This is a genomic window from Niabella aquatica, assembly GCF_054779315.1.
Map to the genome: position 1 here is coordinate 115,344 of NZ_BAAGYM010000008.1, position 57,671 is coordinate 173,014.

Below are 57,671 nucleotides of genomic sequence, written 5' to 3' on the forward strand. Positions count from 1 at the left end.
CACCTGGTGCGGACCCTGTAAAGCGGAATTACAAAACACCCCAAAGCTGAAAGAACACTTTAAAAACAAAGAGGTTGCTTTTGTATATTTAGACATGGACGATGATGAAAAAGATTCAACATGGAAAGAATATATAAGAATAAATGAGCTGCATGGCATTCATTTGCGGAAAAACAACAATGATATAGAACCCTTCTGGAAAGAGCTTTTGGAAAACGCGCCCGACAAAGAGAGATACTATCCTCAGTATTTTATTTTTGACAGAACAGGAAAACTTGTAATACCTAAAGCAAAGAGGCCGGGTGAGGGCGAAGCTTTATATAAACAGCTGGAAGAAGTGCTTGAAAGGAAAGAATACTGATTGAAATCCATGATTCCAAAAACACTCTGGTATCATAATATGTTAAATGCTTTTTACATAGTTAAATAAAGTATTTTTACAGTATGTCCATTAAACGTTTAGACAAAACAGCCTTTAAAGCGCATTCATTAGCTGATGCAGCAAATCATGCACGGTACTATAAACACCTGTCCTGGCAGGAACGGCTGAAAATTGCAGGCTATTTAAACAGTGTGGCCTACCAGTTTAACCCCGAATATCCTCCTGTAATGGACAGATATACTTTTCGGGCAAGAGCATTAAAAAATGGCTAATATTTTAAATCCGGATTTCAGAGATTTTTTAGCTGCATTTAACGAACAGCAGGTAAAGTATATGTTAGTGGGCGGTTTCTCTGTTATCCTGCGCGGCTACTCGCGCACTACCGGCCATATGGATATCTGGGTAGAGCAAACTGCTGATAACTATCAAAAAATTAAACCCGCCTTTCATCAATTTGGGATGCCTGTTCTTGATATGACTGAAAAGAACTTCCTGTTTCACCCGGCCTGGGATGTGTTTACCTTTGGCGTTCCTCCTGTTGCTATAGATATAATTACTAAAATCGAGCACCTGGATTTTGAAACGTGCTATAAAAGATCTGTATTGTTTGAAGAAGACGGTTTAGCCATAAGAACCATTCATAGAAACAATTTGACAGAAGCAAAAAAAATGCGGGACAACATAAAGATCTTGACGATCTGCAAAACCCCGGTGCTATATAATAACCATTAAATTTTATTCCTTTTGACTGCCATAGCCATAGATGATGAACCCATAGCCCTGGAAGTAATAAAAACCCATGCTTCCAAAGTGCCTTTTGTAGCGCTGAAAGCTACATTTACCAATGCTTTTGAAGCGATCGGTTATTTACAGAACAATAAAACCGACCTGTTGTTTTTAGATATTAAGATGCCGGATATCAACGGTATTGAGTTCTTCAAAACCTTAACCAATCCGCCTTTGGTAATCTTTACCACAGCTTACAGCGAACACGCAGTCGAAGGCTTTGAAGTAGATGCCGTAGATTATTTATTAAAACCGTTTTCTTTGTCGCGCTTTTTAAAAGCCTGCACCAAAGCCAATGAATTACTGGCTTTAAAAAAGCCTCATGCTCAACCTGCCGACTATATTTTTCTGAAAGATGGCTATGAGCAGGTGAAAGTTTTTTTTGATGATATTTTGTATATAGAAGCAGCCGGCAATTATCTTCACCTTTTTTTAAAGAATAACCAAAAGCTGCTTACGCGATGCACCATCAGCGATATTGAAATGCAGCTTCCCGTACATCTGTTTACGCGTATTCACCGCAGCTACATTGTGGCCAATAATAAAGTAAACAGGTATAACAAACAGGCCGTATTTATTGATCTGAAAGAAATACCTATTGGCAATACCTATCAGTTTGTGGCAAGGTAGATAACCGTATAGGTTTTCTATAATGACGGGGACGGGCAAGAGCCTTATTGGTCTACAAGGACCAAAAACTAGTTCTTTGCAAAATAATAGAGTGTACTGCTGTTTTCTTTTGTAAAAATATCATTTGCTGTTTTATTGATATCTGCTGCTGTAACCCCGGCATATTGCTGAAGCTCGGTATTCATCATGTTGGCATCGCCCAACAGCTCATAAAAAGCCAGGCTATTGGCCCGGTTCAGCAAGCTCATATCTTCAAAAGCCATAATGCTTTCTGTTTTATTCTTTACTTTTTCCAGCTCTTCAGTTGAAATAAGATTTTGCCTGATATCGTCTATAACTGCTTCAACAGCCAATTCCGCAGCCTTCATATCTGCTCCTTTTACCAGCTTACCTTCGATGGCTAAAAGTCCCGGATCGAGGCTGCCGAAATGGTAACATTGGATATTTACAAACAACTGTAACTCCTTCACCAGCTTTTGATACAGCCGCGACGATTCTCCACCTCCTAAAATATCAGTAAGCAGGTCCATGGCATGATACTGCGGGCTTATACGGCCTTCTATATGCCAGGTTCTGTAAAAAGCATCCAGCGGCACTGCTGCCCTTACCTCTTCTACCCGCGCTTCAAGCTGCGCTTCTTCTGAGAGTAGGTTACGCATATGTTTTTCTCCCGACTCAATGCTGCCAAACCATTTCATGGATAACTCCCGTACGGTTGCTGTTTCCACATTTCCGGCTACAACCATTATTGCGTTATTGGGCCTGTAATACCTGAAAAAGAAATTTTTTACATCTTCCAGCTGTGCATTTTCGATATGTGCCAGCTCCCTGCCAATGGTCATCCATCGGTATGGGTGTTTTTTATAGGCCATCTCGCGCATTTTAAACCAGGCATCGCCGTATGGCTTATCAATATAATGCTCTTTAAACTCTTCACAAACCACTTTGCGTTGCACATCAAGGCTTTTTTCGGTAAAGGCAAGAGACAGCATCCGGTCGCTTTCCAGCCAGAAAGCCGTTTCCAGGTTTTCGGCGGGCAATTGTATATAATAGTTAGTCAGATCGTTGGTAGTATATGCATTGTTTTCACCGCCGGCCATTTGCAAAGGCTCATCGTACTCCGGTACATTTACCGAGCCACCAAACATTAAATGTTCAAAAAGATGCGCAAAACCGGTTTGTGCCGGGTTTTCGTCTCTTGCGCCCACATCGTATAATATATTCATTACCGCTAATGGGGTCGATTTATCCTGGTGCACGATCACCCTCAGCCCGTTATCTAAAACAAATTTTTCAAAATGAACCATGCCGCGAAAGTAAGAGGATTTATTATTGGATACAATGTTATCGCATCAAAAAGCATAAACTTTTATTCCCGCCCAGGTATCCTTTAGGGATCGGGATAGCCCGTTTCATTCTTTTTAAAAATTCCTGTTTTGTAAAAAATTGTCCCCGCCACTCCTGATATATATTTTAATCCCATCCCTGAAGTCCTTAGATAAGGTTTGGTTGGGTATGGCCTTTCCATTAATAATATTAATGACGCGCATTTTTTTTACCAGGAGCGTATCATCTCTTTTTATAAGTATGTCAACAGGGCCATAGGTAGATTGCAGCGCCAGCTTCAGATCGTTAAGTGTCATTCCGAATTTTTTATTTACGGCAAGCACTTCATCCCCGGCTTTAAGCCCTGCCACATCAGCCGGCGATCCTTTGGGAATATCGCCAATAACAGCTTTATTATCAAAACTGTATAGTTCCAGCCCGGAATAAGCATAATCAAAAGGGTCTGTAAAAAATTTATTGGGAATGATATGGATTTGACGGGCCTTATAATTCAGGATACAGTTAAACCTTCTGAAAATATCATTACCGATCAACCCGCCATAACCCGGGTAAGCCGTAATATTATACTCGTCATCAAAAATATTGATCGGTACATTTCTGAATTTATACGGCCCTACCTTAAGCTCTTTCATCACACTTAAATAAAACTGTACCTTTCCGCCCATGCCTTCTCCCTGCTTCAGGTATTTTTTTCTTTTAGCTTTTAAAAAGACGCTGTCTTGTATATAGTCTTCCGAAAAAAGTGCGGTAAGCCCGGCACCTATATCAAAAAGGTAATTGAATTTCCGTTCCCGCGCATCTTTTATTTCAGTGCCCAAATACGGTAACCGTTTAATTTCAGGGCGCATAATATGCCCTCCTCTCGGGTATTTGATTGTTCCATTGCTCCAGAAAGCCATTTCCTGCTTTTCGTAATCGAGCTTGATTATATAGCGGCTAAGCACCGCATACCCCATAACCCCGTCTATCTTCTGGCCATATAGCGCTGATAAAATTTCGTAATCAATTACATGGAAATCTAAACTATCTATCACAAGATCATTGATCGTTAGCTTACGATTTTTTAAAAAGCCCACTTTCAACGTTCCGCCGATACCCCTCATGGTCCGTTCGGGTGGCGGCTGTGGCAATCCGAGCTCCTGTACCGTAGTCGAGTCGAGCGAAATCCCGCCGCTTCCTGTGTCCAGTACAAAGCAAAGCGAATCTTTAAAATCATCCAGCAATGCTTTAAAAACAACTACCCCTCCGGTAAACTGCGTAAAGCTGATCTTTGTAAGCTGATGGCTTGGCGGGTCAACAAACTCTTCCTGCGAAAAGCACCGGGTAAATATGCAAAACAAAAGCAAACCTGTAAATATATATTTCATGAATGGCAAGGGTTGCTTTAAAGTTACCATTTTTACAAAAAATACGATTGCTTATTTGTGATAAGCGGTATTGTTGTATCTTTCTTTGATGATCACTGCATTTGGCAGTGATTTCTGATAGTGTAAATGCTTTAGTATATGGGCCCTGAAGTTTACCGGGAGAAGTCGCCGTTATCTGAAAAAGACTGCTTTGTTGTTTTTGACCGCAGAAAATCTTCATTTACATTTCCCGTGCATATACATCCCGAATACGAGCTTAATTTTGTGCATGGAGCAAGAGGAGCCAAAAGAATTGTAGGAGACCAGGAAGAAACCATAGCCGATAAAGACCTGGTATTGATTGCCAACCCTGAGCTCAAACATGCCTGGAAAGACGGGAACTGCAAGAACAACAATATACACGAAATCACCATTCAATTTCACCCGCAGCTAATAGAGCAATACAAAGATAAAAACCAGTTTGAAAGTATCCGGCGCCTTCTGGAACGCGCATCAAAAGGTGTTTCGTTTGGACAGGCAACCATAGAAAAAATACAGCCCCTGTTATATATTATAACTATGGAAACAGAAGGGTTTTATTCTGTTATGCGCCTGCTCATCCTCCTGTACGAGCTATCAAAAAGCAATGACAGCAGGCAGCTTTCCTCCGGTACAGCCATTGAAATGAACCGCACGACCGAATTGCTGAACAGGCTGCATGAATATGTTAGCACCCATATTTCTGCAGACATCCGCCTGTCGCATACGGCTAAAGCGCTGAACATGAGCAGGTCTACTTTTGCAAGGTTTTTAGCAACCAATACCCAAATGAATTTTACCGACTATGTACTGGACCGCAGGATAAAGACCGCCATACTAAAACTAAAAGCAGGGCTTCCTATAACGGAAGTAGCAGACTTATGCGGCTTCAACAGCGTTTCTTATTTTTACCGGGTTTTTAAAAAAGCTCAGGGGGTAAATCCGGCAGCATTCCGGGACGACCATAAAAAGCAACGATTGATTATATAAAAACCAAAACAATCTGTAAAAAGATCCTGAGCAGATTTTGAAAAGGAATAAGCAAATTGTTAAATAAGTCTGCAGGTGCCCACAGGTAAACAGGCACTGCTGTATATCTCATTCTCTTTTAATAAAGCCTTTTCGAGAGAATTTTTATAATAGACTTATAATAAACACTATAAGAATCTGCTTTTCGCTACAGGTCAATTGAACTTTGAGCTCAAAGTTCAATTATAATGAGTAGATTTTGAAAAAGCGGCCGCTTATTCTTGGGCTATTTTTAGCCTTAGCATACTGCTTGGTATAATACGTTTGGCGTTATATCTCAACACGATTTAATATTTTTTATACAGATAATTATGAATGGCTTTTTTGAGAAAAATTTAGAAGACCTTATGCAGGAATATAAACAGCTTCTATCTGCATCCAATGCACCTGCCGGATATAATGGTTTTGTTCAGCGGTATCAAAACCCGATACTTACGGCAAACCACATTCCTTTATCCTGGCGCTACGATCTTAACCCTCAATCCAACCCTTTCCTGATGGAGCGTTTGGGAATAAATGCAGTATTTAATGCAGGCGCGATCAAATGGCAGGGTAAATACCTGGTAATTGCGCGTGTGGAAGGCTACGACCGCAAGTCATTCTTTGCCATTGCCGAAAGCCCCAACGGGATAGATCAGTTTACCTTTTGGGACTACCCGGTTCAGCTTCCCGAAATTGACGAAAAAGAAACAAACGTTTATGATATGCGTTTAACAGCGCATGAAGATGGCTGGACCTACGGGCTCTTTTGCTCAGAAAGTAAAAGTCCCGATGCAGCACCGGGCGATTTGTCCAGCTCAATAGCTGCTACAGGAATTGCAAGAACAAAAGACCTTATTGAGTGGGAGCGGCTGCCTAACCTTGTGGCTGCCAGTCACCAAAGAAACGTAGTGCTGCATCCCGAATTTGTGAACGGGAAGTACGCGTTATATACACGTCCGCAGGATGGCTTTATTGAGGCAGGAAAAGGAGGCGGTATCAGCTGGGCTTTAATTGATGACATTACCAATGCGATCGTGGAAAAAGAAACATTAATTGACGAAAGGCTGTATCATACTATTAAAGAAGCAAAAAATGGTGAAGGTCCGCCACCCATCAAAACAGAAAAAGGCTGGCTACACCTGGCACACGGTGTAAGAGCATGTGCGGCAGGGCTGCGTTATGTTCTATATCTTTACCTGGCAGATTTGAAAGAACCGCAAAAAATCATCGCATGCCCGGCGGGGTACTTCATGGCTCCTCTCGGCAAAGAGCGGGTAGGAGATGTATCCAATGTATTATTTTCAAATGGCTGGATTTGTGATGACGATGGGACTATTTATATTTACTATGCTTCAAGCGATACCCGTATGCACGTGGCTGTAACTTCCGTTAAGCGGTTGCTGGATTATTGCCTGCATACTCCTGCAGATGGATTGCGCTCGGCAGCATCGGTAAAGCACATTACTGAACTGATCAATAAGAACCAACCATTCCTGAAAAAAGATGCTTAAACTTTTGCTATACTGTATAACGCTACGATATAAAAATAATTCAGACAATAGCCAACCGGGCAAAAATTGAACAGGATTTATTGTAGTGCGGGCAAAAACCGGCACACATCCTACAGGAATAATAATGATTGTAAAAAGTATTTAAAGCAAGTACATATGAATACCATTAAACTGAAAGAAAAAATTGCTTATGGCCTGGGCGATGCCGCCTCCTCTATGTTCTGGAAGATCTTCGGGATGTATGCCCTGTTTTTTTATACCGATGTGTTGGGCATCACCGCGGCAGCAGCCGGCACCATGTTCCTTATTGCCCGTGTATGGGACTCTTTTTTCGACGTCTTTGTGGGCATAATGGCCGATCGTACAAAAAGCAGGTGGGGAAGATACCGGCCTTACCTGTTATGGTTTGCCGTTCCATTTGCAGTAATGGGTGCCATTACTTTTTTTGTTCCTGATTTTGGCAGTACGGGTAAGCTGGTGTATGCATACATTACGTATTCCTTAATGATGATCGTGTATTCGCTTATTAATGTGCCCTATGCTTCTTTGTTAGGCGTAATGTCGGCCGATTCCCGGGAACGTAATATACTGTCCTCCTATCGTATGTCATTTGCGTTTATAGGAAGCTTTGTCACTTTTATGTTGCTGCAACCGCTGGTAGACGGATTCGGTAATATATTCAATGACGGCGCTGCATCAGCTAACACGGAGGCCGGTATCAGCACGGCGCCAATGGGCTGGACACTTGCTGTTGCTTCAATAGGCGTATTATGCGCTATCCTGTTTTTCCTGTGCTTTAAGTGGACAAAGGAAAGGGTGTCCTCCATTAACCATGATGCAAAAGTATCGGTAAAAGAAGATCTGAAAAGCCTGTTCCGGAATACACCCTGGTGGATATTGGTAGCTACAGGCCTCGCCTCTTTATTGTTCAATGCCGTTAGAGACGGCGTTGCCATTTATTATTTCAGGGATCATGTGCAATTAAATTACAAAATGCCTGTTACCGGTTGGGATGTTACCACTATTTATTTTCTCGTGGGGCAGGCGGCCAACTTAGTAGGCGTTATATTAGCGCCGGTTCTGTCAGAAAAATACGGGAAGAAAAAAACCTATATGATAGCCTCAGCGCTGGCTGCTGTATTTAGCGCCCTGTTCTTTTTTGTTCCTAATCATATCGGGTGGATCTTGTTTATGCAAACGATGATATCGGTATGTGCCGGCTATGTATTGCCTTTACTCTGGAGCATGTTCGCTGATATAGTAGACTACCAGGAGTTAGCCACCGGCCGCAGAACATCGGGCCTGATCTTCTCCTCTTCTTCTATGTCGCAAAAACTGGGGTGGGCATTAGGCTCGGCATTAACAGGCTGGATCCTTTTTATTTTTAAATATGAACCCCATATTACCCAGCAAAGCATGGAAACCATTTTTGGCGAACGGCTTATGATCAGCCTGTTACCAGCCTTTTGCTGTATCCTTGCATTTGTTGGTATGTTGTTTTACCCGCTTAATGAAAAGAAAGTAAAAGAGATATCGGAAGCTTTAAATCGAAAGCGCAACGCGTAGAAAATGATAAGCGGCTACCACACTCCGGTTTGATTGTTGCCGGAAGCGACAGCATATTAAGTGCGAAGTGGTTTCGCTTCACACAGCTGTTATTGAATCTGCACCCCCGTAGCGGATCTCTCCTGCACAAAACCTTTCTTTTTGTACCTTTGTTCCTAATTTCGTTCTCATTATGGATTTAACTGATCTCTATAAAAAAGCAGCGGCTTTTGAATTTTTAAGTGTAGAAGAAGGGGTTTATCTCTATCATAACGCGCCGCTAAGCGAGCTGATGTATATTGCAGATGAGCTGCGTAAGCAACAGGTACCTCATGGTAAAGTTACGTGGCAGATAGACCGTAATGTAAACACAACCAATGTATGTATCGCCAACTGTAAATTCTGTAATTTTTTCCGTATACCAGGCCATCCCGAAGCCTATATTACAGATATGGATACTTACCGTAAAAAAATTACAGAAACCATCCAATACGGCGGCGACCAGCTGTTACTGCAGGGCGGACACCACCCGCAGTTAGGCCTACAGTTTTATGTAGATACTTTCAGCGCTATAAAAGCAGAATTTCCCGATATACGCCTGCATGCGCTGGGCCCGCCTGAAGTAGCGCATATTACCAAGCTGGAAAAGACCACGCACCACCAAGTGCTGAAAGCATTAAAAGAAGCCGGGATGGATTCTTTGCCTGGTGCCGGCGCAGAAATTTTAATAGACCGGGTACGACGCCTTATCAGCAAAGGGAAATGCGGCGCTCAGGAATGGCTCGACATTATGCATGAGGCGCACAAACTGGATATAACCACATCTGCCACGATGATGTTCGGACATGTGGAAACCATTGAAGAACGTTTTGAGCACCTCGTAAAAATCCGGGAAGTGCAAAGCCGGAAGCCTGAAGGCACCAACGGGTTTCTGGCATTCATCGCCTGGACCTTCCAGGATGTAGATACGCTTTTAGCCCGCATCCGTGGTGTGCAAAACCTCACCACCACCGAAGAATATATACGCATGGTTGCACTATGCCGCATGATGTTGCCCAACATCAAAAATATACAGGCCAGCTGGCTTACGGTAGGTAAATCTGCTGCCCAGCTTTGCTTACATGCAGGAGCCAATGATTTTGGCAGCATTATGATAGAAGAAAATGTGGTAAGCGCCGCAGGAGCGCCGCACCGGTTTACTTATAAATCCATACAGGATGCCATCCGGGAAGCGGGCTTTGAGCCACAGCTTCGCAACCAGTTATACCACTGGCGCGAAATACCGGAAGCTATACAGGAACAGGTAGTGGATTATTAATTCATTCAGACCTATAAGGTTTAAAAACCTTATAGGTCTGTGCCTTCTTATAACTATGAACAAATACCATATGCCATTATTACCAGGCGGGTGCTATCACATTTTCAATCGGGCGATTGGAAATGAAAAGCTATTTCTAAATAAGGGTAATTATGAATATTTCTTATTAAAATTGCAACAGCATATTTTACCAGTCGCAGATATTATAGCTTATTCCCTTTTGCCCAACCATTTTCATTTATTATTAAAGATAAAATCAGAAGAAACCCTTATTGATTATTATGAAACCAGGAAGAAGAAACAATTTGACCCTCTTCATAATAACCTTTCTGATTTTGCAATGGAGCAGTTCAGCAATTGGTTAAATGGCTATACAAAAGCAATTAATAAAATGTTTAACAGAAAAGGAGGCTTATTTATTGATTACCTGAAACGTAATGAAGTGCTTACTGCTAATGATGCAGCATCTGTAATTTTTTATATTCATAAAAATGCTGTGCACCATGGGTACACCAAAAAAATTGGATATTGGGGGTTTGATTCTTATAACCTGATCTTGAATGAAACAAAAACGTTCCTGAACAGGGCGTTTGTTGATTCGCTTTTTAACTCAAAGGAGGCTTTCAGACAGTTCCATGATCGTCCGGTTGAGCTATAAAAATAAACCTATAAGGTTTTTGAAGCCTTATAGGCTTCTACCCTGAGTAAGTGTGCACGCTCATTTGCGCAGTTGGCAGGTAATTTACGCCAAACCAGCAAACGATCAGCAACATAAAGGCGATGATTACAATAACAAAATTGGTAATGGCCTTTCTGTCCTTATACTTATGGCGATAATGAATATAAGTAAGATAGCCCAGCCAGCTGATGAATGCCCAGGTTTCTTTAGGGTCCCATGTCCAGTAATGCCCCCAGGCCTCTTTGGCCCATAATGCCCCGAACAATAAGCCGAACGTGAGAAAAGCATATCCTATATTAATCAGCCGGTCTACTGCCTCTATTGATTCGGCGGAAGTATATGGTTGGTAACGTATGCCTGCCATACGGTTTTGATGAGGACGGCGGGCCTGCACAATTCCATATACAGCCACCAGCGTAGCCATGCCCAGCATAGCATAGGCAAAAATATATACAATAACATGTGGCACAAACCAGATACTTTGTAATGCGGGCATTAATGTTTTATTGGTAGTATCGGGCTTAAAAAACGTTACCAGCATAAATACCACGCCCATGGCTGCAGCATAGTTCAGCATCCATTTCTGTTTGTACAACATATATACAACCAACCCGATCAATCCCATAAAAAAAGAATACCATAGCCTTGTTTCAGCAAGGGTGCGCATGGGTGGCCTTTCTAAAGTGATCCATAAAGCAATAATAAAAAAGCCGATGACAGCAGTAGCTATGCTATGCAATGCCAGGCTCAGCCTTACTGCATGATTCCTCTTACTGTAAACTAATACGGAGGCCGTTAACCATAACAGGACAGCTGTACATACGATATAGGAAAAATATTGCCACATAGTTATTTCCTGTTTTTGAATAAAAATGCTGCCGTTCCGGCAATCAAAATAAAAATGCCGGTGTACACTAATGGCAGCCACGGGTCTAATATCAGCTCCACCACACTTAGCTCCGACCACCTTCCCAGGCGCTCATCATAGCTTACCTGGTAGGCTTTCCAACCGCTTATAGTAACAGGATGATTTACCTGTATCGTTTCTTCCCTTATATCATCTTTTCCTTTTTCATACACCAATACTTTCGACTCGAACCGCCGCGCTTCTGCGGGGCCCATTACCACTATATGATTGTTGTCAAGTGCAACAGTTAAAGGCGCGAACTGGAAATTACCCGCAGCCACCCACTGTGTTTTTTTAGCTTTTGTTTGTATATTCTCAACTGTAATATGCGCTGCATTAGTGGCACCCCACATGGGGCTGGCGGCAAATGTACTATCGTTTACAGGTATGGCGTTAGGTAAATACTCATGCAGGGTTATCTTCCAGTTTAACAGATGCTGACTGGCATTTGCTTTCTCCAGCATAAAGGCCTGCGGCTTGTTTTGTGGCAAGGCTTTTCCTTCTTTATTAATGATATAAAGCTTATTCGGATAAATATCAATATCAAATTTTTTCAATTCCAGCGCCAGGGACAGCTCCGTTACATGCCCGTTCTCATCAGTAGCTCTCCATTCGGGCTGGTCCTGCTTCAGGTTCATGGTAAGCCTTGTAAGGTCGCCCTGGCCCAGCACACCGGCAAATAAGGTAAGCCACAACCCAAAATGATTCAATAAGAAAGTAATATTCTTGGTTTGAAACACCAATGCCTTTTTGAGGATGGCCAGCCAGAGATTAATAAGTACTAAAAAAAATATGAAAGCAAAATACCAGGTAGTCGTTATGCTGTCAAAACCCAAACGCAATAAAACCGGACTGGCTTCCGGAACCGAGGTCTCTATATGAATACTTCCAATCCCGATGGTTAACACCCCTAAAATAATGGTAGATACCAACGCCATTGGAACACTGCTCAACAGGTTGATGAACTCTTTTTGTTTAAATAAAAGAAACAGCGTGGTGAATATGGAAATAAAAGAAATGCCTATCCATATATTATTAGGAAAAGCGAACCATTGTTTGGCAATAGGGCCTGTAAAGTATTGCAGTAAAAATCCTGCAAGCAGCAAAACCGCTATAATAATAGCCGAATACTTATACTGATCTTTTTTATGGAACGTTATATTAAAGTTCATGATACCCTATACCTGTTACTGCATTAACTTTTAGCTGAATATAATGCTCCTTTTTCTTTAGCCTTTTGCAACCATTGAGGCACCACGTTTTGCATAAAGCGCTCTTTGGCAGTCTTTTCTTTTTGCATATCTAATCCTATAACAGCCTGTGCTTTTGCCTTTGAGCTGATGTCCGGCATGGTGAACCTGGCTGTTACTTTCATTTTATCATTAAGGCTGTTCATTTTGGTTTCTGCCTGCATAGCATAGTATAAACCATCGGCCAGAACTCGCTGTGCCTCAATGGGCGCATGAAAAGCCGCACCGTGCGATGCCGTAATAAAGTCCCAGCGCCACTGCGATTTTCTTATTAAATCCAGCACCGGTTTCATATCCGCTTCCTTAGCACCGTTATCCCACAAAAACTTAGCATAAAAATGCACCATAGCCAATTGTTTTTCCAGCTTATTCCTTAATCCATATACATAGTCCTGCCGTTCGTAAACATTAGCGGCAAGCACTGCTTCTGATTCGCGGTGGCATACCTGGCAGGTATTATTGATATTGGCCAGCGGGCTGGTTACATGGTGATCGGTATATTTAATGCCTCCTTCTGACTTATACGGCATATGGCAATCGGCACAGGACACGCCCCTTTGCGCATGTATGCCTAACTGGAATATTTCATAATCAGGATGCTGGGCTTTGAGGACAGGCGTGCGGCTTAATTTATGTGTAAAGTCGGTGAACTTTGCATTATCATAATAGGCTTCTATCTCTTCAACCTTTTTACCATCATCCCAGGGAAAAGTAAGGTACTTTTCATCTCCCTTAAAATAATATTCTACATGGCACTGGGCACAAACCAGTGAGCGCATCTCCTGATGCGTGGCTTTGGAAATATCTTTTCCGGAGCGATGAAACGCTTCTACCAATGCAGGACGTGTAATGGTAAGGTTCATGGTTTTAGGATCATGACAATCAGCACAGCCAATAGGATTCACAACATCCGATCCCAGGTCGGCCCAGTTCGTTTTATAGAAATTAGCAACACCCATTTCATTCATCAGGCGGGGCACATCAGGGCTCTTGCAGGTCCAGCAGGTACCGGGCTGCGGACTTTTACTGGTATCCCCAGGGGCGCCGGTTCTCAGGGTATGCCGCACATCCTCTACGGCATGCATGTGGCCTCTTGGCGCTGTGTAATCTTTGGAAAAAGCATAACCGGCCCATAGGACAACCATTTCAGGCCTTTCTTCTAACAGGTCATCATTATTGCTGCTCATGTATTTGGAGCGAAAGGTGGTATCTGCGGTTTTTGCCCACGACTGGTATTCGCGTGGATAGGCTTCACCCCAGATCTCATTCCTGGATTCAAAAGGCTGTATATTATTATCGGCTCGTGATAAATGAGCGGATTCTGCGCGCCTTTCCATAATAGAATTTGTAAGCAGGCCCAGCCCAAATGTTACAATGGCCAGAATGACAACGATTAACCAATTCTTCTTTTTCATCCGTAATTATTTATGTCTTGAGAATGTATTTAATTATATGTGCTATTGACTTTTATTATTTGTTGATGTATCCGACATTTTTTGAAGCCAATCAGGTACCGGCTGCGGAGCTAATGGCACACGGGCGTTAGGGGCAGCGCTCAATCCTCTCACATCACCATGCGGCACATCTCTGTGGCATTCCCAGCAAAGCTTGCCTTCATCCTTGTGGGCCATAGTAGCAGTTACCCTCCCGGTTCCTACCACGCTGTTCAGATCGCTGTGGCACCTGATACAGTTTTCCTGTACCACGGTTTCTCCCGGTTTCCTGATCCTGATTACCTGGGGCTCCAGGCGAAAAGCAAACATGGTAGCATGGCGCAAGCCATCATTTGCTTTAAAATAATATTTTCTAAAAACATTATCGTGGGGTACATGGCAGTCGTTGCATACCGTGTTCCTGCCATGAGCGGAATGCTGCCATGTAGCATATTCGGGTGCCATTATATGACAGTTTACGCAAGCCCTGGGATTATCTGACAGGTAGGAGTATGCCCTCGACATAAAGAAAATATAACCCATAAACCCTATCATGATACCAAGGATCACTGGTATCAGAGCCCTGGAAAATTTCTTATTTCGCTGTCTTAATAACATCGGAAAATAAAAGATGAATTTGTCTTAATTTAAACGAAGGTAAAATCCGGAACATGACTTTGTCATGACTTTGTCATGATTTATATCAGGTTGTTTAATGATACTGATTATGTATTGAAGTTATGGCCTGGAATAGCTTTGATCCCCGCATTCATCATAAGAGCAAACACCCTTAAATAATCATAAAGCATAAAAACGATGAGGAATCCTGCGATAGTAGTATATGCCGGCATGTCCCTTTTTATAAGCACCTGTACCAATGCGCAGGAGGCTGTAATAAAAAAAGGCAACAACGAAACTCTGCCCAATCCCGTTAATGAGTTTTCAATTGCTGCACAAATAAGGCCCCGGTTTGAATACAGGAACGGGGCATACAGGCCCCTACAGGACGGTGAAACCCCTGCCATATTAACCCATAACCGTACAAGACTTGTTATGGACTATGCAAATGAAGATAAGCTGCGGCTCCGCATTTCGGCCCAGAATATCAATGTTTGGGGGCAGGATGCCCAGGTGGTACCCATTCATGCCAGCTCCGGCAACTTTTCAGTATTTGAGGCATATGGCGATATTAAACTAAGCCATACCCTGCGCACCAGGATCGGGAGACAGGTTATAGCCCTGGATGATGAGAGGATCTTTGGCGGATTGGACTGGCATCCGGCAGGCAGGAGCCACGATGCGCTTAATATCAGCTGGAAAAGCAGTAAAGCGGTTGAAGTGCAAAGCTATTTTGCCTATAACCAGAATTATAAAACCGCAGGATGGAATGTAAATAACCCGGTTGGGCAGTTTTATACACCCGCAGATGCACAGCCTTACCAGCATATGCAGCTGCTGTATGGCAGGTTCAATATTTCCAAAACTTCCTATATTTCGTTGTTGCTGAACAATTTAGGTTTTAAAAAAGATGCTATTGCCAATGGAAATGTTGCTGCTGCCAAAGTAAATAATATGCAAACAGCGGGAGCAAACTGGTTCGGTAACCACGGGCAATGGAAAAGCCAGTTATCAGCTTTTTACCAGGGTGGCAAAAATGCAGATGGTAAAGATAAAAGCGCTTATATGCTATCAGGTTCGGCCGGTTACCAGGTATCCCGGCCGGTGGGCATAACCTTAGGTGCCGATTATTTGAGCGGGGATGACCTGGGTACTGATAAGAATGAGAAATCCAGGTATTTTGACCCCCTATATGGAACACATCATAAATTCTACGGATTTATGGATTATTATTATGTGCCCGGACCCAATCCTGTTGGCTTATTAGATACTTATATGAGCTTAAGTCTGAAGCCGGGAACAAAAGCCGATTTTGGTATAGCCGGCCATCTGTTCAATACCGCAGGAACCGTATATAATGGCAGTGATAAGTTATCTTCGGCGCTGGGCAGCGAAATAGATCTGACTTTTAATTACAAAGTGCTGCCCATGGTTACCGTTAACGGCGGCTATTCAACTTATTTTCACACAGCCACCCTGAGGACTATAAAAAGTGTTCCTGATGCCAGGAACTATCAGGATTGGTTCTGGTTGAGTGTTAATATCAACCCCAAAATATTTACAGCAAGATTTTAATCTTTTTACAAAAATCCTGTTTGAAGGGCCTCCTTTCAGGGAGGCTTTTTAATGCATTAACGGGTTTCCGGAGTTTTTTCTTTAAAAAAGCCAGGCGTGCTCTTTACTGTAAAAAATATTACTCGTTTTTTACAGAGTTACCAACTGGTCAAAGTAACTTTACTAAATCCGGGCCAGGCAGGATGGTTCATAACCTCATTACAGCTGACCGTCTCTAATATGTACGATAGCTGGCCATACATTTTAAAAGAAAGATTATGAATACAGATAAAAAAAGGGTGGTGGTGGTAGGTGGCGGTTTTGCCGGCATCAATTTTATTAAACAGCTGTCAAAAAACAAGGCTTTTGAAGTTATACTGGTAGATATTAACAATTATAATTTCTTTCCACCGCTGTTATACCAGGTAGCCACGGGCTTTTTAGAACCTTCGAGCATCAGTTACCCTTTCAGGAAATTTTTGAGAACAAAATCGAATGTACGCTTTCGCATGGCTACACTGCAACAGGTAGTGCCTGCTGAAAACAAGGTGATCCTGTCCAACGGGGAGCTGCATTATGATATACTGGTAATGGCTACAGGTGCTGCTACCAACTATTTTGGCATGGAGAATGTGAAGCAACATGCCATACCCATGAAAACCCTGAGCGATGCGCTGGCAATGCGCAACCTGATGCTGAACCGGCTGGAAGAGGCCACCCGTACCAACGACCCCGAGCTGAAAAAAAAGCTCCTGACCATGGTAGTGGCAGGAGGCGGGCCAACAGGTGTGGAGATCTCGGGTATGTTTGCCGAAATGCGCCAGAGTATCATCCGCAAGGACTATCCTGAATTAGGCAAAGGGTTTAGCGATATTATCCTGGTAGACGGAGGAGATGCCGTGTTAGGGCCAATGTCTGCAGCGTCTCAGCAATACTCAAAAGCATCGCTTGAAAAACTCGGTGTAAAAGTAATGCTGAATACCCGTGTAAAGGATTTTGACGGAGATGTGGTTACAGTAAATGAAGACACTGCTATTAAAACCAAAAACCTCATCTGGGCAGCGGGTGTTTCTGCCATGGTATTTGAAGGTTTTCCTGCTGAGTGGTATGGGCCCGGTAAGCGTATGCTGGTAGATGCTTATAATAAAATACAGGGCGCTGAGAATATTTATGCGCTTGGCGATACCTGCCTGCAACTGAGCGACCCGGCCTTTCCTAAAGGACACCCCCAGTTAGCACAGGTAGCTATACAGCAGGGTAAATTACTGGCAAAGAATTTAGCCAGAAATCCTACTGCGTGGCAGCCGTTTATTTATAAGGACCGAGGCTCTATGGCTATTATCGGGCGTAATAAGGCAGTGGCCGATATACCCCAACCCAAATTCCACTTTAACGGGTTTATAGCCTGGGCCGTATGGCTGTTCATACACGTAATGTCGTTGCTTACCGTAAAGAACAAGCTGAGGACATTGGGTAACTGGGTGATCGCGTATTTCAGCAAAGACCAGTCTTTCAGAATGATCATTCAGCCGCAGGCAAAAGAAAAGGTAACCCCCAAGCTATAAGGCTTTTAAAACTTTGTTGCCATTTTTCAATAACTTTTAACAAAAGAAATCATGAACTGGAAGAGCACATATCGTCCGAGCCTGATATTTTGTTTGTCAAAACGGTGATAAAAGGCAAAAGAGTACCGGTTGAATTAATTTTAGAAAACCTTGCTACAGGTTATTCCTTTGAGGAGCTATTGCCGGCATATCCTCGCCTGAATGTTGCTGACATTCAAGCCTGCTTATTATATGCCGCAGACAATGCCAAGCATGAAAAAACATTAGCCATAGCTTAATAATGAACTATTCGGTTGTTGCAGATGAAAGCGTAGATTTCAGGATTGTAACCTAACTACGGCTTGCAGGTATAGCGGTATATTCCATTGCCGAACAACAACCCTCTATAAAAGATGAGCAGGTATTGATCATTGCTGTTAAAAACAAAGCGTTGCTGATGACCGAAGACAAAGACTTTGACGAACTGGTTTTCCGCCTCGGACTTCCGCATTGCGGAATATTGCTTATCCGGATTGAAGAGGCATCGCTCAAAATATCCTCTGTAACAGTTGCCATAGATCAACACCTTCCCATAATGCTAAACCGGTTTTCAGTACTAAAAAATAATAAGCTCCGCATAAAGCAATAGTGTCTTATACCACTTAATAATTCACCGCATAATCTTTGGGGAAAGGCTTGCCGCTCCAGGCTTTTAGCTGCGTCCATTCTGTAAACGCAGCAGACCAGAATTCATGTCCTGCCGGCAACCCCAACGCTAAAAATACCAGGGAAGTAACATACATGCTGCCCGTATTGGAGTAGTAGTCTGCCAGATCGATTTGCTTATCGCCCAACAAACCCAGGGTAAGCCAGCCGTCTTTTGTAAAAGTAGATGGTATAAACATACGCTTCATTACTTTGGTTAATGCACAACGCACCTGGGCCGGCTTGATCTCTGCTGGCAGGGCCTCTTCAAGAGCCAGCTTCACCAGCGGCTGAAAAGCACCCACCCGATAAGTAGAGGAACGCCCCACCACCAGGTAAGTACCTTCGGGTGAAATATATCTTTCTAAAAAAGATCCATACCGCTGCATCCTTTTATACGCAGTATCATATTCCTTTTGATCCCGCCTGCCTTTGGCCACGTTCACCCTCAAAACATCTACCAGCATAGGATGAATAACATACCCGTTGTAATGATCAAAATGAAACCTGTCGCCATCGCTGTACCAGCCATCGCCTACATACCATTTATTGATCTGATCAATGGCATTATCAATCCTTGGCGCTTCAATATCTTCATCAATGCTTAATAAAAAGCTTTCTATAATAGCGGCAAACAGCAGCCAGTTGCTTTTAAACGGCTTTATCCTGCGGATGGTTTTAAACTCATGAATGTATTGCTGCTTTGTTTTATCGCTAAGCGGCTGCCACAATGCCTGGGGCGCATATAAAAACCCCTGGGCAATATGCGCTGCATCAACTATTGGTTGCGGCGTTTTGCCATCGCCCCAAAAAAGATAGTCGGGGCTTTGCGGATCAACAGAGTGTGCCAGGCTTTGATGCACCTGCTTCAAAAGCCGGGCTCTTATTTTTCCTTCGGCTGTATTGTCAACCGGTAAGGCAAGAAAAGGACCTATTCCTCCGATCAGTCTTCCAAACGCTTCCATATAACCTACCTGCTTATTGCGGCCATCCCAGGTAGGGCTGTATACCATGGGCATGTTTTTACGCAGCGCTCCCCTGCTCATATTAGCCAACACCGGCGTTGCTATTTTATCAAGAAGTGAAACCCAGTAAGCCCGGTCTGCCTGAGGTGCATCATCGCCGGTCTCTGTATTATTATTTGCCGCACCGGCTTTTACAAATGGCAGCGAGCCCGTCAAGCCCAGCAGGGAAGACCATTTTAAAAAATTTCTTCTTTGCATAAATCCTGTTATTTTTTAAACGGATCGAAATAGTTGATCCTTTCTTTTTTATATAAAATAAAATGCCGCTCCAGGTTATTGGTAAAAACAGTATAGTTTTTCCTGTCAGCAGGCGTCCAGGCAGCTTCTGCCAAAGCCGCTATCCTGGGATAAAGCATGTAATCCAGCCGGTAGCTATCCTGCATGGTTTCTGTCCACAGGTTGGCCTGTATACCTAATACCTGTTTTTGATTGGTTGCAGTAACCACGGGTAAAGTACGGGCATTAAAGTTGTAAACATCTTTCAGCGGGATATAGGCTTTCCCCCATTTGCGGCCAGCTGTATGTGTGCTGTCCTGCACAAAGTCAAAATAAAATGGCAGGCGCGGGCAAAGTACCGTCTCAAATCCTTTGTTTAGAGCAGTTTGCAGCTGCTCCGGTTTATCGTGCCGCCACCAAAAAACAATGGTCCTGTCTTTGGGCAAATTCATGGCCGCCACTTCATCCCAGGCCAGCAGCCGGGCATTCATACTATACACAGAGTCGGCCATTCGTTGCATAAAGTATTGTTCTACCTGCTGCACCGTAGTTAGCTTATTGCGGGTCATCAGGTTTTTTACATCTGCATCGGCCATCCATTTATCATTACCAAAACTCACTTCATCTCCGCCCAGGTGCAGCATCCCCGACGGAAACAATGCGTTTACCTCGCGAAGAATATCGGTCAAATAACCATAGGTAGCTTCCTTACCAGGGTGAAAAGTAAATTCGGGGTGTTTATCGCTGCCGCCGCCGCTAAACGCGGGATAAGCCTTATTAGCAGCAGTGGCATGGCCCGGCATATCAATTTCAGGGATCACCACAATGTTTCTTTCAGCTGCATCCCGCACTACTTCTGCAATTTGCTGCTGCGTATAAAACTGTGCCGGCACATCAGGATTGGTATAAGACCCTATTCCGCCAACCAAAGCCAGCCGGGGATATTTTTTTATTTCAATACGCCAGCCCGGCTCATCGGTCAAATGCCAGTGAAAACGGTTAAGCTTGTAAAAAGCCATCCAGTTCAAAATGGATTTCACTTTATCTATCCCGAAAAAATGCCTCGACTCATCGAGCATGAATCCGCGCCAGCTATACAAGGGCTCGTCTTTGATCGTCCAGCCATCGAGTATAATTGTTTCGCCTGCTCTCATTTTAAAAGCCGATACCTGCAGCAGGCTGGAAATACCATTGATTACGCCGCCTACCGAGCTGCCGGTAATGGTTATTTTTTTATTGCTGACGGACAGGCGATAGCCTTCGTTGCCGGAAGATACATTTTTGTCTACCCGTAATTCGATGGCATTGAAAGACCGGGCCACCGGTGTAACAGACAGGGGAATGGAAAACATTTCCAGCATTTGAAACTGCAGGTAGGCGGCCGCTGATTTCAATTCGGGGCTGTCAACAAAAAGTTGCGTTTGCCCGCTTAACGCAAAGCTGTCTTTTGTTTTTACCGATTCAACGGGAGCCGGTATCACCGGGCAACTATTTTGCGCCTTTACTGTTGCCTGGAAAAATAACAGTATCAGAAAAATGTTTATCCTCATGTATTCCGTTTCAAAAGTTTATTCTAAAATCAGTTCAATAACCGGTACCAGGGTATCGGGTTTTTGTACGGGTAATTGCAGCATCACATCATTTTCCCCGGAAGTTTCGGTTGTATGACCTCCGGGATTGGTATGAGTTGAGAACCTGATCTCTGATCCGTCCTGCAGCAACTGGGCATACTTGAATTTGCCTTTATACCCTTCCAGCAAAAGGGTTTTGAACGGCCATGCGAGTACATGTATGTACAGGCGCTTCTTTGCGGCATTATAGGTAAGCAGGCAATTAGCCGGCTTCTTAAACAGCTCCGGGGCTTCTGTACAGCCATAAACGGACCTGCTGTTATATTTCATCCACCTGCCTATTGCGGCCAGGCGGTCCGATGCCCTGTCATCGAAGTTGCCACGGGCAGTAGGGCCCACATTCAACAGCAGGTTCCCGCCTTTGCTAACCGTTTCTACGAGCATTACCACCAGCTGCTCCGGGCTTTTCCAGGAATACTCATCACGGAAATAACCCCATGAGCCGGAAAAGGTCTGGCAGGTTTCCCAGGGTACTTTCACGCCGTTTACTTTTACCCATTCTGCGGGCATGAACTGTTCAGGGGTCTTGTAGTCCCATCCCCAGGAAGTTTCATTCAGGCCCAGCCTATCGTTGACAATAATACCTGGCTGCAGCTTACGTACCAGCTTTAATAAATTCTCAGCGTCCCACTCCTTATATCCTTTTTCCGCATAGGAAAAATCAAAAAACAACTGGTCTATTTTTCCATACCGGGTAAGCAGTTCTGTAACCTGATCTTTCATGTATTGCTGATAGCGCTCCATCTTCCTGCCTGCGTTAGCCCTTGCTCTTTCTTCTTTGGCAGATGGTGTAGGCGGGTGGCTGCCATCATAAATAAAATCAGGATGATGCCAGTCTATCAAAGAATAATAAAATCCCACTTTCAGACCCTCTGCCCGGAACGCATCCACAAAATCCCTCAACAGGTCCCTCCCGTAAGGCGTATTAGTAACTTTATAATCGGTGTATTTGCTATCCCATAAGCAAAAGCCTTCGTGATGTTTAGTGGTTAGTACCACATATTTCATACCTGCGGCTTTAGCTTCTTTTGCCCATTGAACGGGATCATACAGATCCGGATTGAAATTTTCAAAATACTTTTTATAGTTTTCCGGGGTAATTCTTTCGCGGCTCTGCACCCACTCGTGCCGGGCGGGTAATGCATACAAGCCCCAGTGTATGAACATGCCAAAGCGATCATGGGTCCACCACTCCATACGCTTTGTTTTGCCCCCGGGTGATTCTTTGGCCCAGGCGGGCACCTGATCCTGCGATCGGCCTTTAACAGCAGGAAGAATGAGCAATATCGCTCCCCATAAAATGAACCTGGCAAATTGTTTCATTAACATATTACTTTTAATAAACAGGATGCATACAAATTTCCGCGTTTCAGCTGTAGGTCAAAAAGACACAAAAGCAACGCAACTATTGCCGGAGCCTGTCTTTTCGCGGCAGGCCCTTTCACCAGCAATTTTGTATAACAGTTATAAGACCCGCTACCCAACCCCGGGTTTACATATGTGCATTTTCCAGCTCTTTAGCGTTGATCTTTCCTTTCTTTATATCAATTTTTATCACAAAAGGCTCTTTGCTTACAAAAGAATCAGGCAACGTAATATCAAAATACACATTTTTATCGAGGTCCAGCCCTATATCGGTAAACTTCATTTTTAAAGGCGCCTTATCGGCTAAAAGACGGGCAGCAGTGGGTACATCAGTAGCCTCTTTCGGAATTTTTATTCTTACCTGGTTATTTACAGGGCGATTAAATACCGTTAAATACAAAGCCTTTTCTTTTTGGGTATAATAACCATACTGCGATGGTTCTAACGGCGCATGTGCCGCGCCATAAACAGCTTCATTGTTCACTTTCATCCAATCGCCTATTTCCCGGGCAAGCTTATCCTCACCTGTATGCATACGCCCGTTTCCATCCGGTCCGAAATTGATAACGAGGTTACCACCCATCGACACCGAATGCATCAGCATGTCGATTAAATCATAAGCCGTTTTTGTATAGAACGGCGACCAGTCTTTAATATATCCCCAGCCGTTTGGCGGGATGGTCATTACACCATCCCAGTCGTTTCCATTCAGCCACTCGTATTTTGCCGGCAGCTTCCGCTCCCAACCCTGCTCATAATCGCCCAGCAAATCCCCGTTCGAGTCGAAATGCCGCTTGCCATGCTCATCATTTCTAAACCGGCTGCCGATAATCAGTCCGGGATGCGCCGCGCGCAGGTCTTTTTCTAACTGGTAGGTCCACTCGTAAGAGTCGATCCAGGCTTTGTCCCAGGTTCCGTCAAACCAAAACCCCTTCATTTGGGGATAATTATCCAGCAGTTCAAAAAGCTGGTTCCGGGTATAGGTCAGAAAATTTTTATACGAGGCTTTTTGCACATCCGTTTGCGGCGCGGCGCTTTGGTAATCTTTATTATGCCAGTCGATAATAGAAAAATACAGATACACATCAATCCCTTCTGTGGTGTATGCATCCACCAGCTGTTTTATAACATCCTTCTTATAGGGAGATTGTGCGATAGTATAGCGGGAATACTTACTGGGCCACAAACAGAAACCATCATGATGCTTGGTGGTAATGATCATATAACGGGCGCCCATTTGCCTGGCCTGCCTGGCCCACCGTTTGGCATCAAAATCTTCCGGATTGAATTGTTTGTAAAGATTATCATATGTTTCTCTCCAGTTCTGCGGTGCAGATTTGCCAGACCATACCCTTATCCACTCAGATGCGGTCGGTGCTTTTACACCATTCCATTCCCCACCGGCAATCGCATATACGCCCCAGTGAATGAACTGCCCCAAACCATATTCCCGAAATCGCTGCATATCGGCATCGGTACGCTTACCCGTATGTAAAGGGCCATACTCTAATTCAATACGCTCTTTAGGCTTTTCCTTAGGGCCTGTCCAGCTTTGTGCGTTGGCATATAACAGTGTTCCTGATAAAAACACCGTTATAATTATTTTCAGGACGGTTCTATTCATGCTTCTATTTTTATTTTATAAATACCAGTCTTTATACCGCTTCAATGCTTCCAGGTAATAATAATCTGCATAAATCAATGGCACATCTATTTCTGAATTTAACGGCAGGGCGCCGGTACTGTGTTTTAACAGAAAGCCCCCGTTCTCACCTACCTTGGCTTTGTATTTTTTGCCTGATAAAGAAACAATCATATCCCGGGCATTATCAATATACGATTGCTTTTCGGTGCCGCTGGTGTACTGCGCCAGCTCTAACAGAGCAGATGCAATCAGCGCTCCCGCAGAAGCATCTCTTTTAGCCATTGGAATTTGAGGGGCATCAAAATCCCAGTAAGGAATTTTATCCTCGGGAAGATTAGGATGCTTTAAAATAAAGCCGGCTATTTTCCGGGCATGATCCAGGTAGCGCTTGTCTTTTGAAAAGCGGTACATCATGGTATAGCCATATAAGCCCCAGCCCTGCCCACGGGCCCAGGCAGAACAATCTGCGGCTCCCTGCCAGGTTGCCTTGCGGAGCACTTTGCCGGTTTTAGGGTCGTAATCTATTACGTGATAGCTGCTGTAATCCGGCCTGAAATGGTTCTGTAATGTAGTGTTGGAATGCGTAATGGCAATATTTTTATACCGCTTACCGCCACCGTTGTCGGTTACCCAATATAACAGCTCAAGGTTCATCATATTATCAATAATAACCGGGCATTTAAAATACTGGTTACTGTTCCAGGACTGGATGATCTTTGCATCGGGCCGGTAACGGGTGGCCAAAGAAGCGGCCGACTGAAATATAATATCCTTATATGCTTCGTTTTGGGTAAGGCGATAAGCATTGCCAAAGCTGCAATACATCATAAAACCCAGGTCGTGATTGCCGGTGTATGTTTTATTAGACTCAATAACCGCCAGCGTTCGTTCCGCTTCTTTTTTTATGGCAGGATCGCCGGTTTGCTCGTAGATATACCAAAGCGCCCCCGGATAAAAACCGGTACACCACCAGGTACGTTCGTAGGCAATGAACTTATCATTCTTTGCATCATAGGACTGCGGCATTCTATCTGCCGGGGTCAATGTCATCATATACCTGTACTGGGAATCGGCAAAGGCAAAGTTCTCTTTGATGAGCTGGCACATGTCTGTTTGAGAAACATTTTGTCCACTACTCTTTGTTACTATTATTAACTGTAAGGCAAACAACATCAAAAAAAATCTATTCATTATCACAATTGGGTGTTAGTTAAAACTTTTCGCTATGCAATTATTCTCTTACCATCCTGGATTTTGGAGTATGGCACCACCGGCTTTATTCACTTCTGTTAAAGGAATAGGAAAGTTATACATTTTTGGTGCTGCAAAAACCCTTGTTTCCGCGGTAATTCTTTCGCCAGTTGAAGCAGGTGTTGGATATCTTCTGGCAATTAAAGGCTGATTATCTACTACTTCTGCTATCTTCCAGCGCTTTATATCAAAAAACCGGTGTGCCTCTTCAAAAGCCAGCTCTACCCTTCTCTCATTTCTTATAACAGCTCTCATCTGCTCTTTACTCATCCCAGTGGATAATGTATAAGGATTAAGACCTGCCCGCTGACGTATGGTTTCCACAGCCTGATACACTTCGGGTGTAGGTCCCTGGAATTCGTTTAAAGCCTCGGCATAGCTCAGCAAAATTTCTGCATAACGGCTTACTATAAAGCCTGCATTAGTAGCCAATCCACCACTGCCTGTAGCTCCCTCGTTACATAATTTTCTGAATAAGAAGCCGGTTCTTGTAGATGTACCAAAAGCATCACCGGTAGTGGAGTTTACGGCAAAATTAATTCCTGAGAACGTTGTAAGATTGGTATTGAGCCATTGGGCACCCTGATATAAAATGGTTACGTAAAAGCGCGGATCTCTGTTTACAAAGGGATTGGTCTCAACATATCCTGAAGAGGGATCAGTGATCGGCTTTCCGTTGTTCATTTCAAAGGCATCAACCAGAGCGTGGGATGGAAAAGAATAATACTGTCCGCCTCTGCTGGGAGGCAGCAGCGCATTGTCTGTAAATCGATTTGAAGTAGGAAGAATAGAAAAAATCAATTCATCGTTTACGCGTTGTGTGGTGGCCAGGTACAAGCCATGCTGATTAGTAACTGCGGGATTGCCCTGCAATAGTGTGTATTGATTAAGGTCTATTACAGCTTTTGCAGCATCAGCAGCTTTTTTCCATCTCTGATTATCAAAGCTGGCATATCCTGTCAAAGAAGCAACAGCTGCATTTGTAGTAATATTCTCTCCATTAAATAACGGGCTGGCAGCATATAATAATAACTTTGATTTTAAAGCCAGTGCAGCGCCCTTCGTGGGCCTGCCAAAATCACTTGCCTGGTGTTTCAATGGCAGAAGACTGGCAGCTGCATCAAACTCGGCGCTGAGATAGGTTACACATTCATCGAATGTGGATCTTGTTGCCTTAATGGGATCTGTAAGGGTATAAACACTATCTCCTACAATAGGAATACCGCTATATAACCTCAACAAATGCAAATAATAATAAGCTCTTAAAAACCGAACTTCCCCTTCAAGCCGGCTTTTAACAACTGCAGAGATAGGCGCTCTGTCCTTGTTCTTCAAAAAAATATTACACCAACGTATATTCTTATAACCCTGGCTCCAGGCATTATTAAAGCGGCTCCATCCGGATTCTGACGGAAATGTGTTCAGGTTGAACATGGGACCGATCTGGGCATTACCACTCCACCGGCATTCGCCGTCATCAGTGGCATCAGTAAAGGCCCAGTACCCGCCACCGAACTGGCCATTATCCAAAAAATAATTGTAAGACAGGTTCCGGTAAATAGACGTTAGAAACTCCATAGTTTGAATACTGTCGTTAAACACTTTTTGTTCATTGTATGGAATGTCATCCGGTTTAACATCAAACAGGCTGCTTTCCGAATCCTTTCTGCAGGATAGCAACAGGATACTAACAAAAAACGGAAGGACGAGTAATATATATTTCAATTTCATCAGTTTATTTTTTATATTTTAATGGTCTGGAGGAAGGTGCTGTAAACATTCTTGTGAACATGAAAAACTTAAAGGAGTGTTTCATGATTTTTGTTTCTTAGAATGTAGCACGTAATCCAAGGTTAATCACTTTCATTTGCGGATAGTTGGTATACGCAGCAGTAGCATTATCATTTTGAGATTCAGGGTCTACATCATAAATCTTCAGCTTATACCAGGTAATAAGGTTTTGACCATTGGCAAAAATGCGGAACGATTTGATTCCTACACTCTTCAGAAATGATGTTCCAAACGTATATCCCGTTTCAAAATTCTTTAATCTCAAGTAGCTTGCATCTCTTAGCCAAAACGAAGAGTTATCAAAGTTGGGCCCTCCTAAACGGGGCATTTCGGCAGTAGCCGCTGTTTCGGGCGTCCACCGCTGCAGGTGTATCTCCATTGGCGTACCATTTACATTACCGATCTGCAGCATGGTATTAGCAGCAAGATTACTGCCTGAAGCGCCCTGGAACAATACCGACAGATCAAAACCTTTATAGCTGAAGCCGGCAGAGCAACCAAAAGTATAAGGCGGAACACCCGGTAACCCAATAGGTACAATATCCTGGTCATTGATAACGCCGTCTCCGTTTACATCCTCATATTTTAAATCGCCGGGCTTTAATCCTGTTCTGAAATCAGTTGGTCCGTTATTAATTTCTTCCTGTGTCTGGAAAAAGCCAAGAGAACGGTAGCCAAATATTTGGCCCACAGGATTACCGGTTGTCATATTTAACGGGTTACGGAAATTGTATGGCTCATCCCTGAAAAGGATGGTATTTTTAGCAATAGATAAATTACCTCCTATAAAATAAGAAAGATCCTGACCAATGGTATTTTTGTATTTTACCTCGAACTCCCATCCTTTATTGGATACACGGCCCAGGTTGGTGGGTGTTAGTTCTATTTGGGCAAAAGTAGGTACCGTAGCCCTTGTTGAAAGAATGTCATATCTTAAATCGTCAAATCGGTCAACCACAATATCTACGCTGTTATTAAACAACTTTAAGTCTACACCAATATTGTAAGAGCGCTTTTTCTCCCAGGTAATGGTTTCATTGGCTATTGATGCCGGAGAGATGGTTGCGATACCACTGGGTACCTCACCGAATAAATAGGTATTCGTTGATCTTGCGTACCGGTCAACATATAAATAATCTGTTGCAGCAATATTGTCTGTCCCGGTTGTTCCGTAAGATCCGCGTATTTTAAAGAAGTTTACAAAACCCACCTTGTCCTTAAAGAAATTTTCTTCCGACAGCACCCATCCAGCTGAATAGGCCGGGAAGTAACCAAACTTTTTGCCTGATTTAAATTTATCGGTTCCGCTGTAAGAGGCTGTATATCCCAGTATGTATTTATTATCATACGTATAAACGAATTGGCCGTTTATACCTTTATACACTTCTGTCCTATTGGGCTGACCGGATGTAGCATTAATAATACGGTTCATTACTTCCATGGCTACCACATTGGCCGAAACATTATGCAGGGAACCAAAAGTTCTGTTATAAGAAAGCTGTAATTGCTTATTGGTCTTTCGCACCGGCCTTAAGTATCCCGCGGCTCTTGACAATTGCGTCAGTCTTGTAAGATCGCTGAATACAGGAGTGTAAGAACCATCGTCATTGTACACATAAGTTGGGAACCGTCCTCTTGTTAATGTTCTTGTAAACCCTGTATTCTGAGCAAAAGAATACGCACCGCTTATTTCCAGGCCATTGGTAATAAAGCCCAGTTTCTGATTAGCCGAAATATTAATATTGAAATCGTTATTAAACTCTCGGCTATAGCCGGCATATTCTAATATGCCTACGGGGTTGAGGCTATAATTACCTATCTTTCCTGCGTAGCTGCCGTCTGGATTTTTTACCGGGTACAACCAGGGTGTAAGAACGCCACTCGTAATCCTTCTCCACATAGGCCAGGCACCGCCGGTCATAACATCAGGAAGGTTGGGTTCGTTAATCTCGCTAAAGTTGGCTCTCAGGTCCGTTTTAACAGTAAGGGTTTTGGTAACGGTAAAGTCGAGGTTCGTGCGCAGGTTAAACCTCCTTAAATAGTAGTTGCTGTTAAAGGATTCGCTCTTGGGAACCTCTGCCAGCACACCATCCTGAAACCAATGTGAAAGCGTGAAGAAATAACGCATGATCTGATTACCGCCAGACATATCTATGTTCTGGTTATTCTGCATGGCATATTTTCTGATCAGTTCATCGTACCAGTTCACACTTGGGTATTTATACCTGTTGGAACTATAACGAAAACTGTCTATAGAGGCCTGTGTATATAAACCCCCTTCTTCAGTATCGGGATTTTTCCCTTGTTGAATTAATTGCTCCCTTATCAGCATTAATCCATCAGCAGCGCCCAAAGGTTTTCTCAAAATGGTGGGCGTTTGCACACCATTATTAATAGTAACATTAATAACCGGCTTACTTTCTTTACCACGCTTGGTTGTAATCACAATTACGCCATTGGCGCCTCTAATACCATACACCGCAGTGCTGGCGGCATCTTTCAAAATAGAAAAGCTTTCTATTTCATTTACGTCAATCTGGCTGAGCTTTGAATAATCAAACTCCATATTATCTACAATTACCAGCGGTTGATTGATGCCGCCGGTAGTAGCATAAGTGCTTATGCCCCTTATAAAAATATTAGCAGCATCTTTACCGGGCTGGCCTGTTACCTGTTGCTGAAAAATACCAGGCATGCGACCTACCAAGGCATTTTGAAAACTGGCTGACGGGCTTTGTGCCAATTCGGTTCCTGTAACCGTGCTGATAGCCCCGGTAACTGTTAGTTTTCTTTGTTTCTGAAAGCCGGTTACAACCACTTCGCCCATTTCAGTATTATTGGATTGCAACCTGATGAGATAATAACTTGAATCGGGTTTTATGATAGCTTTTGCAGAGCTATAACCAACGGAGCTTACTTCAAGGATATCTCCGTTACTGACCTCCAAAGCAAAAGAGCCATCTTCTGAAGATAGTACCTGCCTGGAAAGTACGCCGGCAACCTGAATGGTTGCATATATTACCGGCGCCCCATCCTGGTTCACTGTACGCCCGTTTACAGTTCGCCTGTTTTGAGCATTTGCAACACTTATACAAAATATAAATAGCAGCAGGAAAATATTTCTCATAATGTCTGATATTATTTTAGTTCCAATTAGGATTTTGGGTTAATGATGGATTGCGTTGCATTTCTGAAAATGGAATAGGGTAGAAATACATTTTAGAAGCATCGAAGGAGGATTGCTCCACATCGAATACAGCATACGTTAATGCGGGGCCATTAGTGATTTTCATACCCCTTACCGGTTGATTCATTACTGTTTCAGCAATTTTCCACCTTCTGATATCCCAGAACCGATGCTCTTCAAAAGCCAGCTCAATCCTTCTTTCGTTTCTTATAATTTCACGCATTTCCTCTTTGGTAGCAGATGCAGGAAGACCGTACAAAGCATTGTTCCCGGCTGCCACACCAGCTCTCTTTCGTATGTTAATCAGGTTTTGATATACCGGAGAAGACGTTGCTCCCGGCCCGTTCAGTTCATTTTCGGCTTCGGCATAATTGAGCATTATTTCTCCAAGCCTGAATAAAATATGATTATGTGTTTGGCTGGAAATAGATGTAGATGTTTCAAACGCGCCCATAAACTTGCGTAAATAATATCCCGTTCTTGTTCTGTTTTGAGTATTAAGAGGGTTATCCAGTCCCCCCTCATAAGTTTGCACCGGGCGGTTGAACCAGCTTTTACCATTATAAAAAACACTGGCGGCAAAGCGATCATCCCTGTTCGCATAAGGGTTTGCAGGATCATAGCCTGAGCCGGTTTCAGTAATGCGCTTACCGGTCGTTTTTACCAGGTAGGCATCCACCAGGTTTTGAGAAGGATTATTGGCACCCCCCGATCCCTGCACATACCCTACTGGGCCGTTCAATGTTTCTATACCGGTACCTGTTGTTTTTATTTTAGTAAAAATAATTTCACGTGCAGTACCTGTTAGTCTTACCGAGTTGAACAACGTGATATAATTGGTAGCCAAACTGTAATAATTAGAATCTAATATCTGTTTAGCAGCATTAACAGCATCGCTCCAGTATGTTGTATTGTTTCCGGTGTTATACAAAGGACTGGCCCTGTATAGTAACACTCTTGATTTTAATGCCATGATACCACCACGTGAAACCATGCCCCAGGTTACATCTGACTGTGCAAGTGGCAATGCATCTGCAAAGGCAGCGTTTAATTCACTGATAATGTAATCAAAAGTTTCTCCCGCTGTATTACGGGCAATATTAATCTTCGTATTAAAATCGTAAATGCTATCTTTTATCACAGGCACACCGCCCCATCTCTTCAATAATTCAAAATAAAAATAAGCTCTTAAAAACCTGGCTTCCGCCTTCATTTGTGGTCTTAATGTTGAAGGCCTGACGGGAACTCTGTCTATATTGGCTAAAAACACATTTACGCGCCTGATGCCTTCGTAATTTTGAGCCCACATATTTGCTTCAAAAACATTTCTTGATGATACTCGGTTTTGCCGAAAAGCACCCGTAATATTGTTGATATTAATATGAACGCCATCGTCAGTGGCAGATTCTAAAAAACCATCATTTAACCGCCCATACAGTTCGGGCAGCAAGGTGTAAGTACCATAAAGGTATTTTTTTGCCTGGTCGCCATTAGAATCCAATACATCAAATATGTTGTCAAGATCATTCCTTTCAAAAGGAACTTTTTCTACTTCTTTTTTGCACGATGTGCTGTAAAAGACGATCAGTAATGCCAGTGATATAGTATAAAAAATTGTTTTCATCCGTTGATATTTTTAGTCTGATGAAATGTTCACCAGTACAATTCATATTATGGTTTTAAAATTTCACGTTAACGCCACAGTTAAATACCCGTGTATTGGGAAATAAAGAAGAAGTAATTTCCGGATCCATATCTTCGAGTTTTGTGAATGTGAGCAAGTTCAGGCCATTTACAAAAAACCTGATGCCTTGTAACCTGATATGGCTCACCCAATTTTTTGGAAGATTATATGCCAGCTCTACATTTTTTAGCCTGATATAACTGCCGTCTTTTAACCAAAAGCTGGATGCCCGGTGGTTATTGGGATTGTATCCCAAACTCAGCCGGGGATAAGTGGCGGCGGAGGCCGTGGCCGCTGTCCACCTGTTCTGGTGCATTTCGGATGCCTGTCCTATCCCGTTATTAGGACCTGTTTGAAACTCCAGATTGTTCAGCACATTGGTCCATACATTATTATTTTGAGACCCGTTCCAAAGCATGGAAAACTCAAATCCTGAAAATCTTGCCATAAAAGATAACCCGTAGGAAACTCTGGGGCCCTTATTTCCTAAAGCAGTTTCATCAAAAATATCAATGCGGTTATCCCCGTTCAGGTCCTTAAATTTAATATCCCCTAACTGTGGAGTGTAGCCCTCTATTATGGGCGCTTTATCCAGCTCGCCCTGTGTATTGTAAAACCCATCGGCTATATAGCCAAATGGCTGATTGATGGGCTGACCGGTTCTTCTCATATATGAATAAGCGGCGGGCAATTCATCTGCGTATACCAGCCTGGACTGCATCAGCCCTATATTGGCACCTATTATATAGTTGAGCCTTTTCTCAGTTCCATTATTATAATCCACACTCAGGTCTATACCAGAATACTTCAACTTCCCAAGGTTCTCAACCGTTAAATCAGTACCAATAATACTGCTAGCCCCCGAGTTTCGTAAAATAAGGTTATCGGTAATATTATTATTAAAGTAATCAGCGGATATGGTAAGGCAATTTTTCAATAGCCCCAGGTCTATCCCTACATTCAGATTATAAGAATTCTCCCATTTAAGATTATCATTTACCAATGCAGGTTCTACAATGGTAGCGTTTGCCGTAGGCGATGTTGATGTTCCGGTATAGAAGGCAGGTCCCGATTCAGCATAGCTAACGAGATAGGAGAAATTGCCAATATTCAGGTTATTACCCACTTTCCCGTAAGAAGCTCTTACTTTAAGGAAATCAATTGCGTTCAATGCAAACCAGTCTTCAGAAGATAATTTCCACCCTACGCCTACAGAAGGAAAGAAGCCCCACCTGTTTTTTTCGGGAAGCCGGTTAAAATAAGAATAGGCGGCAGACAGGTCCACAAAATATTTATCGGCATAGCTATAGAAGTAAGAGTTAAGAATGCTTTTGTTTAAAATAGGCAAATCGCCTGAGCCGCCCACATCCGAACGGTCTACATAATACATTAGCTCACTATGCAGGTTATGATTGTTCTTTGACAGATCGTGTCCCAAACCACCTTCCATATAAAACTGCCTGTTTTGGCCACTATATGAAATGCTGTTGGCCTGTGCTCCGCTGGTACCTATCTGCGTATAAGTAGTATCGTTGACCGAGCCTATCGCCATTGAATAGACGGGGAAGGTTTTAGAGCGGTTAATGTTTTGTCCAAATGAATAGTTAAAGGAAGCCAGGCCTTTGGCATACAATCCCTTAATGAAAGGCATTTCCTGCCTGATAGCAACATCTGAATATAATATCCTGTCAAAAGATCTTATATAGCCGGACTTAAAAACGTTCCCGTAAAGGTTATTCCTGTATTGCAGTGTTCCTGCCAGTGAGTCGCGGGGGTTAAAGACAGGGTAAGCATTGTTTGGAGTATAGTAAAAATAATTATATATAGAGGAAACTGTCGCACCCGGCTGATTCAATTCACGAATTCTCGTAAAAATATTTACACCAAGGGTAGTAGTTTTAGTAGCTTTTACATCAACATTAGCCCTGATGATATACCGTTCGGCATAATCCTTCGTTTCATAAGAATTAAGTTCCTTGCCTGATTTTAAAAAGCCGTTTTGATTAAGATAATCAAAATCAAGGTGATACCTTGCAGCAGCTCCTCCACCATCTATATTTACATTATACCGTTGCATTCCGGCATTTTTGTTAGTAAGCAGGTTCCGCCAGTCTATATTAGGATGTCCAAACTTATCGCCTCCTGATTTATACAAATCAAGATCGGAGGGAGTGTAACGAGCCATACTTCCTTCGTTAACCATCGCTTCATTTAACAACACCGAATAATTATAGGCATCCAGGTATTTTGCCTGGAAAAGTTGCTGCTGAACGCCGGTTTGTGCTGTAGCAGAAATTCTTGGTTTTGATATACCCCCGCGGCGGGTTGTAATTAGCAGTACACCATTAGCACCCCGCATTCCATATCTGGTAAGGCTAATAGCATCTTTCAATACGGAAACACTTTCCACCTGCTCAGGATTAAGCGCCGACCACGACCTAACAATTCCATCAATAACCACCAACGGGGCTTGCCCTCTCAAATTTAAGGATGCCCCGCTGAACCTGTCACCCGAAGACGCCCTGATATCCAAACCCGAAAGCAGGCCATAAAGAGATGCTTCAATATTGGTTACGGGAAAAGATAGTAGCCTTTTACCGCTTATCGAATCGGCACTGCCTGTAGCAGGAAGGGGTATTTGGAAAGGAGTTTTGTATTCAATAACCTGCACCGTGTCTGTTTCCTGCCCCAAGGCAGCGCCAGAAATACCTGCCGCCATTGAAATAGCCAGCATCCGTACAATTAAAGTGTTCATTAGTTTTTTCATGTACTCTTGCATTTGGAATCTGTTAATATTTGGTTTTTTACGTTTTAGAAAAACAATTGACTTTATAGCCACCATTTGTGTTAAAAAATCGTTATGAATATCTAAACGATTTCAAAAAACAATACGGTGCTATCTTTAAAAAAATAGGGGGTTTTTATTCAGATTTACATAAATATTTGATTATCAATAAAAATTTTTCATAAATATTTAACTTTTTCTCTTTCAGGCTGCAATTCTAAATATATATAAAAATTATATATGTATTAACTCTAAAGAATTTGTAGCTTTCAGCTCCTGCTATGAGCTGTAAAACTGATAAACTTTTATGCGCAGCTATATGGATATGCTGCATAATTACAGGCGTTCCCTGCGCAAATGGGCAAAAAATTTCATTCAACAGCTGGAACACGGAAGCCGGTCTTTCGCGAAACAGCGTTTACGCTATTGCGCAGGACAAAACAGGGTTTATGTGGATCGGTGCAGGGGAAGCTTTAAACCGGTTTGATGGAAAAGAATTCAGATTTTTTAAGCCGGTCTCAAAAAACAGTGCTCACACTTCGGAGAATGATATTAACTGCCTGCTGGCAGATCAGGCCAATTATGTATGGGTAGGTACAAGCACTGATCTGCTGGCCTACGATACCAGGAACAATCGATTTAAAGAAGCCCGGTTTGAAGGTAAAAATGGCCGGACGTATGTTTATTGCCTGGCTGAAGACAGCCGGTCAAACATCTGGGTAGGCACCAGTTTGGGTCTTTACCGGCTGAAAAACAGGAAAAATTTCACTTTTGAAAAAGCCACCATCCATGATAGTGCGGGGCACCCCTTTAGCAATCTGAGAATAAGCAGTATATTTTGTGACGGCGACAGTATCCTTTGGGCAGGGACCAGTGAAGGTCTCGTAAAAATAAAGTTTACCGGAACCGACATAGTATACACCTCTTTTAAACACGATCCACAGAACCCGGCCAGCATCAGCAGTAATGCGATCACGTCGGTTACTGCCGACAAGTATCATAATTTATGGGTAGGCACCCAAAGCCAGGGAATTAACCTGTTTCATAAAGCTACAGGATCTTTTACACGAATTCATACAGGCACTTCCAAGCTATCGCTGATCAACAATTTTGTGCGCGTGATAAGGCCGGATACAGCAGGAAATATCTGGATTGGAACACAAGAGGGGTTAACCTGTATCAACTGGCACGCTCAAACCGCTGTCAGCTACCAAAATGACCCCGTAAACAGGCATAGCCTCAGCCAGAATTCTGTACACAGCATTTTTGTAGATAAAAATAACCTGGTATGGATCGGTACTTATTTTGGAGGCATTAACCTGATCAACCCCTTTCCATCTGAATTCCGGACATGGAAAAATAACGGGTTGTCAACAGGTTTAAGCAATAATGTAGTTAGCTCCATAGCGTCAGATCTTAAAGGAAATCTATGGATCGGAACAGAAGGGGGCGGCATGAATTACTATAATAGACCTACCAAAAGCTTTACTTATTACACACTGGGAACCAATAGTGTGGGCTCCAACCTTATTAAAACTATTTACAGGGACAGGGACGGAAATATATGGGCCGGTACTCATGCGGGCGGGCTGAACCTCTATCGTGCCGGAGCATTCAAAAAGTACTTTTATACTCCAGACAGCCCTTCATTCATGACATCAGAAATATCCACCATTGCAGAAGATCACGAAAATAACCTCTGGCTGGGCATACAGGGAGGTATACAGGCTTTAAATATATACAGGAGGCAGGGCATCAATCTTACTGATATCAGCAACGATTACAACCGCAACCTTTTGAAAGGAAAAAATATAAAAAAGATCTTCTCCGACAGCAGAAATAATACCTGGATTGCTACTTCTTCGGGTCTGTTTATTGTTAAAAATGGACATAAAATAGTTGATTCTGCCAATTTATATATCAATATCTCTTTACAGCAAAACCTTTACATTACCTGTATACAGGAAGACAGCCAGGGGAATATATGGTTTGGGATTGAAGGTGGCGGATTGAAAAAATACAATCCCGCAGCAGGCAAAGTATATGCTTACCTGTTCAGGCAACCCAAAACCGAAAACGATGTTTATGGCATACTGGAAGACACCAGGGGGCTGCTTTGGGTGAGTACCAAAGCGGGTTTAATAAAGCTGGAGCCAAGTACCGGTAAATCTCAGCTATATACCAAAGCTGATGGGTTGCCTTCCAACACATTTAACTACAATGCCTATTTTAAAGACGACGACGGTATGTTTTATTTCGGGGGATATAATGGCCTCATCAGCTTCGCCCCCTTATCATTTTTTTCCAATACACTGAATGTTCCCATTGTGTTTACCGGCCTGAAAACGCTCAACCAACCTAAAATCGCAGCAATTGATCCATCATCAGGGCTGAAACTGACGTATAATCAAAACGTTTTTACCATAGAATTTGCCCTTCTGAATTACATCAAACCGGAAAAAAACAGGTATGCCTATATCCTGAAAGGGTTTGACACAAAATGGATTGAGACGGACAAGCCTGCTGTTACCTATATGAACCTTAAACCAGGCAAATATACTTTAGTTGTAAAAGGTGCTAACAATGACGGGAAATGGAGTCCTGCTGAAGAATTGGCTATTGAAGTGCTTCCGCCGGTATGGAGAACCTGGTGGGCTTACGTGGCTTATATTATATTGTTTGGTGCCATCCTGTTTTTTATCATCCGCTATTTCTATTTGCAGGAGCTGATAAAAAAAGAAGAGGCGCTGCATCAGAACAAGCTCGATTTCTTTACCAACGTGACCCACGAGATCAGAACACACCTCACGCTGATCATGTCTCCGGTTGATAAAATGATCGAAGACAGGGCTAATGATAACTACCTGCAGCAACAGTTTCAGCATATTAAAAAGAATGCCGGCAACCTGCTTCGTCTTTCTGAAGAACTGATGGATTTCAGAAAAGCAGAAACCGAGCATATGAAACTCCAGATCGCTCCTTATGATATTGTAGCTTTTGTAAAGGAAATTTATGAGTATTTCACCGAGATTTCCCTGGCACGCGACATGCATATCTCTTTTACCCACGATATACAGCAACAAATATTATATTTTGACAAAGAGCAGTTAGAAAAAGTATTTTTTAACCTGATCAGTAATGCTTTTAAGTTTACACCCGATGGGGGCAGGATAGACGTACATATCACAGAAGAGGGTCCGTATATTAAAGTAACAGTTACGGATAACGGGCGGGGTATAGCGCCGGAGTACAAGGATAAGCTCTTCAATAATTTTTTCCAGGTAAATGATGCCGGCTCCCAGAATAAAGGCTACGGTATCGGGCTGGCACTCTCCAGCAAAATAGCGGCGCTTCACGGAGCAAGAATAGAGGTAGCCAGCACTTTGGCAGAAGAGACAAATGAAAGAAAAACCACATTCGCCGTTTTTCTTCAGAAGGGCTTTGAGCATTTTAACCGCCCTATCAGCATCCCCGGGCCGCAGGTAAATGTGGCAGCGCATGAAGTTGCGGTTCCATCTTCCGCAAAAGAAGAAGAAGACGCCTCTCTTTTCGAAAACTATATCGGCGAAAGACAGCTTTCCATACTGGTAGTAGATGATAATCCAGATATCCGTAGTACCATCCACGAAATACTCTCCAGCGCTTATAATGTGATACTGAAAGAAGATGCTGCCACAGGCTGGCTGCATGCCAGCGAACAGCTGCCGGATATCATTATAAGCGATGTAATGATGCCGAACGAAGACGGGTTGAGTTTTTGTAACCGTATCAAATCAGATGTCCGCACCTGCCATATCCCCGTTATTTTACTAACCGCGAAAACCACGCAACAGGACCATATTGACGGGCTGTATAAAGGGGCCGACCTGTACCTTACCAAACCCTTTAACCGGCGCATATTAGAGCTGAATGTAAGAAACCTGCTGGCTACACGCGAAAGAGTTCGCGAAAGGGTGCAGCAATACATACAGCAGGAACTCCTGCTTCCTGCCCCCAAAGAGAGGCCCGGCATACAAAAAGTTTCGAACCCGCTGGATGATGCATTTTTGAATGAGGTGCTGCATATTATAGAAAAGCACCTGGATGAACCGGAATTCAATGTAGCCCTGCTGGCGCAAAAAGTGGCTATGAGCATACCCGTGCTTTATAAAAAAATGAAGGCCGTAACCAACCTCTCTGTTAACGATTTTATTAAATCTGTGAAACTGCAGAAAGCAGCCGAAATGCTGCAGCAAAATACAATGGCGGTATACGAGGTTTGCTATGCTGTAGGTTTCCAGGACAGGAAGCATTTCAGCCTTGAATTTAAAAAGAAATATGGCCTTACACCCAAGCAGTATGCACTTTCGTATAAAAAAGAGTAGCTCTTTTCCGCAATTTTTATTATATTACAACATGCCGGAGAAGCAGGCTATCTTATGATTTGTCCGGAATATAAAAATTGTTACAGATGCATAGATACATGCTTATCTGCCCGTTTGTGACAAAAAAAGAAAACAGGTACTGGTATACTCTGTATAACAAATGAAAATATAGCTATCCTGATACTAATCGGAAAAGCTGAAAATATATTCGCGCATTAATGGTGTACCTGTTTGTATAACAAAGGGGTGTATCGCCCAAATCATCACTGCCGCGCAGGACGCCGGAATTCGTGGCATAAAGAAAGATCGTAATTATTATATGTTAGAGAGAACCCTGCTGCTGGTCATTTCGCTGTTATTCATTATTACATTACTCACTATGCTGGGCAATAAGCTAAAGATTGCCTACCCTATCTTCCTGGTAATTGGCGGACTGCTGATAAGCCTGGTTCCCGGTATCCCCGATTTCAGGATCAACCCCGATATTGTTTTCTATATTTTCCTGCCACCCATACTTTTTGCCGCTGCCTGGCAAATTCCCTGGGCCGATTTCTGGAAGTACCGAAGGCCCATTTCCCGGTTTGGTTTTGGGCTGGTGTTTTTCACCTCTACTATTATCGCCTTTCTTTCGCACTGGCTGATCCCCGGCTTTACACTGGCGCTGGGCTTTGTGCTGGGAGGCATCATATCACCGCCTGATGCGGTAGCTGCTACTTCTGTTTTACGAAAATTAAATGTACCGCGCAATGTAACCACCCTGCTGGAAGGCGAAAGCCTGGTGAATGATGCTTCCAGCCTGATCGTTTTCAGGTTTGCATTGATGGCTGTAATAACCGGGCAGTTCAATATCTGGGAAGCTACCCAAAGCTTCTTTTTGATGGCCTTTGGCGGCGTTATGGTAGGGCTGGCAATAGGCGGGGTCATATATCTTATTCATAAATACTTTCCCACTACCAGAGCAATAGATACCGCTTTAACGCTCCTGTCGCCGTATGTAATGTACCTGGTATCCGAGCATTTTCGTTTTTCCGGCGTACTGGCTGTTGTTGCGGGAGGATTGTTCATCAGCTATCACTCTCACCATATTCTTACTTATGAGTCGCGTTTAAATATCAGCAGCCTTTGGGACACGCTTACCTTTTTGCTCAACGGGTTTATATTTATACTCATTGGGCTACAGCTTCCTTACCTGGCAAAAAATTTTACGCACCATACCATCAAAGAAGCGCTTTTTTACGGTATGGTGATGGCTGTGGCAGTGATCGTTATTCGCGTGATATGGGTATACACCATAAATATGTACCGGTTTTTTATTGACAGGAAACATCCCGGAAAAGAACCGCTGTTAACGGGTAAAGAGGCTTTTTTAATTTCATGGTGTGGCATGCGGGGAGTGGTATCCTTAGCAGCAGCGCTTTCCATTCCCTTTTTTATTAACGAAGCCAATGAAATGTTTCCCTACCGTTTTCTCATCCTGTTTATGACATTTGTAGTGATATTATTAACACTGGTGTTGCCCGGGCTAACCATATCTCCTATTATTAAATTGCTGAAAATACAAGACCGGCAGGCTGGAAAAATGGCGCTGGATCAGCAATTGATCAAACTACGGTTATCCGAAGCATCCATTGGCTATATTGAAAAAAACTATGCAGAAGAGATACAAAACGATGAGCATTTTAAAGCAGTGCTCAACCGGTACGAACGTATCATACGCATCAGCAAACAAAAAATTGAAGACGGGCTGGATGGCTTCTCCAAACCCGTGAAGAAGGGTCCGCCGCGTTTAAAGCAAATGCTGCTGGGGGTAATTGATGCAAAAAGAAAAGCACTGAATAACTTTTTATACAGTAAAGCGTTTGATGAAGAGCTGATCCGGGATAAAGAGCGCGAACTGGACCTGGAGGAAGCAAGATTAAGAAGCAGGGATGTCTTCATTTAAAATGAAATAACCGGTCATAACAGATGGAAAATTATTTTACTGAACAGGAATTTGTAAACAGGGATGGTTTTGCCCACCCTTTACCGGTGGCGGAGTATGATGCCTGTAATTTTATAAACTGCCATTTTTCAAATACAGATCTAAGTAAATACAGCTTTATTGATTGTGGTTTTCAGCATTGCGATTGCAGCAATGCCCAACTTGTTCAAACCGTTCTCCGTGATGTAAGCTTTCGCGACTGTAAGCTGCTGGGCCTGCATTTTGATGCCTGCAACAATTTTTTATTCTCTGCAACCTTTAAAAACTGCACACTTAATTTCTCTTCTTTTTACAAACTCAAACTAAAAGGGATTTTGTTTAAGGATTGCACGATGCATGAGGTTGATTTTGCCGAATGCGACCTGACCCATGCCTTTTTCGATAACTGCGATCTGAAAGGCACGTTGTTCGACAGCACCCTCCTTGAAAAAGCGGATTTCTCAACCGCGTATAATTATACCATTGACCCCGAAAATAATAAAATAAAAAAGGCAAAATTTTCTACCGATGGATTGACCGGGCTACTTGGTAAATATGATATTGTAATAAAATGATTATCGCTATGATTTTGAACAGGCATAGCGCTTAGTGCAAGGCAACAGGCACTGCACATAAATAAAACGGCTGGTTTTACAGAAGCCCCGTCCAAATGAATAAAAAAGCTGGATTTAAAGTAAAAAGCACATGCAGCCGTTTTCAAAAACAGGGCTTAGCTTAAGCTCCTTTTAGCAATTTTGTATTATCCCGCAGGTAATGAAATCATCTTTAAAAAATAAACTCAAAAAAATAATGTGGGTGCTGTTATCTATCGTAGCGATTATTATAGTAGCTACTGCAATATTTATGAACCAGGCAAGCTTTGGCAAAGCGCCTTCCGGCGAAAGATTAGAACGCATCAAAAAATCTCCCAATTATAAGGATGGAGCTTTTCAAAACCTGAGCCCCACACCCAATTTTTCGTCAGACCGGAACATGGTAAGCGTGATGTATGATTTTCTCTTTAAAAAAGTAAATGGCCTTCGCCCCGGGAAAGATATTCCCGCGGTAAAAACCCATCTTAAACAATTAAACCCTAACCAGAACCTGTTAGTGTGGATGGGGCATTCCTCTTTATACCTGCAACTCGATGGTAAAAAATTTTTGGTCGATCCTGTTTTGGTAACGGCATCGCCTTTATCTGCTTTTAATAAAGCCTTTAATGGCACTTCCATTTATAACCCCGAAGACCTGCCTGATGCAGATGTGCTTATTCTAACCCATGATCATTGGGATCACCTGGACTATAAAACGATGCTGAACCTGAAAGACAGGGTTGGTAAAGTGATTTGCCCGTTGGGCGTGGGCCAGCACCTGGAGTACTGGGGCTTTGACAAAAATAAGATCACAGAACTTGACTGGAATGAGCAAATCCAGGTAAATGGCGGCTTCACCATTACAGCCTTACCTGCACGGCATTTTTCGGGCCGTGGCTTTAAAAGGAACCGGTCGCTTTGGGCCTCCTATATGCTGCAAAGTAATGCCGGCAATATCTACCTGGGTGGCGATTCGGGCTACGACACACATTTTGCTGACATCAAAAGCCGCTTCGGCACTATCGACCTGGCCATACTCGAAAACGGACAATACAACAACGACTGGAAATACATACATCTCACACCTGAAGACCTGGTTAAGGCGGTAAAAGACCTGCAGCCCAGGCGCCTGTTCACAGTACATAACTCGCGGTACGCTTTAGCCATGCATGCCTGGTACGAACCGTTGGAAAATATTTCAAAAGCTGCTGAAAAAGACAGCATTCATTTAATGACCCCTATGATAGGCGAACCCATACGGTTACAAGACAGCACCCAAACATTTAAAAAATGGTGGCAGGGTATTATGTAGCCAGTTTGTTATGATAGCAAATGAACAAGTGGCATTAGCTGTGCGAAGCGTCCTCGCTTCGCAATGATATTTCGTCGCCTTTGGCGGCCTTTTAAGAGCTCTGTTTTTACTGTTTATTTGCCTGCTTTATAAATTAAATTTATCTTACAATTCTTAATAAGATAAAATGCTGACAGCCATCCACCCCAAATTACCCATGCGCAACAAAGCGGTTACACGGAGTTATTATATTGGCCGGTTAGGTTTCAAAGAATATGGAAATGCCGATTATGACGGCTACCTGATGATAGAAAAGGACAGCATTCAAATTCATTTTTTTGAGTTTAAGGAGCTGGATCCAAAAGAAAACTATGGCCAGGTTTATATAAGAACAGATGACATTGAAGGCTTATACCAATCGCTGTTAATAAATAATATTGCTATTCATCCCAATGGCACTTTACAAATCAAACCCTGGGGGCAGAAAGAGTTTTCCCTTCTCGATCCGGATCATAACCTGCTGACTTTTGGCCAGAACCTATAAAATACATTTGGGAAAGCGCACAGCCGGCTCAACTTAAAACATTCCCCAATATTTTAACAAAAAAAGTTTTTGCAACCGAATAGTTTCTCTTATATTTGCAACCGAACGGTTTCTTAATTAGATTTATCCATTATGAGGAGAGATATATTCCAGGCCATAGCCGACCCCACCCGAAGAGCTATTATAGCATTGATAGCCATTCAGGCAATGACTCCTAATGCCATTGCACAACATTTTGACAGCACCCGGCAGGCGGTATCGAAGCACCTGCGCATATTAACCGAGTGTGAACTGGTGAAACCACAGCAGCAGGGGCGTGAAATTTATTATACACTTCAACTGGAAAAAATGAAAGAGATAGATAAATGGCTGGAGCAATTCCGAAAGATATGGGAAAGCCGCTTCGATAATCTTGATAAGCTACTGGCAAAGATGCAAAAGAAATAAGAATGCCACAAAGGCACGAAGGCACAAAGAAAAAACTTCGTGCCCCTGTGCCTTTGTGGCAAATAAAAATAAAAACCAATGGAATACAAAGAACTTTCCCCCGAAGAAGAGCAAATAGGTAAAGCTATTGTAAATGCTGCATATACAATACATAAAGAGCTCGGAGCCGGCTTATTGGAAAAAGTGTATGAAGTGTGTATGGCTCACGAATTAAGAAAAGCGGGGCTTGACGTTAAACGTCAGATGGATATTCCTATTGTTTATGACGGAATACAGTTTGATGAAGGGTTGAGATTGGATTTGCTCGTAAATAATAAAGTTATCTGTGAATTGAAAGCAATTGAATTAGTGAATCCGGTTTGGGAAGCCCAAATCATCAGCCATTTAAAACTTACGGGAATGAACCTCGGTTATCTCATCAACTTCAACGTACCTCTGATTAAAAATGGAATAAGAAGATTTAGAAAGTAATGCCACAAAAGCACTAAGCCACAAAGAAAAAAACTTCGCGCCCTTGTGCCTTAGTGGCAAATAAAAATTCAAAAGAAGTAATAATGAATACAAATAACAGGGAGCTGAAAATGACGAGAACAGTAAAGGCCCCTATTGGCCTGGTTTGGAAAGCCTGGACAGAACCCGAATACATCGCCCAATGGTGGGGGCCCAACGAACACACCACCACCATTCACGAAATGGATTTCAGAGAAGGCGGAGAATGGAAGCTGACATTGCACAATCATTCAAACGGGCAGAAGTACCCGAACAGGAGTGTTTTCAGAGAAATCATTCCGCTAAAGAAAATCGTTTTTGAACATTTCAACCCCCATTTCATTGCTACCATTGTTTTTGAATCTAAAGGTGAAGAAACACAAATAGAATGGAGTTCGGTGTTTGACACCGAAGAAATGCTTGAAACAGTTATCAACGTATTCAATGCCAAAGACGGACAAAAACAAAACTTTGAACGGCTTGAAAAATATCTTAAACAACAAAACATAAAAAAATGAGCCATCCCCTTTTATTTGATTTTTATGTAAATAAGGAACACAACACGATTCACATAAAACGCGAATTTGATGCACCGCCCGATTTGGTTTGGCAAGCATGGACAACAGCTGAGTTACTTGACCAATGGTGTGCACCAAACCCTTACAGAACAGAAACAAAAACTTTGGATTTCAGTGAAGGTGGTTTTTGGCATTATGCAATAGTAAGCCCCAAAGGGGAAAAACATTGGAATCGGTATGATTACAAAAAAATTGAACCGCAAAAAAGCATTACGGAATTAAGAATATTCAGCGATGAAAATGGAACTGCTAACCCGGATTTTCTGTATACCGAATGCACCATCAATTTCCAAAAAACAAATGGCAAAACACTCGTAACGATTACTGAAAATTACAGAAGCCCTGAGATCTTTAAAAAAATGGCAACGAACAGCCACAAGAAAGGATTTTCGTCACATCTGGAAAATCTGGATGAATTATTATTAACACTAAAAAATAAATAAAATGAATCCGACATTATTATTCGATTTTTCCGTAAACAAGGAAAACAAAACAATTCACGTAAAACGCGAATTTGCCGCCGATCTGCCATTGGTATGGAAAGCCTGGACAGACGCTGAAATACTCGACCAGTGGTGGGGACCCGAACCCTGGAAAACCGAAACCAAATCAATGGACTTTCGCGAAGGTGGCCGCTGGCTGTATGCGATGGTAGGCCCTGAAGGTGAAAGACATTGGAGTATTGCAGACTATATTACCATTAACCAGGAGAAGTCTTTCAGCGCCAATGACGGCTTTTGCGATGAGGACGGCAACATCAATACCGGCATGCCTCAATCCCGGTGGGAGAACGTATTTACGTTTGATGGAACAAACACAACGGTTGATATTACCATCCGGCACGAGCAGCTGGAAGACCTGGAAGCCATCATTGAGATGGGCTTTAAAAAAGGGTTTACGAAAGGCCTGAACCAGTTGGATCAATTACTGGCAAAGCTTAAAAAATAACAGCGATAGCAACTAAAGTTATTTTACACACAGTGATGAATGTACCTGATAAATATAGAAATACGATACATTCCTTGAACAGCATCTAATCAAACTTTGCTTTGGATAACAGGCAATACTCCAAAGCAGCGAACGTACTGGGCCTGGTCGGGAAATATATGGGAAGGGGGCTAAAGCGGCTGGCCCAAAAGATCATCTGTGCCATGAGCGATAGCTGGGTAGCTACCCCGGACCTAACGCAGTTAAACAGATACCGGATTCTATTACTTTTACAAAAGTTACATCCAGCTTGTTTTTATTCAGTTTTTCATCTGTTAATATACCAAAATTTATACAGGGATATGCTCTTTCTGTTGCACAAAACAAGTAAGATTGTCTCGATGTTGCGCTTAATTGTTCCCTAAACTCAACTTTTATATTCGAATCAATAGGGTTTGATGTCAGGTCAGCCCCACGCCTGTCACATGAAATGAAAGATATTGTGACAAGAAACAATATTAATCTCTTCCTAAAATGTACTTTAATTTCCAAAACAACAAAACCTGGGGAAACACAACTTTTAGGAAAAAAGAAGCATTAATTTTGATCTTCAAACCAATAAGTTATGGCGATCAGGATCTTTATTACAGGAGGTACTTTTGACAAGGAATACAATATGCTGAACGGCCAGTTGTATTTTAAGGATACACATATGCATGAACTGCTGGAGAAGGGGCGTAACCTGGTTCCGGTAGAGATCAGAACATTAATGATGATTGATAGCCTGGAAATGACACCGGAAGACAGGGAGCTGATCGCCTACCAATGCGAACAGTGCGATGAAGAACAGATCGTTATTACACATGGTACCGACACAATGGATCAAACGGCCAGGATTTTAGCCGAAAAAGTGAAAAACAAAACCATAGTTATTACCGGCGCTATGATTCCCATTAAGTTTGGCAGCTCCGATGGCTTATTTAACCTCGGCAGCGCTCTGGCCTTTGCCCAAACGCTTCCGCATGGCGTATATGTAGCCATGAATGGCCGTTATTTTAACTGGGATAACGTGCGTAAAAACAGGCAGACCGGTGTGTTCGAGGAGCTGAGGTAAAATGTCGATGGTCTATGGCCTATAGTCCATGGTCAACATCATCGGACCCCGGACTTCTCAACTTGCGGACTTTTTCCCATCTTTGCAGCCTTATTTTTAACTTCAAATGAAAACTACAAAAAGTGCTGCCATCGGCTTCATCTTTATTACACTTACTATAGATGTAATTGGCTGGGGATTGATCATTCCTGTAATGCCGGAACTACTGGTCCAGCTTAAGCATATACCGTTGAACGAAACCAGCCGCTGGGGTGGCTATCTTGTGTCGGTTTTTGCGGCTATGCAGTTTTTATGCGCTCCACTGATGGGAAACCTCAGCGACAGGTTTGGAAGGCGCCCGGTAATATTGATCTCGCTTTTAGGCTTTTGCGTAGATTATATTATCCTGGCTTTAGCACACAATTATGCGCTGCTCTTTGTGGGCCGGGTACTGGCAGGCATTACCGGCGCCAGCTTTACCGCCGCCAGCGCTTACATAGCAGACATAAGCACTGATGAGAACAGGGCGAAAAACTTTGGCCTTATCGGAGCGGCTTTTGGTCTGGGATTTGTATTAGGCCCTGCACTAGGCGGCCTGCTGGCCAGCTGGGGTTTAAGAGCACCTTTTTACGCTGCCGCAGTTCTTTGTTTTCTTAATTTCCTATACGGATATTTTGTTTTACCGGAATCGTTAAAACCTGAAAACCGAAGGCCTTTTAGCTGGAAAAAAGCCAACCCGGTAGGCTCGCTTCTGTTTTTAAGAACTCATAAAACCATATCGGGTCTTGTTGTATCTTTTGTTTTTATATACCTGGCGGCACATGCGGTACAAAGCAACTGGAATTACTTTACCATGTATGTTTTTAACTGGTCAGAAAAGCAGGTAGGCTTTTCTTTAGCCATAGTTGGTGTATTGGTAGGTGCAGTGCAGGGAGGCCTCATCCGCTTTATCAACCCCCGGCTGGGCGATGAAAAAAGTACTTATCTTGGCCTATTTCTTTACGCTATTGGGTTAGCGCTATTTGCGTTTGCCAACCAAAGCTGGATGATGTATGTATTTTTAATTCCCTATTGTTTGGGCGGAATTGCCGGGCCTGCGCTGCAATCCATTATCACCAGGCATGTGCCATCCAATGAGCAGGGACAGCTGCAGGGCAGCCTTACCAGCCTGATGAGCCTTACCTCCATATTCGGCCCGCTTATTATGACAGGATTATTTAATTATACCACCCATAAGAACTCCGCTATACATTTTCCGGGCGCGCCATTTTTATTAGGTGCTGTTTTTATGCTGATCAGTATAATGATTGCCTGGAAGGTTTTAAGCGGTGAAGGAAGGATGAAGCTGGAACCGGCAAAGCAGCCGGAAGAGCCTTCTTTGGCCGGAGATACTTTGAACCATTAGTGAACGTGGTCTCGATTTTCACCTGTTTCTCCGTTTAGTGCCATTTATTGTACAAAAAGGTACATCAGCCTTTATCAGGCTATTGTACCTTTGCAAAGTATAAATAACAATGGCAGCATTCCCGGTTTATAATATCTGCAACCTGGCAGAAAATAACACGCTAAACAACAGAACCGAGATCCTGGTTGAAAAGCTGGATAGTTATATCGGCAAACATTATGACCGCCTTAGCCATCCGCACCGGCATTCATTTTATCACATAGTTTTATTCACGCAGGGTGAAGGGAAACATACGATAGATTTTAAGACCTTCCCGGTTAAAGCAGCGCAGGTTTACTGTATGGTGCCCGGGCAGGTGCATAGCTGGTTGTTTAAAAACGGTGTGGAAGGCTATGTGGTCAACTTTTCCGAAACCTACTTTAAGTCTTTTTTATTAAATGCGCACTACCTCGACCGGTTCCCTTTCTTCAGCGGCAGTTGTGATGACGGGGTAATTCAGCTCAACACAGCATACACCGGTTCGGCGGTAATGCTATTGGGTGAAATGGAGCAAATGGTTCATAAAGAAGCAGTGCAGGAAGATCTTATAAAAGTGTTGCTGTTGCGATTATTGCTTCTTCTTGAAAAAGCATCGGAAAACAATGCCCCGGCAGCAGTTCCCAAACAAAAGATACTGGTACTAAAAACCTTCAAAAACCTCATTGAAAAAAACTACCGCGAGCTAAAGCTGCCCGGCGAATATGCATCGCTGATGTACATTACACCACACCACCTGAATGCTTTGTGCCGCGACCTTACCGGCAAAAGCGCCGGTGAAATGATACGCGACAGGGTGCTGCTTGAAGCCAAGCGCTTGTTAATAAACGTAGAAATGAGTGCAGCACAGATCGCAACAGTCCTCAATTTTAAAGATGCTTCTTATTTCAACCGGTTCTTTAAAAAAAATACCGGGCTCACGCCTTTCGAATTCAGAAAGCAAATACAATAAAATTTTATCATACATGCATTCACAAACAAATATACCCAGCACAAAAGTAACGGAAGGCAATCCGGGGTTTCTTACGGTTTTTCAATGCAAATGCCCTCGCTGCCGCATTGGCAACATGTTCCGCGAAAAAAATCCCTATCACCTTTCAAAAACCATGAAAATGAACGAACCCTGCCCCGTATGCGGCCAGCCGTTTGAGCTGGAAGTAGGCTTCTTCTACGGGAGCGGCTATATCAGCTATGGTTTGGGAATTGCCATCAGCGTTGCATCCCTGATTGCCTGGTGGGTTTTTATAGGGCTTGGCGTGCAAGACAATCGTATTTTTTACTGGCTGGTATTCAACGGCATCCTCCTGGTGGCACTTCAGCCCATACTAATGCGGCTGGCGCGTACCATGTGGTTATGGGTATTTGTAAAATACGACAAAGACTGGCGAACCAACCCTGTCCGGCAACAATTGGAACGGTTAAATAAAGAGCAGGGCAATAACTGGTGATCATTACTGTAAAGCAGCTTTCAGCGCCTCCACATTTTTCTTTTCACTGCCGATAAAAATCTTATCCCCGATAATAACAACCGGCCTTTTCAGAAAGGTGTCATGCTCCAGTATATAGTTCCTGTAGTCCTGCTCTGTCAGTTTTTTATCCTTTAGTCCCAGCTCCTTATACTTCAGCGCCCGGCGGCTGAACAAAGACTCATAGCTGCCGGCCAGCTGGCGCATTTCATCTATTTGCGAAGGGGTGATCTTTTGCGTGCGGATGTCCTGCAGCTCAAAGCCGGTTTGTTCATTAATGTTCAGCTCCTTCATAATACCCTCGCAGGTAGAGCAGGTGGCCAGGTAATAAATTTTCTTTTTCATATCGGCCAAAGATAAGAGTGGTTTAAATAAAAACCGCCCCGGGCGGGACGGCTTTTGACGGAGAAAGGACTAAGGAGCAGGAATATTATTTGCGCTGGTTTTTATCACAGATATGCTCGATCTGGGCAATGATATCTTCCGAGATATTACTAAAAGTAGGTGCTACGACGGCAGAACCACCGGTATTATTGTTGATCAGCTGCAGCTGGTAGTTGGCCGGGTAGGTAGGATTACCGCTGAAAGTGGTTAGTAATACACATTGCACGCCCATATTATTGGCCACTGTTGCCAGGTTCTGCAAATAGGCATCATCTGCAGCAGTGGCATTGTCATCATTGCCCCCCGCAGGAGCATCGGTAATAATAATAGCCAGTTTGGTAATATTGCCGGAGCGCCAGGCGCCTGCAAAACCATTGTTTAAAACTTCGTTCAGCAGCAGATCGCCAGGCTCGGGACCTCCAATACCCCATCCCATTGGCATATTAGGATTATTGTTCAAAAAGGAAAGCTGGGTGGCAAAGCTGCTGGCATTGGCCGGTGCAAATGCCTCCATCATCGTAAGGTGCTGGTCGGTGGTTGTACCGGAAGTGATCACCTTTTTTTGACTACCCGGCAGGGCCATAAAAGCAGGGCTGGCGCTGTACGAAGGCCCCGTACCTTTTTGATATTCATCAAACAGACCCAGCGCCAAACGGTAATCGCCACCCGATTCTGTAACAATTGTGTTTACAATATTATTTACTTCCTTTTTAATGGAGTCTATGGCGCCGCCCATACTGCCGGTATAATCAATCAAAAACACCACATCCATTCCCGCATCACAGCCGGCAGGCGCTTCATCGTAAGCACATATTTCGCTGCTTTTCTGGCAGGCCTGTGCTCCAATAATAAACAGGAACAGGAAAGCTATATTTTTAAACATCGTTTTCATGATATAAATTTTAAAGATTTTAAAATAGGAGGCTGCTTTCACAGCCTCCGGGTTTCAGGGGTTATTGATTATCGGGGCAGATCACTTTCATTTCGGTACGGCGGTTGAGCTGGTGCTCGGCTTCGCTGCAGTCTACGCCATCTTTACACCTGTTCAGCAATTGCCTTTCGCCGTAACCAACCGGTATCAGGCGGCTTTTGGCAATACCCTGGGTTACCAGGTAGTCTACCGCTGCATTGGCCCGGTTTTGCGATAAGGTCATGTTGTAGCTGTCAGACGCTCTCGAATCGGTGTGCGATGAAAGCTCGATCTTAACACCCGGGTTATCCTTCATAAACTGTACGAGCTTGTTTAGTTCAGGCTTAGCATCTTCCCTGATAAAATATTTATCCAGGTCGTAGTAAATATTCTTCAGCACAATGCCTTTGCCGCAATCTGTTTTTTCCATGCATACTTCCAGCTTAATGAACAGGGTTTTGTTACGGTCGAAGTTTTGGGTGGCAACGGTTTCTGTCTGCGAGAAATAATTGTTCTTTTTAGCATAGATATCGTAGCTGGCATTTTGCAGCGCATGGAATATAAAAGTGCCCTTTTCATTGGTGCTGGTGGTTTTTTGCTCGGCAATCGCGTTGTTGGTTAACACAACCGAAGCCCCGGTTAAAGGAGATGCGGCATTGCATTCTATCACCTGTCCTTTTAAAATAAACCGGTCATCTGTATATAAAATTTCTTTTTGAACGGTGGCGTTAGGTGCAAAATCGGTTTGAACGGCTACAGCGCCTTCAAGATCCACATCAAAAAGTTTCCCGGCAATAGTATAATTTCCCGGCTTCATATTATTGAACACTACCACACCATAATTATTAGTGGCTCCTGTGTTAATAATATTGCCATAAGCATCTTTTATCACCACATCGGTATTAGGCAAAATCTCTTTCGTGTATTTATCCCTGGCAGTAACAGCCAAAGCATAATTATCGCAGGTATTGCACGCTTCTTTGGGTTGAGGTTTTGGTGTTTTTTTAGGCAGGCGAAGGCTTACACCGGCAAAAGCGCCTAAAGAGCTGATATTGCAGTTGCAGGGGTGGGTGCGGGTAACCAGCGATGGCTGCGCACTGCCAGCTTTTGAACCTGCCGGCAGGTAGGCTGCTGAAAAACCATAGCCAGGATCGGTGAGTTCGGGAGTATTGAAATGACGCATATAATACACTCCGGCATGCACGCCTACCGAAGAAGAGAAATAATAACTGAGCTGAGCTTGCGCCTTGGCAGCAAAAACGGACTTTGCATCGTAACCGGCATGAAAGTTCAGCAATTGGACCGGAGAGGTAGAAGCCAGGCTGGTAAGCCCGCCTTTTACCGAGCTCAAACCGCCGCGCAGCAATAATTCTGCAGCAAATTGCTGGCTGCGCTGGTATTTAAAAGAAGGACCCAGGCCATAAAACATGCGCGTGATCTTGTTTTCGGAAAGATTTACATTGGGATAAATGGCGGCATCGGCCACATAAGTGTTTTTTGGCTGGTTTTGTATATAGTCAAAATCAGCACCCAGCCCAATCCAGTTCCAGTAATAGTTTACCGATGCCCCGGCATATAAACCTCCTTGGTAATCAATATAAGGCGTATTGTTATTGTAAAAAGGCAATACATCATAACCTCCATGCAGGGCGGTATACCAACCCGAAAAGGGTTTGCTATTGAAGTGCTGCGCCGAAGCCGCTATCAGCACCTGCAGTGCTACAATTAAAAAAGCAATCTTTTTCATAACTAAAGTATTTTAAATAACGCCTACTCTTTCCAGTTTTCGGCATCCCTGCGTTGAGTTTGTTTACCGGTATATCAGCAGGCAGGAAAGATTGTTACCCCTTTTTCGATTTTTTGATAAAAAAATGCAAACTATGGCTGCTTTGCAGCTGGGTTTTCTGAGATCACCCGGCGTTATTATCCCCTACTGTGCAAATCCCATCCCCGACAAAATGGACTTTGTCGGGCAGGCGTACCGTTCGGGGCTGGACGTCTTCGCTTCCGCCGCTCTGGCGATATTGAAAACTGAAAAAGCCCCAACCATTCCCCGAAAGATTTGTTATCTTTGCATATTAATTTTCTCAGTTATGATCAAAACAGGTAATCCCGTAATTAGTATATATACCGAAATGACTCCCAACCCGGAGACAATGAAGTTTGTGGCCAACAAGCTTTTGTATCCTGGCAAAAGCATTGATTTTCCTGATGCGGAAAGTGCAAAACCGTCTCCCTTAGCAACAGAACTGTTTGGTTTCCCGTTTATTAAAGCAGTATTTATTGCCAGTAATTTTGTTACGCTCACTAAAACCGCGGATGCAGAATGGATGGATATAACACCTTCTATCCGCCAGTTTTTAAAGGATTATCTGGAAGAAGGAAAAGCGGTAATTAATGAAGATGAGATTGTGGAAGTGAAAAAAGAAGGCAGCAACGAAGTGCTGGCTGATGATGATGATGTGGTAAAACGCATTAAGGAACTACTGGAGAACTATGTAAAGCCTGCCGTAGAAATGGACGGCGGCGCTATACAATTCAAAAGCTATAATGAAGGCGTGGTAAACCTGATGATGCAGGGAAGCTGCAGTGGTTGCCCATCTTCTATGATCACGTTAAAAGCAGGAATTGAAGGCATGATGAAGCGTATGATACCCGAAGTGAAAGAAGTGGTAGCAGAAGCAGAATAAGCGCCCTGCCTATTCCCTCCAAATGGGACGCGAGGAGCGACCCTATAAAAATGTTAACAAACATTGAAACCCGCTGCTATAGCGGGTTTCTTCATTTCGGCATCTCATGAAAGCTGAATTGTTACACGCAGCATGCTTGTTCGAAGATGTTTTGCCGGATAATTTCCAGTGGTCAACTCCGGGCCTGCAATGGAAAAGAAATACTGACACTTCTCGAACAGGAACAGCCAGACCTGATCCTGATGGATATTGATATGCCTGAGCTGAACGGGCTGGATACTGTTAAGGGCATTCGCCAGCAAAACAACCAGGTACCGATTGTTGCGCTATCCGTTTCCGCCCGTCCGTACGATATTTTGCATATGTACGATGCAGGCATCAATGGCTACCTGCTTAAAAGCCGTTCCATACAGGAAGTAAGGGCTGCGCTGGTTCAAATTCAGCGGGGCAAAGAGTACTACTGTGAAGAAATCCGTCAGCAGCTTTTTGAGCTGCTGCTCAGCAGGCGGTCGCTTTACCAGGAAGAGGCACTCACTGCGCGGGAAAAGGAAGTACTGATACTGATATGCCAGCAATATTCAACCGAGGAGATCGCCCAAAAGCTGTACGTGTCGCCCCTCACCATCAACAACCACCGCCGCAGTATCCTCAAAAAAACACGATCGAAGAATGTTGCCGGCCTGGTACTTTACGCCCTGGAAAAAAATATTTTTACCCCGTAAAGTAAGCTCCTCCCCGCTCATTTCGCAGCACTTCCTTGAGAATGACCGGCAGGCGTCCCCGTCCAAACATTGCCGGCTAATTATTTTATCACCGGGCACATGAGTCGGTTTGTAATACTGCACCGTGCACTGCGCTCTGCAAAAATTCACTCCGCTTTTAATGCCGTTTTTCTATGTTCTATTCCCCATTTCACCATTGAATCGAGTACTTTTTTAAAAGATTTCCCCGATTCAGTAAACTCATATTCTATCGTTACAGGGAACGTATCATACACCGTTCTTGTTACCATGCCATTCATTTCCAGGTCTCTCAATTCTTTGGAAAGCATTCTGGGTGTAATCCTGGGAATTTCTCTTTCCAGGTCTTTAAAGCGTTTTTTACCAAATTGCAGAGATGCCATAATGGGCAATTTCCATTTACCTGCCAGCACATTCAAAGCGTCGTTAATGGCCAGCATATAAGATTCGGGACATTTTTTAATGACATTGATATCTGGTAGTTCCATAATGATAATACTAAGTTGCCGTATAGCGTAGATATACTTTCGTATAGTACTATACAAAAGTAAGTATAATTTGGTACTTTTGCTTTTAGTAAAAAATATCCCGCCGCGCTCTATAAAACTGTTGTCTTTATTAGAGCCTGTTTAAAAATTATTCATTGGCTTTATTATGGTTCTTTTTGGCTGCAACTTCGTTGAATTTTTCGTCATAGTGACCTACTATGACTGCAAAATTCGCCTCGTTTCGCTCAAAAATAACTGCATAATAAATCCCAATAACAAAATTTAAACAGGCTCGTAGTTGTGCTGGCTATTTTGGTGGTTGATCTGTTGTACGCATGATATATTAACTGCTAGTTTAAAAAACCGGTTAAAAATGAGTAAAAAAATGAAAATAGAGATATGGAGTGACGTAATATGTCCGTTTTGTTATATAGGAAAATCAAAATTCGAAACAGCCTTAAACGAATTTGCTGATAAAAACGATGTAGCAATTGAATGGAAAAGTTTTCAGCTGATGCCCGGCTTACAAACGCAGCCGGGAAGAAGCATAGACGATGTTTTGGTTGAAAAGAAGGGGATCAGCCCCGATCAGGCGAAACAAATAAATGGATATGCAACGTTAATGGCGAAAGAAGCAGGACTGGATTATCATTTTGAAAAAGCAATACCTGCCAATACATTGAAAGCACATCAGTTCCAGCACTTTGCCAAAGCAAATGGCAAGGGCAGTGAGGCGGAAGAGCTGATGTTCCGATCTTATTTTACGGATGGAAAAAATATCGATGATATCAATACTCTGACAGCATTAGGCGAAGCGATTGGTTTGAATGCAGTGGCATTAAGAAATGCCCTGGAAAATGAAACCTATCTTGACGCAGTGCAGCAGGACATTAACGAAGCGCAGCAGCTTGGTGTAACGGGTGTGCCATTTTTTGTCTTTGACAGAAAGTACGCGGTATCAGGGGCACAGGACCCGAAGGCCTTTCTCGAGGTTTTACAAAAATCGATGAAAGAGTGGCGCAAAAATCATCCCGGGAATCCGTTAGAGATTATGGAAGGCAGGGCGTGCCAGCCAGATGGAACCTGCGGGTAACCGCTAACAATATAAAAAATGAAAATAGCCGTTATTGGCGCTACCGGATTTGTAGGTAGCCAAATTACAAACGAATTAGTGAATAGAAACAACATGGTCGTTGGTAGGAAATGACATTGTAATAAACGCATTTAGTCCTTCAGCAGCAAATCCAAATCTTCTTGAAGACTTTATGAAGGGATCAAAAGCGATTCAGGAAGCTGTGAAGCAAGCAGGAGTACATCGTTTTATAATCGTTGGTGTGCGACTGCCCGGTATTGGATGAAGCAGGAAAAAATGTACTTTCTGTTGAAGATGTGGCTGTAGTGATTGCTGATGAAGTAGAAAACCCTATACATCGCCAGGTTCGTTTTACAGCAGCCTATTAAATATTTGAGATATCACTAACGCCTATCAGGTCAAAATCAGCACCATTGCGTATACGTTATAAAGAAAGGTGGCGTATGCGCGGAAAACAATAAAGCTGTCGGGTGATGAAGAACGCATTCTTCTCTTTTCAAATGCATGATAACTGTAAACCCAAAAGCAGCTACAATGCGTTTTACCAGGCAAATCTGCGGACTGAATATTTCCTGACCAGGCCATGAATCTGTTTTAACTAAAAGAGCGTATTTTGCAGCATGACCAGCCTTTATATTACGGCTTTGAATTCGGGCAGCAATGGTAACTGTTATTATATCGGTAACGATGAGGAAGCGGTATTGATAGATGCCGGCTTATCCTGCCGGGAAACGGAGAAAAGAATGTACCGGTTGGGGCTGGCGATGAAGAAAGTAAAAGCTATCTTCATATCACACGAACATAGCGATCATATCAGGGGCCTGGAAATGCTATCCCGTAAACATCAGCTCCCGGTATACATCTCTCCCGGAACGTTGCGTCACGCAGGCCTTAAACTGGATCCGGACCTGGTACGCCCACTGTTCGCAGGAACGCCCGTTCCTGTTGGCGCGCTCATGATCAATGCCTTCCTGAAATATCATGATGC

50 protein-coding genes and 1 pseudogene (2 of these 51 cut by a window edge) are annotated in these 57,671 nt (G+C 43.1%); 32 read left to right on the forward strand and 19 right to left on the reverse strand.

The window, feature by feature from the left end; all coding sequences use genetic code 11:
- The 4 genes from ACYVBM_RS07415 to ACYVBM_RS07430 form a co-directional block, all read left to right on the forward strand.
- Nucleotides 1–361, forward strand: the 3' end of a protein-coding gene (locus ACYVBM_RS07415; protein WP_460685002.1) for a TlpA family protein disulfide reductase. 1,145 nt of this gene lie to the left of the window's left edge; the window shows 361 of its 1,506 coding nt (coding positions 1,146–1,506); its start codon lies beyond the left edge, outside the window; it ends in the stop codon at nt 359–361.
- Nucleotides 362–444: 83 nt separating this feature from the next.
- Complete coding sequence (locus tag ACYVBM_RS07420) at nt 445–654, forward strand: hypothetical protein (protein ID WP_460685003.1); 210 nt, start codon at nt 445–447, stop codon at nt 652–654.
- Nucleotides 647–1,114 (forward strand): hypothetical protein, encoded by a 468-nt coding sequence (locus tag ACYVBM_RS07425; RefSeq protein ID WP_460685004.1) that lies wholly within the window; start codon nt 647–649, stop codon nt 1,112–1,114. Before ACYVBM_RS07420 ends, ACYVBM_RS07425 begins: the two co-directional genes overlap by 8 nt.
- Before the next feature lie 12 nt (nt 1,115–1,126).
- Nucleotides 1,127–1,798 (forward strand): LytR/AlgR family response regulator transcription factor, encoded by a 672-nt coding sequence (locus ACYVBM_RS07430; RefSeq protein WP_460685005.1) that lies wholly within the window; start codon nt 1,127–1,129, stop codon nt 1,796–1,798.
- 68 nt (nt 1,799–1,866) lie between these two features.
- Here the strand turns inward: ACYVBM_RS07430 and ACYVBM_RS07435 are convergent, their stop codons facing one another.
- Both ACYVBM_RS07435 and ACYVBM_RS07440 read right to left on the reverse strand, forming a co-directional pair.
- Complete coding sequence (locus ACYVBM_RS07435; RefSeq protein ID WP_460685006.1) at nt 1,867–3,105, reverse strand: M16 family metallopeptidase; 1,239 nt, start codon at nt 3,103–3,105, stop codon at nt 1,867–1,869.
- Nucleotides 3,106–3,219: 114 nt separating this feature from the next.
- On the reverse strand, nt 3,220–4,512 hold the full coding sequence (locus tag ACYVBM_RS07440; RefSeq protein WP_460685007.1) for an aspartyl protease family protein: 1,293 nt from the start codon (nt 4,510–4,512) through the stop codon (nt 3,220–3,222).
- A 138-nt stretch (nt 4,513–4,650) separates the two neighbouring features.
- On the opposite strand from ACYVBM_RS07440, the gene ACYVBM_RS07445 reads away from it, so the two are divergent.
- From ACYVBM_RS07445 to ACYVBM_RS07465, 5 genes are all read left to right on the forward strand, one after another.
- Nucleotides 4,651–5,520, forward strand: a complete 870-nt coding sequence (locus tag ACYVBM_RS07445) for an AraC family transcriptional regulator (RefSeq protein ID WP_460685008.1) — start codon at nt 4,651–4,653, stop codon at nt 5,518–5,520.
- A gap of 350 nt (nt 5,521–5,870) precedes the next feature.
- A complete protein-coding gene (locus tag ACYVBM_RS07450; protein ID WP_460685009.1) occupies nt 5,871–7,052 on the forward strand; it encodes a glycoside hydrolase family 130 protein in 1,182 nt (393 codons plus the stop codon).
- Between the two features lie 156 nt (nt 7,053–7,208).
- Nucleotides 7,209–8,618, forward strand: coding sequence for an MFS transporter (locus tag ACYVBM_RS07455; RefSeq protein WP_460685010.1), 1,410 nt, complete (start codon nt 7,209–7,211; stop codon nt 8,616–8,618).
- A gap of 172 nt (nt 8,619–8,790) precedes the next feature.
- Entirely contained in the window at nt 8,791–9,915 is a 1,125-nt protein-coding gene (gene mqnC, locus ACYVBM_RS07460) for a cyclic dehypoxanthinyl futalosine synthase (RefSeq protein WP_460685011.1), read from the forward strand.
- 55 nt (nt 9,916–9,970) lie between these two features.
- On the forward strand, nt 9,971–10,573 hold the full coding sequence (locus tag ACYVBM_RS07465; RefSeq protein ID WP_460685012.1) for a transposase: 603 nt from the start codon (nt 9,971–9,973) through the stop codon (nt 10,571–10,573).
- A 37-nt stretch (nt 10,574–10,610) separates the two neighbouring features.
- Here the strand turns inward: ACYVBM_RS07465 and ccsA are convergent, their stop codons facing one another.
- Genes ccsA through nrfH form a run of 4 tightly spaced genes read right to left on the reverse strand, consistent with a single transcriptional unit; the run spans nt 10,611 to nt 14,802 of the window.
- Entirely contained in the window at nt 10,611–11,441 is an 831-nt protein-coding gene (ccsA, locus tag ACYVBM_RS07470) for a cytochrome c biogenesis protein CcsA (RefSeq protein ID WP_460685013.1), read from the reverse strand.
- Nucleotides 11,442–11,443: 2 nt separating this feature from the next.
- Nucleotides 11,444–12,673 carry a cytochrome c biogenesis protein ResB gene (locus tag ACYVBM_RS07475; protein ID WP_460685014.1) on the reverse strand — a complete coding sequence of 410 codons (1,230 nt, stop codon included), beginning with the start codon at nt 12,671–12,673 and terminating at the stop codon, nt 11,444–11,446.
- Nucleotides 12,674–12,696: 23 nt separating this feature from the next.
- Complete coding sequence (nrfA, locus tag ACYVBM_RS07480; RefSeq protein ID WP_460685015.1) at nt 12,697–14,166, reverse strand: ammonia-forming cytochrome c nitrite reductase; 1,470 nt, start codon at nt 14,164–14,166, stop codon at nt 12,697–12,699.
- A 42-nt stretch (nt 14,167–14,208) separates the two neighbouring features.
- Nucleotides 14,209–14,802 (reverse strand): cytochrome c nitrite reductase small subunit, encoded by a 594-nt coding sequence (gene nrfH / locus ACYVBM_RS07485; RefSeq protein WP_460685016.1) that lies wholly within the window; start codon nt 14,800–14,802, stop codon nt 14,209–14,211.
- A gap of 198 nt (nt 14,803–15,000) precedes the next feature.
- Between nrfH and ACYVBM_RS07490 the strand changes: the two genes are divergently transcribed.
- The 4 genes and pseudogenes from ACYVBM_RS07490 to ACYVBM_RS07505 all read left to right on the forward strand — a co-directional run.
- The gene (locus tag ACYVBM_RS07490; RefSeq protein ID WP_460685017.1) at nt 15,001–16,377 is read left to right on the forward strand and encodes an alginate export family protein; all 1,377 of its coding nucleotides are present in this window, start codon (nt 15,001–15,003) and stop codon (nt 16,375–16,377) included.
- Nucleotides 16,378–16,634: 257 nt separating this feature from the next.
- Nucleotides 16,635–17,921, forward strand: a complete 1,287-nt coding sequence (locus tag ACYVBM_RS07495) for an NAD(P)/FAD-dependent oxidoreductase (protein WP_460685018.1) — start codon at nt 16,635–16,637, stop codon at nt 17,919–17,921.
- Between the two features lie 68 nt (nt 17,922–17,989).
- Nucleotides 17,990–18,199, forward strand: a complete 210-nt coding sequence (locus ACYVBM_RS07500) for a DUF433 domain-containing protein (protein WP_460685358.1) — start codon at nt 17,990–17,992, stop codon at nt 18,197–18,199.
- 68 nt (nt 18,200–18,267) lie between these two features.
- Nucleotides 18,268–18,549: pseudogene (locus tag ACYVBM_RS07505) on the forward strand (DUF5615 family PIN-like protein); the annotation flags it as partial.
- A 13-nt stretch (nt 18,550–18,562) separates the two neighbouring features.
- On the opposite strand, the gene ACYVBM_RS07510 reads toward ACYVBM_RS07505, so the two are convergent.
- From ACYVBM_RS07510 to ACYVBM_RS07550, 9 genes are all read right to left on the reverse strand, one after another.
- On the reverse strand, nt 18,563–19,828 hold the full coding sequence (locus ACYVBM_RS07510; protein WP_460685019.1) for a DUF2264 domain-containing protein: 1,266 nt from the start codon (nt 19,826–19,828) through the stop codon (nt 18,563–18,565).
- A gap of 8 nt (nt 19,829–19,836) precedes the next feature.
- Nucleotides 19,837–21,396, reverse strand: coding sequence for a beta-N-acetylhexosaminidase (locus tag ACYVBM_RS07515; RefSeq protein ID WP_460685020.1), 1,560 nt, complete (start codon nt 21,394–21,396; stop codon nt 19,837–19,839).
- A gap of 18 nt (nt 21,397–21,414) precedes the next feature.
- On the reverse strand, nt 21,415–22,800 hold the full coding sequence (locus tag ACYVBM_RS07520) for an alpha-L-fucosidase (protein ID WP_460685021.1): 1,386 nt from the start codon (nt 22,798–22,800) through the stop codon (nt 21,415–21,417).
- 169 nt (nt 22,801–22,969) lie between these two features.
- Complete coding sequence (locus ACYVBM_RS07525) at nt 22,970–24,466, reverse strand: alpha-L-fucosidase (RefSeq protein WP_460685022.1); 1,497 nt, start codon at nt 24,464–24,466, stop codon at nt 22,970–22,972.
- 15 nt (nt 24,467–24,481) lie between these two features.
- Nucleotides 24,482–25,678, reverse strand: a complete 1,197-nt coding sequence (locus ACYVBM_RS07530; RefSeq protein WP_460685023.1) for a glycoside hydrolase family 88 protein — start codon at nt 25,676–25,678, stop codon at nt 24,482–24,484.
- 48 nt (nt 25,679–25,726) lie between these two features.
- Entirely contained in the window at nt 25,727–27,469 is a 1,743-nt protein-coding gene (locus ACYVBM_RS07535; RefSeq protein ID WP_460685024.1) for a RagB/SusD family nutrient uptake outer membrane protein, read from the reverse strand.
- A gap of 97 nt (nt 27,470–27,566) precedes the next feature.
- Nucleotides 27,567–30,656: a SusC/RagA family TonB-linked outer membrane protein gene (locus ACYVBM_RS07540; RefSeq protein WP_460685025.1), complete on the reverse strand. Its 3,090-nt coding sequence runs from the start codon at nt 30,654–30,656 to the stop codon at nt 27,567–27,569.
- 16 nt (nt 30,657–30,672) lie between these two features.
- A complete protein-coding gene (locus tag ACYVBM_RS07545) occupies nt 30,673–32,340 on the reverse strand; it encodes a RagB/SusD family nutrient uptake outer membrane protein (RefSeq protein ID WP_460685026.1) in 1,668 nt (555 codons plus the stop codon).
- A gap of 55 nt (nt 32,341–32,395) precedes the next feature.
- The gene (locus ACYVBM_RS07550) at nt 32,396–35,167 is read right to left on the reverse strand and encodes a SusC/RagA family TonB-linked outer membrane protein (RefSeq protein ID WP_460685027.1); all 2,772 of its coding nucleotides are present in this window, start codon (nt 35,165–35,167) and stop codon (nt 32,396–32,398) included.
- Nucleotides 35,168–35,466: 299 nt separating this feature from the next.
- On the opposite strand from ACYVBM_RS07550, the gene ACYVBM_RS07555 reads away from it, so the two are divergent.
- From ACYVBM_RS07555 to ACYVBM_RS07620, 14 genes are all read left to right on the forward strand, one after another.
- Nucleotides 35,467–39,549 (forward strand): hybrid sensor histidine kinase/response regulator transcription factor, encoded by a 4,083-nt coding sequence (locus ACYVBM_RS07555; RefSeq protein ID WP_460685028.1) that lies wholly within the window; start codon nt 35,467–35,469, stop codon nt 39,547–39,549.
- A 319-nt stretch (nt 39,550–39,868) separates the two neighbouring features.
- The gene (locus tag ACYVBM_RS07560; RefSeq protein WP_460685029.1) at nt 39,869–41,491 is read left to right on the forward strand and encodes a Na+/H+ antiporter; all 1,623 of its coding nucleotides are present in this window, start codon (nt 39,869–39,871) and stop codon (nt 41,489–41,491) included.
- A gap of 23 nt (nt 41,492–41,514) precedes the next feature.
- Entirely contained in the window at nt 41,515–42,084 is a 570-nt protein-coding gene (locus tag ACYVBM_RS07565) for a pentapeptide repeat-containing protein (RefSeq protein ID WP_460685030.1), read from the forward strand.
- 199 nt (nt 42,085–42,283) lie between these two features.
- Entirely contained in the window at nt 42,284–43,414 is a 1,131-nt protein-coding gene (locus ACYVBM_RS07570; RefSeq protein WP_460685031.1) for an MBL fold metallo-hydrolase, read from the forward strand.
- A gap of 166 nt (nt 43,415–43,580) precedes the next feature.
- Entirely contained in the window at nt 43,581–43,937 is a 357-nt protein-coding gene (locus tag ACYVBM_RS07575; protein ID WP_460685032.1) for a bleomycin resistance protein, read from the forward strand.
- A gap of 132 nt (nt 43,938–44,069) precedes the next feature.
- Nucleotides 44,070–44,384 carry an ArsR/SmtB family transcription factor gene (locus ACYVBM_RS07580; RefSeq protein WP_460685033.1) on the forward strand — a complete coding sequence of 105 codons (315 nt, stop codon included), beginning with the start codon at nt 44,070–44,072 and terminating at the stop codon, nt 44,382–44,384.
- Between the two features lie 78 nt (nt 44,385–44,462).
- Nucleotides 44,463–44,855, forward strand: coding sequence for a GxxExxY protein (locus tag ACYVBM_RS07585; protein ID WP_460685034.1), 393 nt, complete (start codon nt 44,463–44,465; stop codon nt 44,853–44,855).
- A gap of 83 nt (nt 44,856–44,938) precedes the next feature.
- Nucleotides 44,939–45,391 carry an SRPBCC domain-containing protein gene (locus tag ACYVBM_RS07590; RefSeq protein WP_460685035.1) on the forward strand — a complete coding sequence of 151 codons (453 nt, stop codon included), beginning with the start codon at nt 44,939–44,941 and terminating at the stop codon, nt 45,389–45,391.
- Nucleotides 45,388–45,894, forward strand: a complete 507-nt coding sequence (locus tag ACYVBM_RS07595; protein WP_460685036.1) for an SRPBCC family protein — start codon at nt 45,388–45,390, stop codon at nt 45,892–45,894. The genes ACYVBM_RS07590 and ACYVBM_RS07595 overlap by 4 nt, the downstream gene beginning before the upstream one ends.
- Nucleotide 45,895: 1 nt before the next feature.
- Nucleotides 45,896–46,399 (forward strand): SRPBCC family protein, encoded by a 504-nt coding sequence (locus ACYVBM_RS07600; protein WP_460685037.1) that lies wholly within the window; start codon nt 45,896–45,898, stop codon nt 46,397–46,399.
- Nucleotides 46,400–47,003: 604 nt separating this feature from the next.
- Entirely contained in the window at nt 47,004–47,492 is a 489-nt protein-coding gene (locus tag ACYVBM_RS07605) for an asparaginase domain-containing protein (RefSeq protein ID WP_460685038.1), read from the forward strand.
- A gap of 106 nt (nt 47,493–47,598) precedes the next feature.
- Nucleotides 47,599–48,876 carry a TCR/Tet family MFS transporter gene (locus ACYVBM_RS07610; protein WP_460685039.1) on the forward strand — a complete coding sequence of 426 codons (1,278 nt, stop codon included), beginning with the start codon at nt 47,599–47,601 and terminating at the stop codon, nt 48,874–48,876.
- Nucleotides 48,877–48,985: 109 nt separating this feature from the next.
- Nucleotides 48,986–49,864 carry an AraC family transcriptional regulator gene (locus tag ACYVBM_RS07615; RefSeq protein ID WP_460685040.1) on the forward strand — a complete coding sequence of 293 codons (879 nt, stop codon included), beginning with the start codon at nt 48,986–48,988 and terminating at the stop codon, nt 49,862–49,864.
- Nucleotides 49,865–50,024: 160 nt separating this feature from the next.
- Nucleotides 50,025–50,360, forward strand: a complete 336-nt coding sequence (locus ACYVBM_RS07620) for a DUF983 domain-containing protein (protein ID WP_460685041.1) — start codon at nt 50,025–50,027, stop codon at nt 50,358–50,360.
- A gap of 3 nt (nt 50,361–50,363) precedes the next feature.
- Here ACYVBM_RS07620 and ACYVBM_RS07625 read toward each other — a convergent pair whose 3' ends face one another.
- The 3 genes from ACYVBM_RS07625 to ACYVBM_RS07635 form a co-directional block, all read right to left on the reverse strand.
- Complete coding sequence (locus ACYVBM_RS07625; RefSeq protein WP_460685042.1) at nt 50,364–50,723, reverse strand: arsenate reductase family protein; 360 nt, start codon at nt 50,721–50,723, stop codon at nt 50,364–50,366.
- Between the two features lie 85 nt (nt 50,724–50,808).
- Entirely contained in the window at nt 50,809–51,654 is an 846-nt protein-coding gene (locus ACYVBM_RS07630) for a vWA domain-containing protein (RefSeq protein WP_460685043.1), read from the reverse strand.
- A gap of 61 nt (nt 51,655–51,715) precedes the next feature.
- Entirely contained in the window at nt 51,716–53,419 is a 1,704-nt protein-coding gene (locus ACYVBM_RS07635; RefSeq protein ID WP_460685044.1) for an OmpA family protein, read from the reverse strand.
- Between the two features lie 133 nt (nt 53,420–53,552).
- Here ACYVBM_RS07635 and ACYVBM_RS07640 point away from each other — a divergent pair, with 133 nt between their 5' ends.
- Nucleotides 53,553–54,362, forward strand: a complete 810-nt coding sequence (locus ACYVBM_RS07640) for a NifU family protein (protein ID WP_460685045.1) — start codon at nt 53,553–53,555, stop codon at nt 54,360–54,362.
- Between the two features lie 146 nt (nt 54,363–54,508).
- On the forward strand, nt 54,509–55,084 hold the full coding sequence (locus tag ACYVBM_RS07645) for a response regulator (RefSeq protein WP_460685046.1): 576 nt from the start codon (nt 54,509–54,511) through the stop codon (nt 55,082–55,084).
- Between the two features lie 146 nt (nt 55,085–55,230).
- Here the strand turns inward: ACYVBM_RS07645 and ACYVBM_RS07650 are convergent, their stop codons facing one another.
- Entirely contained in the window at nt 55,231–55,590 is a 360-nt protein-coding gene (locus ACYVBM_RS07650; protein WP_460685047.1) for a winged helix-turn-helix transcriptional regulator, read from the reverse strand.
- A 373-nt stretch (nt 55,591–55,963) separates the two neighbouring features.
- On the opposite strand from ACYVBM_RS07650, the gene ACYVBM_RS07655 reads away from it, so the two are divergent.
- The 3 genes from ACYVBM_RS07655 to ACYVBM_RS07665 form a co-directional block, all read left to right on the forward strand.
- Entirely contained in the window at nt 55,964–56,683 is a 720-nt protein-coding gene (locus ACYVBM_RS07655) for a DsbA family oxidoreductase (protein WP_460685048.1), read from the forward strand.
- A gap of 236 nt (nt 56,684–56,919) precedes the next feature.
- Nucleotides 56,920–57,051 carry a hypothetical protein gene (locus ACYVBM_RS07660; protein ID WP_460685049.1) on the forward strand — a complete coding sequence of 44 codons (132 nt, stop codon included), beginning with the start codon at nt 56,920–56,922 and terminating at the stop codon, nt 57,049–57,051.
- 252 nt (nt 57,052–57,303) lie between these two features.
- Nucleotides 57,304–57,671, forward strand: partial view of an MBL fold metallo-hydrolase gene (locus tag ACYVBM_RS07665; RefSeq protein ID WP_460685050.1) — the beginning only. The gene runs 457 nt beyond the window's last position; only the first 368 of its 825 coding nucleotides appear in the window; it begins with the start codon at nt 57,304–57,306; its stop codon lies beyond the right edge, outside the window.

What these genes read in the sequence shown, in the direction of transcription:
- ccsA (WP_460685013.1), bottom strand. Translation starts at nt 11,441, where the DNA reads ATGTGGCAATATTTTTCCTATATCGTATGTACAGCTGTCCTGTTATGG.
- ACYVBM_RS07540 (WP_460685025.1), bottom strand. Translation starts at nt 30,656, where the DNA reads ATGAGAAATATTTTCCTGCTGCTATTTATATTTTGTATAAGTGTTGCA.
- ACYVBM_RS07650 (WP_460685047.1), bottom strand. Translation starts at nt 55,590, where the DNA reads ATGGAACTACCAGATATCAATGTCATTAAAAAATGTCCCGAATCTTAT.
- ACYVBM_RS07525 (WP_460685022.1), bottom strand. Translation starts at nt 24,466, where the DNA reads ATGAATAGAACCGTCCTGAAAATAATTATAACGGTGTTTTTATCAGGA.
- ACYVBM_RS07655 (WP_460685048.1), top strand. Translation starts at nt 55,964, where the DNA reads ATGAGTAAAAAAATGAAAATAGAGATATGGAGTGACGTAATATGTCCG.
- ACYVBM_RS07475 (WP_460685014.1), bottom strand. Translation starts at nt 12,673, where the DNA reads ATGAACTTTAATATAACGTTCCATAAAAAAGATCAGTATAAGTATTCG.
- ACYVBM_RS07630 (WP_460685043.1), bottom strand. Translation starts at nt 51,654, where the DNA reads ATGAAAACGATGTTTAAAAATATAGCTTTCCTGTTCCTGTTTATTATT.
- ACYVBM_RS07530 (WP_460685023.1), bottom strand. Translation starts at nt 25,678, where the DNA reads ATGAATAGATTTTTTTTGATGTTGTTTGCCTTACAGTTAATAATAGTA.
- ACYVBM_RS07510 (WP_460685019.1), bottom strand. Translation starts at nt 19,828, where the DNA reads ATGCAAAGAAGAAATTTTTTAAAATGGTCTTCCCTGCTGGGCTTGACG.
- ACYVBM_RS07620 (WP_460685041.1), top strand. Translation starts at nt 50,025, where the DNA reads ATGAACGAACCCTGCCCCGTATGCGGCCAGCCGTTTGAGCTGGAAGTA.
- ACYVBM_RS07625 (WP_460685042.1), bottom strand. Translation starts at nt 50,723, where the DNA reads ATGAAAAAGAAAATTTATTACCTGGCCACCTGCTCTACCTGCGAGGGT.
- ACYVBM_RS07465 (WP_460685012.1), top strand. Translation starts at nt 9,971, where the DNA reads ATGAACAAATACCATATGCCATTATTACCAGGCGGGTGCTATCACATT.
- ACYVBM_RS07565 (WP_460685030.1), top strand. Translation starts at nt 41,515, where the DNA reads ATGGAAAATTATTTTACTGAACAGGAATTTGTAAACAGGGATGGTTTT.
- ACYVBM_RS07590 (WP_460685035.1), top strand. Translation starts at nt 44,939, where the DNA reads ATGAATACAAATAACAGGGAGCTGAAAATGACGAGAACAGTAAAGGCC.
- ACYVBM_RS07520 (WP_460685021.1), bottom strand. Translation starts at nt 22,800, where the DNA reads ATGAAACAATTTGCCAGGTTCATTTTATGGGGAGCGATATTGCTCATT.
- ACYVBM_RS07440 (WP_460685007.1), bottom strand. Translation starts at nt 4,512, where the DNA reads ATGAAATATATATTTACAGGTTTGCTTTTGTTTTGCATATTTACCCGG.
- nrfH (WP_460685016.1), bottom strand. Translation starts at nt 14,802, where the DNA reads ATGTTATTAAGACAGCGAAATAAGAAATTTTCCAGGGCTCTGATACCA.
- ACYVBM_RS07605 (WP_460685038.1), top strand. Translation starts at nt 47,004, where the DNA reads ATGGCGATCAGGATCTTTATTACAGGAGGTACTTTTGACAAGGAATAC.
- ACYVBM_RS07575 (WP_460685032.1), top strand. Translation starts at nt 43,581, where the DNA reads ATGCTGACAGCCATCCACCCCAAATTACCCATGCGCAACAAAGCGGTT.
- ACYVBM_RS07515 (WP_460685020.1), bottom strand. Translation starts at nt 21,396, where the DNA reads ATGAGGATAAACATTTTTCTGATACTGTTATTTTTCCAGGCAACAGTA.
- ACYVBM_RS07640 (WP_460685045.1), top strand. Translation starts at nt 53,553, where the DNA reads ATGGCTGCTTTGCAGCTGGGTTTTCTGAGATCACCCGGCGTTATTATC.
- ACYVBM_RS07595 (WP_460685036.1), top strand. Translation starts at nt 45,388, where the DNA reads ATGAGCCATCCCCTTTTATTTGATTTTTATGTAAATAAGGAACACAAC.
- ACYVBM_RS07570 (WP_460685031.1), top strand. Translation starts at nt 42,284, where the DNA reads ATGAAATCATCTTTAAAAAATAAACTCAAAAAAATAATGTGGGTGCTG.
- ACYVBM_RS07615 (WP_460685040.1), top strand. Translation starts at nt 48,986, where the DNA reads ATGGCAGCATTCCCGGTTTATAATATCTGCAACCTGGCAGAAAATAAC.
- ACYVBM_RS07635 (WP_460685044.1), bottom strand. Translation starts at nt 53,419, where the DNA reads ATGAAAAAGATTGCTTTTTTAATTGTAGCACTGCAGGTGCTGATAGCG.
- ACYVBM_RS07600 (WP_460685037.1), top strand. Translation starts at nt 45,896, where the DNA reads ATGAATCCGACATTATTATTCGATTTTTCCGTAAACAAGGAAAACAAA.
- ACYVBM_RS07435 (WP_460685006.1), bottom strand. Translation starts at nt 3,105, where the DNA reads ATGGTTCATTTTGAAAAATTTGTTTTAGATAACGGGCTGAGGGTGATC.
- ACYVBM_RS07490 (WP_460685017.1), top strand. Translation starts at nt 15,001, where the DNA reads ATGAGGAATCCTGCGATAGTAGTATATGCCGGCATGTCCCTTTTTATA.
- ACYVBM_RS07445 (WP_460685008.1), top strand. Translation starts at nt 4,651, where the DNA reads ATGGGCCCTGAAGTTTACCGGGAGAAGTCGCCGTTATCTGAAAAAGAC.
- ACYVBM_RS07425 (WP_460685004.1), top strand. Translation starts at nt 647, where the DNA reads ATGGCTAATATTTTAAATCCGGATTTCAGAGATTTTTTAGCTGCATTT.
- ACYVBM_RS07495 (WP_460685018.1), top strand. Translation starts at nt 16,635, where the DNA reads ATGAATACAGATAAAAAAAGGGTGGTGGTGGTAGGTGGCGGTTTTGCC.
- ACYVBM_RS07560 (WP_460685029.1), top strand. Translation starts at nt 39,869, where the DNA reads ATGTTAGAGAGAACCCTGCTGCTGGTCATTTCGCTGTTATTCATTATT.
- ACYVBM_RS07555 (WP_460685028.1), top strand. Translation starts at nt 35,467, where the DNA reads ATGAGCTGTAAAACTGATAAACTTTTATGCGCAGCTATATGGATATGC.
- ACYVBM_RS07580 (WP_460685033.1), top strand. Translation starts at nt 44,070, where the DNA reads ATGAGGAGAGATATATTCCAGGCCATAGCCGACCCCACCCGAAGAGCT.
- ACYVBM_RS07545 (WP_460685026.1), bottom strand. Translation starts at nt 32,340, where the DNA reads ATGAAAACAATTTTTTATACTATATCACTGGCATTACTGATCGTCTTT.
- ACYVBM_RS07455 (WP_460685010.1), top strand. Translation starts at nt 7,209, where the DNA reads ATGAATACCATTAAACTGAAAGAAAAAATTGCTTATGGCCTGGGCGAT.
- ACYVBM_RS07535 (WP_460685024.1), bottom strand. Translation starts at nt 27,469, where the DNA reads ATGAAATTGAAATATATATTACTCGTCCTTCCGTTTTTTGTTAGTATC.
- ACYVBM_RS07610 (WP_460685039.1), top strand. Translation starts at nt 47,599, where the DNA reads ATGAAAACTACAAAAAGTGCTGCCATCGGCTTCATCTTTATTACACTT.
- ACYVBM_RS07550 (WP_460685027.1), bottom strand. Translation starts at nt 35,167, where the DNA reads ATGAAAAAACTAATGAACACTTTAATTGTACGGATGCTGGCTATTTCA.
- ACYVBM_RS07585 (WP_460685034.1), top strand. Translation starts at nt 44,463, where the DNA reads ATGGAATACAAAGAACTTTCCCCCGAAGAAGAGCAAATAGGTAAAGCT.
- ACYVBM_RS07645 (WP_460685046.1), top strand. Translation starts at nt 54,509, where the DNA reads ATGTTTTGCCGGATAATTTCCAGTGGTCAACTCCGGGCCTGCAATGGA.
- nrfA (WP_460685015.1), bottom strand. Translation starts at nt 14,166, where the DNA reads ATGAAAAAGAAGAATTGGTTAATCGTTGTCATTCTGGCCATTGTAACA.
- mqnC (WP_460685011.1), top strand. Translation starts at nt 8,791, where the DNA reads ATGGATTTAACTGATCTCTATAAAAAAGCAGCGGCTTTTGAATTTTTA.
- ACYVBM_RS07450 (WP_460685009.1), top strand. Translation starts at nt 5,871, where the DNA reads ATGAATGGCTTTTTTGAGAAAAATTTAGAAGACCTTATGCAGGAATAT.
- ACYVBM_RS07420 (WP_460685003.1), top strand. Translation starts at nt 445, where the DNA reads ATGTCCATTAAACGTTTAGACAAAACAGCCTTTAAAGCGCATTCATTA.